Source organism: Limnohabitans sp. MORI2 (assembly GCF_027925025.1).
Taxonomy (GTDB): domain Bacteria; phylum Pseudomonadota; class Gammaproteobacteria; order Burkholderiales; family Burkholderiaceae_C; genus Limnohabitans.
Genome location: NZ_AP027058.1, coordinates 223,169 through 280,839, shown reverse-complemented (window position 1 = coordinate 280,839; position 57,671 = coordinate 223,169). Strand labels below are relative to the sequence as shown.

Below are 57,671 nucleotides of genomic sequence, written 5' to 3'. Positions count from 1 at the left end.
ATCGTCCAGCACGCCTGTCTTCATCCACACTCTTTTTAATGGCCAACAATAGCGCTGGGGCGCGTTGAATTTCATCAATCACCGCCCGGTCAAGACGACGAATCAAGCCCACAGGGTCATTGCGCGCAGACATCAGCGTCAACTCGTCATCCAGCGTCAGGTATTGCATGTCATCGCGAACCAACTGCCGCACAAGCGTTGTTTTGCCCGCCTGCCGTGGCCCGGCTAAAAGCACCACCGGGGTGTCGCTCATGGCTTCGGCCATACGAGGCTGTATCAGCCGAGGAATTAAAGATACTGTGTTCATACGCCAATAATATCGTAAATTTCGGAATTTAAAATAATAAATTTAGGAATTTTAGTTCGGCAATCTAGGAAATTGCACCCCCAATATCACATCGAGTGGGTTGTGGAAAATTGACAAGAAATGCTGTGCGCCATGCAAATTGACCACCCACGACTTGAACCATAATTTGGCATGTTTAGATTAATTAATGCTCATTGAGTTCAATAGTGCCAAGCGCGAAAAAGCCCTCTATGACCGCTACGTGGACTACACCGGATGACGCGCCCGAATTAACCGAAGCATTTTTCCAAAATGCCGTTATTCACAAGGCCACATCACCTACGACCCAACCATCCATCTGCATCCACTTCGTCCGTGGTGGCCCTGCCTACCTGCCCGAGATTGATGCGTATGTTGACTTCATCAACTCGCACGGTCACCAAGCCTTGGTGCACGACACGGGGGCCACTGTGCCGCTCAATGCGCAAGTGGTGTGGTGGATGTGCGGGCGCGTGCCCAGCGCTGAGGCGCGTCGGCTGAAAAACGCTTTTCACATCCACGAATACGCCTCTACCTCCGCCCCACCCAAAGCATGGCTGAAAGACTTCATCAAGCACTGGACACAGCCCAAGCCCGACTACCGCTTGTTTCAAAACGGCTGGGTGCGTGAACGCATGGGCTTTGACGATGGCGTGCCGCACGCCTTGCGTGACATGGGTGTGGCACAAACCTTCTTTGATGCCGCCACACAGGCTGCGCACACCGAGTTTGACTTGGTCTACTTAGGCGAAATGAATCGCCTTCTGCCCTTTGTGCCCCTGCTGCAAAGCATTCACGAAGCAGGCCGCACTTTGCTGCTGGTGGGTGATGTGCCTGATGCACTGCGCACACAGCTACCGACGAGCGTGGCATGTACAGGCCGCGTGCCGCATGCCGATGTGCCCCACCAACTGCGCCGTGCACGTTTTGGATTGAACTTGGTCAGCAACATCGAACCCTACAACCAGCAAACCTCCACCAAGCTGCTGGAGTACTGCGCCGTGGGCCTGCCCGTGGTGAGCAACGACTACGCGTGGGTGCGCTACTTTGCCGCGCACTACCAAGGCAATTTTCATTTCCTGCGCGATGAGCCCAGCAGCTGGATACCCAGCTTTGGCGAAGCGCTGGAGGCTTACCCCTATGTTGTGCCAGATGTGCGCGATTTGGCATGGCCCAAATTGCTGAACAAACTGTCCATTTGGCAGCACCTACACATCACAGGCGGTGCGCAGTGAGTCGCGTGATTGCGCTAGCGAGTGCGGCCGCTTTTGCCACGCAGGTGGCTTTTGCGTTGCTCATGCTGCGCTTGTTCACGCCACAAGAAGTGGGTGAATTCTCGGTCATCAGCCAAATTGGTTTTTTCTGGATGACCTTGGCTTTGGCACAAGCCCCACTGGGCCTACTGGCCAACCAGCACTTACCTGCACACATTGCGGCGCAACAGGCTTGGCGTGCCAGTGCGTGGCGGGGCTTGGCGTTGCTACCCGTCGCAGCACTGGCGGTGTGGTTCAGCCAACTCAGCCTATGGCCCGCGTTGCTGTGGGCCATGCTATTGGCGTTTTGTCAAATGGGCTGGATGTTGGCACAAAGCTTCACCCTGCGCGTGGGCTCTGCTTGGCAACAAGCCATGGTGCGTGTGTTACCTCCCCTCACTGCGGCCACCACAGCAGCGGGCGCTGCGCTGCTAGGGGCATGGGTAGGCTGGACAAGGCCCACCTTGGTGCTCTCGGCGCTGCTGGGCTACGCCGTAGGCGCGTTGTGGCTGGTGCCCGCTTTGCGTCCGCATGCGGCCAACGACACACTGGCGGCATCGAACTCGCAGTCAGACCCCCGAAGCGCGGCACTGCGCATGGCGCACACGCTGGTCGATGCCCTGCTAGCCACCGCCATCATCGTGGTGTGGCAGCGTTTGTACGGCGCTGAAGAAACAGGCTGGATGAGCGCCCTGCTGCGCGTGCTGGGCTTTTTGCCTGCCGTGGTGCACATGGCGTGGGCGCAGGTGGTGTTGGCAAAAGGTCAGTCAAACCAGAACACACACAATGCTTGGGCCAGCCCGTGGTGGCTAGGCCTAGGCGCTTTCGCCTGCGTCATTGTGTTGGGCTTGTCATGCGCCGTTGCGCTGTACCAAGAGTGGCTAGACCCACGCTGGGCTGGCCTGTGGCACTACATTGCACCGCTGGTGCTGTGGCAAGGCAGCGCCTGCTTGTCTGCGGCTTTTAGCCACCGGCCTTTCCAAACCCAATCTGCCAGTGCGTATTCATGGGCATGCATGGCACTGGGTGGTGTGCAAGCCGTGGTGCTGTTGGCCCCTGTGGCGTTGACTCAAACCATGGATGCACAAGAGCACATGGCTGCGTTTGCATTGGTGAGTAGCTTGGGGTTGTTGGGGGTGACGGGGTGGATGGCGAGGTTGCGTTAGAAAGATAAATTAAAAGACTTGAGAATCTTCTTGCCTGCAGCGCTTGTAACCATACTGGTTTTAACGTACGGAAAATCCAACTCTAACAACTCGTCTAAATTAAAAATAACGAGATTTGTTTTTTGATACGCAGCCGTTTTGATTTCATACAAAGGCGCTGCAACAAAGCCACAACTCTGGATCAACTGCGTGAGTCGCACCTCGTAAAAATCGATCACCATATCTTTGGTTGGCAAACACCACAGCGACTTGAAGAAGGTTTGGAATCGTTCATCGACCAAGATCGAACGATTGAAAACCAAAAAGAAGCTTTGCAGATGAAACTGCGGTATTGGGTTGCCAAGCAGTCCAACCATGTCAGCAGATGAGTGATGGATTTTTTCCATCATACCCTTGAACATGTGTTCAGACAGCGGCCCAATCATGCTGTCATTCGCGAGGTACAAACGATCCAGATCAGCACGCGCATCCAACATGGCGTAAAGCTGTGACCATGCACCAAAATCAAACCCAACATTAGGGCGGATATAAAGCCCAGATAAATCCAGGTCAGCCACATCCAATTGAGTTAAGTCAGCATTGACGTCATCCACGTTGATCACAAGTGCAACTGCAATGTTCGCACTTCGCAATGCCTTGATGTGATGGCGCACATGCGGCTTGATCAACGCGATGGGCGAATAAGACACAAAAAGGCAAACTTCTTTGTCTTTTGGCTGAAAACTCATCGGCTGCAGGCAACGCAATTCAGGTTGTTTTGCCAACGAGTTTTCCAAGCTTGTTATGGCGCTAACAAGGCATTGATATTTAGCCTCAACATCCTCAAACTTTGCGCGACTGACATAACGAGATGGAAGCTTGGCCTTTCGTCGACGATTCAACGCGCTCAAGAATTCTCGTAGCTTAGCGAACATCACACCCATCCCCACGCTTGGCCTGGCTGGTGATTCAGTGCATGCACAGACTTACCGTAAGTTGCTAACTCATATGCACAAGCCGCTTTGACCAAGCTACGGCGCTGATGCCGAGACAACTTTCGTGCAAGCCAGCTTTGCGCCATGTAAAGACGCATCAAATTGCGATTGCCAAGGCTGTCGCGTTGATCAAGCTTCATTTCTAACTTCAGCGCTTTTTGGGTCGTCATCCCGTAGTGGTGCAACCATGAATCAGCTGTTGTTCCAGTCTTCAAGCCAGCTTCATTGGCACGCTGAAAGAAAATGCCATCTTCATACCCCAACAACTTAGGCACAGGCATAAAGTAGCCAATCTCAGCCCACACATCCTCACGAATGGCCATACACACGGCATGTGGTGCATTTTTGCGAACATAGCCTTGCATCTTGGCTTGTGCATTTTGAGCCCACTCCGCAAAGTCGTAGTTCAGTTCACCTTCCACCATCGCAGGGCTAGCAATGTGCAGTTGATTCTCTTCAGCGGCATCTAACAAATTGCGTAACCAACCTTTGGCACACAGCACATCGTTGTTCATGACCACCGTCCATTTAGACTGAATGGCCAATGCACCTTGGTTCCAAGCAGCGCCACAACCTAAATTACGGTTATTCAAAATCACCGCACCAAACCCTTGCTGACCTAGCCATTCGCGCGTGCCGTCTGTAGACCCGTTGTCTACGGCCACGATGCGAGAAAGATCAACCTCATCGCGATCTAAGCTGGCAATGAATTGCTTGGTGTAGTCAAGTTGGTTGTAGCAAGCAAAGGTAATGGTGTATTCGTGCTTCATGATTCGCTTTCGGGTTGCATACTAAGTTTGGCTAGCACGCATACCAACACCGCATAAGTTGTGCTGTAAATTTGCAAGTCGAAATTTGAATTGGTGAGGCCAGTTAAAAAGAAGGCCCCAACCACTTGCATACCCATGATAGGGAACATTCGCTCATTCAGATTTAACTTTTTAGCCTTGTACTGCCGATAGAAAAATACAAACGGCCCAGAAATCAACATCAAGTAGGCTATGAGCTTCAGCACACCGCCGGTTGCCGCTGCATTCAATAAATCGTTGTGCGGTTGGTTGTGCTCTGCATCTGCTCTTGGCACTTCGCCAGTCTCCATTTGTCTAATGAACTCAGACTGAAACTTATGCGGACCGATGCCAACTATGGGATTAGCTTTAAACAAAGACCAAGCAGCTTGCCACATTGCCAGCCGCGAACCCAGTGAGCCTTGATAGTTACCAGATTCAGTCATTTGAATATCGCTAACTGCTTCCCGTAGTCGAAGCTTTTCTTGAATGTTTGGCGACACGACTAACAGCAACAGGAACACCAAAGCCAAAGCCGAGCCAATACGAATCAGCCAATGATGGAATTCGTCCGTCTTCACCACGAAGAACAAGGGCACAAGACACACCAACACAACAAAAGATGATCGCGACTGTGATGCTACTGCCCCTGTCAAGGCGAGTAAAAATCCAATCACAAACATCACTCGCAAGCCGCCCCTCTGAGTCGGCAAAAGCATTGCCATACTCATCAACAACACCGCTAAAAGAGCTGAAAAGTTGCCAAAATGGATTGGATGGTTGGTCGTTCCACTGATGCGAGGGAAGTAATCATCATGAATGAAATACCCATAAGCCACATCTCCAACGACACAAACGCTGGCCACTAGCAGACCTGTAACAAATGCTTTTTTTGATCTAGAACTTGTAGAAAGCGCTAATACACCTAAGGCTAAAAAGATGCGGAATGGATTTTCGGAAAATGCATTTTTCGAAAAAGCCCAATGCCACACTCCTACAAACAAACAGCCCAAAAACCACGCTGCAAATGGAATAAATATCCACCGATACTCTTCATGTGTAGCCAAATTTCCAAGCTTTTTTCGAAAGCCTGCATTTGCAATAACTGCAAACATACACCCTAAAAGAATTAGCGTTGGCAACCACGTCACAGGACGCATCGCAAACATCAAACCAAATATTGCAAATGCGAGCACAGAAAAGGTATGTGCTTCTACTAAGCCAATGAGTTTTTTAATCATTTAGCTGCCTGCATCTGCCAATAGCATCTCTATAAATTGACGCTATTGCACGAAGAACTGAAGTATATCGCCAGCTTCTAGAACTTAAAATCGCCTTCAATTCAGCTCTAGAACAATCAAGCTGATATGTAAGGTCTTCATAACTCTCAAGAGGGGAGCATGCTAGGGTTGTCCATTTATTAGCCAATTGACATGGTGAACTAATATTAGCACTCTCAATATTCAAGTGCCCTGAAACAACATGCTCAACAACTCCAGCTATACAACGTCGACCAAGATAATTATTTTTCTCCTGGCACTTTCTTACGACACACATTGAATTTATAAACTCAACAGAATGAATCTCTGAAAGAACTCCATCGTCTAAATTCAACATGTATTCCCTTTTAAAGCCTTCGATTATTTCCGACTTCATCTTAGGAACGCCCCAGTGCTCATGATTAACCATGTCCGCTAGGCACTTAAAGAATGCGATGGATGAGTATGGGTGAAAGATTCCTCCCTCGTATTCTTGCCAATAGCTACAGTGAAGATCCTCGGCAACAAAGAGCCCCTCAGATTTCAAGGCGGGGAAATAACGTGCAAAAGCTTTGACGATATCACTAGAGGTGTGCGAGCCATCTTCAATGATTAGGTCAAAACCGGCTGATTGCGCAAAAACTTGGGCTTGTGTCTCTTGCGTGGTGGCGTCCCCCACAATAACAGCGATGCGAGGGTCTGCATACGTCAGCTTTGCGCAGTCGGGGTTGATGTCGCAGCCCACAAATTTCTGGGCATTTGGAAAGTACTGACTCCAGATTTCTAGAGAGCCGCCGTTCTGGACCCCAATCTCTAGCATCGAAATAGCTTGTTCGCGGTATGGGGCAAACAGCCTGTCATATTCGTGCAGGTACAGCGCCCATTTGTCCGAAACTTTTCCCGTATGGGTCTTATACAAATCGAGTAACGTTTTCATTGCTTGTAAAAATTCATGTTCTTGAATTCGACACCCACTAGGCCATATCGAACTTTGCTGGATACGACGTGAATCAGGAGCGCGTCGTGCAACCAATGGTGTTGCACATGCTTGTATAGGTCACCGTCCGCCAGAGACGTCATTACTGAGTAGTCACCATTTGGCAGCATTGGCAAGCGAAAAGTGAAATCTGCGGCAAAACGATCCCCTGCTTTGACGGGAAATGGCTGTTGATCGGTAAAGGGCAGCGTGTTTTCGCCCAAAAGGTCTTGGCCCAATCTGTCGCGGATGAGAAAGCCCAAAATGGGCTTGGCCATTTCTTCGTGCGCCACGGCCTCAACGGTCATCTTGACCATCTCGCCACCCGTCAGAACACCACTCCCATCTATTGCGCCGCTCACAACAGACAAGTTGACCGAAACAATTTCACCCGCACCACTTTTCCAGCCGTTGGCCTCGCTGAGGTTGTTACTTACGCTCAGCTGGGCCTGATAGTCCAAGGCAGACGGTACATCGGCAGGTTTTGTCTTTGCATGCGTGGGTGCAGAGGCATCGACAGTTTGCTCGATAACTTGCAGTTGGGCCTCATGGCCATAAACCTCTTGCAGGGTGTACTGCAGATAGGCCTCAGAGATGTCCTTGGACGCTCCCACTTGCCTGACTTGGCCCGAATGCAGCCAGACAGCGCGTTCGCACAGATTGAGTACCGAGCCCATGTCGTGGCTCACAAAGAGCAAGGTGCCGTTTTCTCGGAACTTTCGAATGAACCTCATGCACTTTTGCGTGAATACGGCATCGCCCACTGCCAAGGCTTCATCCACCACCAAAATATCCGCATCCACGTGAGCGATCACAGCAAAGGCCAACCGCACATACATGCCACTGGAATAAGTTTTAACTGGCTGGTGGATGTGGTCGCCAATGTCAGCAAAGGTGGCAATGGCGTCAAAGCGTTGATCGACTACTTCTTTGCTCAACCCATACAGCGATGCCGCCATGTAGACGTTTTCCACACCCGAAAATTCAGGGTTGAAGCCTGCACCCAGCTCCAGCAGCGCCGCCACGCGGCCATGCACTTTGACTTCCCCACCTGTGGGGTTGAGGGTGCCGCAGATCATTTGCAGCAAAGTGGACTTGCCCGAACCGTTGCGTCCGATGATGCCGACGGTCTCTCCCTTTTTGATCTTGAAGCTGACGTCTTTGAGTGCCCAGAATTCTCTGTAGTACTGCTTACGCCCACGCACCAGCATTTGCTTAAGGCGGTCGCTGGGCTTGTCATAGATTTGGTAGCACTTGCCTAGACTATTGACTTCGATGGCGTATTCGGTTGATGTGTTCTCAGAGGACATCAGCAAATCCTTTGCGGGTCTTCTGGAACCAAGCAAAGCCCAGTATGGCAAATGCCAGCGAGCCTGCCCAATATAACGCTAACAGGGTCATATTGGGCAGTTGGCCCCAATAGAGAAGATCTCGCGCCATTTCAATGGGGGGAGTCAGGGGGTTTAGAAACATCAACGGCTGATATGCAGACGGCAATGACGATGCGGGATAGAAAATGGGCGTCAAAAACATGAGCACCGTAATGACCAAGCCAATAATCTGCCCCACATCGCGCAGGTACACACCCAAAGAAGCTAAGGCCCAGCTCAGCCCCATGACAAACAGCACCAGGGGCACCAGCACCAGGGGCAGTAGCAGCACATGCCAGTGCGGCACGCCAAACAACACCAAATATGCCGCCAGCCACACGCCAAGGCTAACTGCAAAGTGAAACAATGAGCTGCCCATGCTGACCCAAGGCAGCACTTCGAGCGGGAAGACCACTTTTTTGACGTAGTTGACATTGGCCAAGATCAGACCAGGGGCGCGGCCTATGCATTCTGAAAACAGGTTGAAGATCATCAGACCGGCAAACAAAACTAAAGCGAATTCGGTTTTGGAGTCACTGCCTCCAACGCCCCAGCGGGCCTTAAAGACAACGCTAAACACAAAGGTGTAAACCGCCAGCATGAAAATAGGCGTGGCCAGCGACCAAAAGATGCCAAGCATGGAGCCTTTGTAGCGGCCCACTACTTCACGGTGGACCAGATTGCGTATCAGACCCTTATTGCGCCAAAGGCTGGCGACCATCTCGCGAGGAGATGCAGAGAAGTTTTGCATCAGGCAAACACCTCGGCTTGCGCCAGCGTTAAGCCCGCTTGGTCTTTGGCTGATAGTTGCGGCGTGATACCTTGTGGCCAGGTGATGCCAATGGCCGGGTCGTTCCAAGCGATGCAGCGTTCGTGTGCTGGGGCGTAGTAATCTGTGGTTTTATAAAGAAAGTCTGCCGTATCTGACAAGACAACAAAACCGTGGGCAAAGCCCGGGGGAACCCAAAATTGTTTGTGATTGTCTTCGGTCAGTTCCACACCCGCCCACTGCCCAAAGGTGGGCGAGCTTTTGCGTATATCCAGCGCCACATCAAACACTGCGCCACGCACCACGCGCACCAGCTTTCCCTGTGGCTGCTGCAGCTGGTAGTGAAGGCCGCGCAGCACGCCTCGAGTGCTGCGACTGTGGTTGTCTTGCACGAAATTCACGTCTAGGCCAGTTGCTTGGTTAAAGTCTTGCTGGTTAAAGCTTTCGAAAAAGAAGCCCCTGCTGTCGCCAAACACTTTTGGCTCTAGCACCAAGACATCAGGTATGTGCGTGGGGTTAACGGTATAGGGCATTTATTTCAACAAATGAAGCAGGTATTGGCCATAGCCGTTTTTGGCTAGGGGCTGGGCCAGCTTTTGCAGGGCTTCGGCATTGATCCAGCCTTGGTGAAAAGCAATTTCTTCGGGGCATGCCACCATCAGGCCTTGGCGCTTTTGCAGTGTGCCAATGAAACTGGCTGCCTCTAGCAGGCTGTCGTGCGTGCCAGTGTCTAGCCATGCGTAGCCACGGCCCATGATTTCGACATTGAGCTGATTCAGTTCTAAGTAACGCTTATTGACATCGGTAATTTCTAGCTCGCCACGGGGTGAGGGTTTGATGTCTGCCGCAATGTCGCACACTTGGTTGTCGTAAAAATACAAGCCCGTGACAGCGTAGTTGCTTTTTGGCTTAGCTGGCTTTTCTTCGATGCTCAGGGCGCGCTGCTGACCGTCAAAATCGACCACGCCATAACGCTCGGGGTCGTGCACGTGGTAGGCAAACACGCTTGCACCATCGCTGCGTTTGTCGGCGCTCTCTAGCAGCTTGACCAAGTCGTGGCCATAAAAAATGTTGTCGCCCAAAACCAAAGAGCTGGGGTGGTTATCCACAAAGTTTTTGCCGATGATGAAGGCTTGCGCCAATCCATCTGGGCTGGGCTGTACGGCATATTGAATGTTCATGCCCCATTGACCGCCATCCCCCAGCAGCTCGACGAAGCGTGGGGTGTCTTGCGGCGTGCTGATGAGCAGCACCTCTTTGATGCCCGCCAACATAAGTGTGGTGAGTGGGTAGTACACCATGGGCTTGTCATACACAGGCATGAGCTGCTTGCTGACCGCTTGGGTAACTGGGTACAAACGGGTGCCAGAGCCGCCCGCGAGGATGATGCCTTTGCGTTGTTTGGTCATATCTGTTCTTCTTGTTTAGAGTATTTCGGCCAGCATGCGGTCTACGCCCTGCTGCCAAGGCGGCAGGACCAAGCCAAACGCCTGTTGCAATTTATCGTTGCAAAGGCGTGAATTAAGCGGGCGAGTTGCAGGCGTGGGGAATGCGCTGGTAGGTACTGGCGCTATGTCAGCAACCTTCCATCCAAGCTCAGGCTTGATAGCTTTGGCCTTATCAATCACATAGCTGGCATAGTCATGCCATGTGGCTTCACCCGAAGCTACAAGGTGATACACCCCGCTGAATGAAATATTTTGTGTGTTCAGCACACGGCGCATGGCGTGTGCAGTAACGTCTGCAATCAAGTCCGCGCCGGTAGGCGCACCGTGCTGGTCGTTGATAACCGTCAACTTGTCGCGCTCTTGTGCCAAGCGCAGCATGGTTTTAGCAAAGTTACCACCACGTGCGGCATACACCCAGCTGGTGCGGAAGATCAAGTACTTGCAGCCACTCGCAACAATGGCTTTTTCGCCATCCAGCTTGGTTTGGCCGTACACACTTAGCGGACCTGTGCCCTCGCCCTCTTGCCTAGCATGCGTGCCACTGCCGTCAAACACATAGTCTGTGGAGTAATGAACCAGCCATGCGCCTACTTGTGCGGCGGCTTTGGCCAAGGCAGCAGGGGCATCGGTATTCAAAAGTTTTGCCAACTCCGGCTCCGACTCTGCTTTATCCACCGCTGTGTGTGCCGCAGCATTAACGATGAAATCTGGCTTGTAGGCCAACACCGTTTGTGCAAGCTCTTCGGGTTTAGATAAATCACCGCAATAGGTGGTGCTATGGCGGTCAAGTGCCAGCACCTCACCCAAGGGGGCTAAGCTACGTTGCAGCTCCCAGCCGACTTGGCCGTTTTTGCCAAAGAGCAAAATTTTCATAGCCTACCTTAACCGCCGTACTGCTTACCCACCCATTGGCGGTAAGCACCACTGGTCACGCCCTCTACCCACACTTGGTTGGCCAAGTACCACTGCACGGTTTTGCGGATGCCCGTTTCAAACGTTTCTTGTGGCTTCCAGCCTAATTCGCGCTCGATCTTGCGTGCGTCTATGGCGTAACGGCGATCGTGTCCGGGGCGATCTTTGACATAGGTAATTTGCTCTGCATAGCGTTTGCCATCTGCACGGGGCTGTAGCTCATCCAGCACTGCGCACAAGGTGTTAACCACTTCTAGGTTTGGCTTCTCGTTCCAGCCACCAATGTTGTAGGTCTCGCCTACTTTGCCAGCTTCAAGTACGCGGGCAATGGCGCGGCAGTGGTCTTCTACATAAAGCCAATCACGCACTTGCTGGCCATCACCATAAATAGGCAGCGGCTTACCAGCCAAAGCATTGAGCAGCACCAATGGAATGAGCTTTTCTGGAAAGTGATACGGCCCATAGTTGTTGCTGCAATTGGTAGTCAGCACAGGCAAGCCATAGGTGTGATGCCATGCACGCACCAAATGGTCGCTGGCCGCCTTGCTTGCTGAGTATGGACTATTCGGTTCGTAGTTTTTAGTCTCAGCAAACGGAGGATCAGTATGCGACAGCGTGCCATACACCTCGTCGGTTGATACGTGCAAAAAGCGGAATGCTTCTTTCTCAGCCGCTGGCAGGTCTTGCCAATAAGCGCGCACGCTTTCTAGCAAATTGAAAGTACCAACGACGTTGGTTTCAATAAAGTCACCAGGACCGTGGATGGAGCGGTCTACATGGCTTTCGGCGGCGAAGTTCAGCACAGCTCGTGGCTTGTGCTCGGCCAGAAGCTTAGAAACCAAAGCTCGGTCACCAATATCACCCCGCACAAAGATGTGGCGAGGGTCGTCCTTAAGGGCATCTAAATTGGCCAAATTGCCTGCATAAGTGAGTTTGTCTAAGTTCACCACGGTTTCGGCTGAAGACGACAACCAGGTGTGAACGAAATTACTGCCAATAAAACCGGCGCAGCCCGTAATAAGAATAGTCATGTTTATATTTTAATGTTGCAAGCAGAGGGGGGGGGGCCCCGATGACAGCCCATATCGGGGGATTTCCCTCCTGACATTCGCCCCCTTACAGGGAGTTCGTTTCGCAAAACAGATTTCCAAAAACAAATGCGTCTCATTACTTAAATTGCCAACCTCTTACACCCAAGCCAAAATAGGACATGACAGACAAGATCACCTCTCTTCGCAAATCCAATAAATCCAGCGAAACCGAACACACTTCGACTGACCCTAAGACTGTCAGCGGTAAGGAGCGGTCATCCCAAAATTCGATCATACACGGCGCCACATCTCCTAGGTTATTGACCGATGCTGAAAAAAAGACATATGCAATTTTTCTCTCAGCGGCGATCGCAATCAAACGATTGCTGATTACCTGTCAACACGCCAAATCGATCCGACCAAATTCGATGATCCGGTTAAAGGTAAAAAACCACCCGATCCAAGCAAGCTAACTATTAGGATTATTTCCCCTGACGCTCAGGAGGAGCCCGAGCATCAACCCGAACTACGCGATATCAGCGTCAAGACACTACAACTTAGCGCTGCTTGGTTTCGCCTAGAGACATGGGAGTTCATGAAGAAGATTTTTAGGGTGCGTGAGATGAGTGCTTTAGCTGAAGTAACTCAAGAGGCCGCATTGCCCGACCCAGAAAAGCTTGATCGTCTGATGCGCTATCAGACAACTATCAGTAGGCAATTATCCTCCGCTATGGGGGAGTTACTTGAGTTGACTCGGCGAGGTTAAACTGAATTTTTCGTGTTGTTTTTCCTAACACGCGGTGCATTCTCAGGCGCCCCAATGAATTCCACGGCCCCTTGCTCTAAAGCTGTCTTGACTCAGATTAAGGTTCTCATATTTTGAGTCTCCGGCACCCCGTCCGAAGCCTCAACCCTTCTTGTAGACAACAAACTAACTCGCGCAGTACGGGCTAAATCCCCACCTGACCAGCGCAGCATAGCTTTTTCTGTACACACCTAACCGGAAGTGATTGACATTTAAATTTCACATGTGACACCATTAGTGTATTTTTGTGAGGCCAAGGTTATGTCTCAGCATGCTTCAAAACAATTGCTTGAATCGCTCCTCGAACATATACACGACGCATATACCCCGAACACAATTCGAGAGTATTGAGCAGACATGCATGAATTTATCGAATACTGCGGTCAAGTAACAGCAAACACCCTACCAGCAAATTCATTAACAATTTCAACCTTCCTGATGTCTACAGTCTCGCAGGGCATCAAAAACTCAACCGTTCGTAGAAAGGTGGCCTCCTTAAGCGTAGTTCACAGGCTTTGAGTTTCGCCGATCCAACCAAGCATCCCGATGTGAGAATCACTCTCAGAAAAATATCCCGCCAACTTGGCAACAGGTTTGAGCAGCCTATCCCGTAACACGAGAGCTGTTAGAAAAGCTTTTGAAGGTTTGCAAAAAGACATACGAGGCATTAGAAACAGGCTTCTATTGCTACTAGCCTATGACTCCATGCATCGTAAATCTGAACTCATTTCCCTTCGGATTGAATATATCAAGTGGCTTCCAAATGAAACTCGTTGCATCCTTTGGCGAAGATGTAAGACGGATCAACAAGCAACGGGAAAATGGATTCACTTAACATGAGAGTCAACCGCAGCCCTTAAGCACTGGCTCGAAAAAGTCAGCTTTCGGAAGGATTACTTCTCTGAGGCATTACGCCAGCCGGAAAGATCACAACTTCCCTTTGTGAAAGTCGTATCCTCGGATTTATAAATCACTCGCTAAGCGCGCAGGCTTAACCGAAGAAGTGATTTCCGGAATCAGTGGTCATTCCGTGTGCGTAGACTGCGCTCAAGACCTTTTGAATCTTGGCGCTAGCCTCCTTCAAATTATGGCCCAAAGGGGCTGGTCAAAAAAAACAAAGTAATGAGGATGTGGAGAGGGCACCATCCAATTATTGTCAATTTGGAGTACCTACAGCCCGTATTTGAGACAGCATTAACCGCCCTCAATTTCAATAAGCACCTTTTCTTTGAAAGACCACTTTAATTGTTTTAAACAGTATCGAGACGTCGTACCACAATGACCAGTTCTTAACGTACCAAGTGTCTAGGTACACGCGAGTGTGGTAGTCCACGTCATTACGGCCACTAACTTGCCAGAGTCCTGTCACACCTGGGCGAACCAATAAAAAATAATCCACATCCTCACCATAGTATGCTAGCTCCGCCTGAATCACCGGACGTGGGCCAACTAGGCTCATCTCACCACGAATAACATTTATGAGTTGGGGCAACTCGTCTAAGCTTGTTTGTCGTAAAAATTCGCCAATACTTGTAATGCGCGGGTCATTACGGAGCTTGAACTCGCGCTCCCACTCCTCACGTACAACAGGATCTCTGGCTAACAAGAGTCGCAATTGCTCCTCAGCATTCACGTGCATGGTACGGAACTTGAAACAAGCAAACTCCCTCCCAAATTGTCCTACCCGCTTATGGGCAAAAATCGCAGGGCCGCCATCTCTGCGAATCATCCAGGCCATGAACACAAACGGTAGCGCCAGAAGCACTAGAAGCACCAATGCGGCCACTAGGTCAAAAATCCGCTTAATTAATCGCGAAGGCCAGTAGCGTAAATTATTGCGCAACTTGAGCATCGCCACTTCATGCGAGAAAAAATACGAAATGTTCGTACCTAATAACGGAACTCCACGTATCGCGGGGACAACACTGACATCCTCAGCCCCACAGTGAACGAGCTTACGTAATATTGCCCCTTGCATCCAACTTTGTCCTGGCTCCAGCGCTAGCACAAACTGCATACCTGGCAGTTCACCCCATTTTTTCAATACTTGTCCATCGTTTTGCAAGGCGTGGTCTACATCAACAAAATCTAAAACATCAAAGCCAAGAACTGGCTCACTTCGCAGCGCCTCAGCTGTCTCATGTGCATTAAGACCATTTCCAATTACCAGCGTGGGTCGCTGCCATAAACGCATGCGTCGCATGGCTGATCGAAACATGCCGCGCACCAAAGGTAGAAATAGTGCCGTTAGCGACCACACAAGAGCCCACCACAGGCGTGAAGAATTCCATCGCGAAATACCAATTAGCGCCAGATCTAAAACAGATAATAACAGCAATACCCAAAGCACTTCACCCAACTCAGACCAATAGGGCTTGCGATCACTGTAATGACGATATCGCACCCAAAAAACCACTAATCCCAAGATCACCACCCCCAACCAGGCCTCGTAGCGTTGAAGATCTTGGGACACCAACCATTGCTCACCGCGCTGACCTCCCCAGATCTGCGCGAGAACAGCAGCAAGTAAGGCAGCCAGAACTAATGCAAACACATCTCCTAGGAGCAAGGTTGCTTTGCTTAGACAGATTTGCGCATGAGTCAAATCACGACGCCCCTCAGAAAAAGTCAAACCCATTCCCATCAACTCCAGTAACCTCTGTGCATACTGCACCAACGCTTTACCTTTAATGGCAAATGCGAGTCTTGTCGACCTAGCTTATAGCCCAGCCATTTGGCGATACTGCGGACCATGGCATTTGGTATCCAGCCTGGTGCATGGCGCCACAAAAAATTCAATTCTGAACTCACAAAACGCAGCCCTTCTCCTCCCGCCTCACCAAACGCCTTAAGTATCCAAGGGCTGCGAGCGTGAAAAATACCTGTGTCAAAGTATCGACGAAACTCCTGCATAAGCGTGTAATTGTGCGAATGTTGGACGCAGGCCTCGGCTATATATGCCACACGCTTACCAGCCATGAGCAAACGCGCAGCGGCAGACATATCCTCGCCCAAAATCACATCTGAAGGAAAACCACCAACCGCCTGCAAATCTGCCAACCTGTATGCAGCAAACGAATTTGAGAAAAAACAGGTCTTAAGTCCAAGCTGCGGCTGGTCTACCATGCTGATCTTCCGTGAAGTGTTTGGATAATTGAAGTTTCTAGCGTGTGCGGCCAGTGGTGTGGCGTTGTCATGGGGAAGCTGGCGTCCGTATGCGCAGGCCACTTCAGGATCACTAAACGCATCAAGCAGCGTCTTCAAAGTATCAGGGCTTACCAGCAATGCATCTTGAGTCATAAATACAACAATCTCTGCAGTATCATGTAAAAGTTGCAACGTCCAGTTGCGAGTGTTACCATGGTTAAAGTCACACTTCGCTATGCGCAAACAATTCCAACCGTCAGGTAAACTTGAAAAATTAGTTCCATCCGTTGAATCCGAATCAACGATAAGAACTTTTAATTCCACCATTTGTTGTTCAATGATATCCATCACCCATCGTGACCACATCTGGCCAGGATTATGGGTTGGAACAACCAAGCAAATTTTCATACGCGCGCTGAGCAATTTAAAAAGAGAATCTCAAACTTATTGATGTTGCTTATAACGCTCATGTATCGCCGCATATACCTCTCGTAACCATTCATTTTCTCGCACTAGCCACACCACTGAATTAAAAGTTATTTAAGGCCTCAACACAGGCCGGCCAACGTATTCATTTGCCACACTATTTATAATACATCTAATATAAAAGATATGCAACTTTAATAAAAATTAATTTTTGTAGCACCCCCAAGACAAATATCATCCAATGATTTAATTTTTATTAAAATATTCATTAATTTGAGAGTGAATATCATTACTAATAGGTCCAGGATTTTTCTGATTCAATGAAGCCATCCCAAAAAAAACCACATTTGGCGAAATCGACTCTAAAAACTGATTAATTGAACATCCATTTATCTTAAGATTATTATAGTGAATTGAATCACCAAATCCATTCGCATTCGCGCGCAGATTTGCAATATTATCTTGAATTTCTATTTCCAATTTAGATTTAAACTTGGAAAAAATCTGATCGATACATATCGGGAAATTAAATGTGTCCAAAGCAAATTTTTTTTGAACACCCAAAAAATGATTTATAGCTCTAGGTATACCATAACGTATAACAGTATCTGAATAATTACTCAAATTATTTGACTTAAATCCCAACCTCAACTCATGACCAAAATCTGTTAATTCAAAAAAATCAACATTAAAACTATTATGTATAATTGATATGGCATTAAAAACACCGCAACAAACGAAAATTTTATCATATTCGGAATAGTATTTTTTACCATTCAACATCGAAACTAATTCAACTCTAACTCTATTATTTTCGGGCATTATTTTATTGCAATAAAAATTACCAACTCGAACCCCAGCAAATAACTTTGCCGATGTGTATATATTTCCGTTAAAATCTTGTAGTTGGCAAATACTATCCCTATTAGAAGTTGATCCAGTGTTATCATAACTCAAACGAACCAATTTTGCTCCAATTCGCTCCAGTGCTGATGAAGCATCAAAATCCAGTTCGGCATCAAAAAAGCCCCCCCAGACTGTAGAATTACCTCCTATTATGGTGCGATTGTGGAGCTTTACGTTTGGCTGAGAAGTAACTCCTAAAGTTGAGAGAGAATTAGCCCTATGGCCGAATAGTTTGTTAATTTTCAGATTTTTGATATCTCTAACCTCACTACTGGAATCCAATCGAACTACACTAGGACAAATTACATCTATTTTATTTGAACGACAATAGCTGTATACTAATGCAGCAGAAAAACCAGCACCGACAATTAAAACATTATCCAAGAATCAACCTCATCAAACGATCAATAAATATAGACCTCTTAATATTCAACATAAATGGCATTGGACATTTCCGAAGAGGGCCAGATCTTAAATTATAACACTTCACTAATTCAATCAATTCAATTGTATTAATGACAGTAACCATCTTTAATTTTAGCAATAAATCTAAAATTAATGGATTAATTGATGAATATGAACTTTTCCACATCATATTATTCAACACTGTAGGCACATTTAATATATATACTGAATTAAAATTATCAGTCAATAAACTAGCAAGCTTAAGTTTTGCAAATACATATCTCGAAAACGTATACCAATTAAATATGCCATATGTATTTATATAAATAATATCGGCCTTAGACAGATTCATTTTATTTAAACGGTGTAACTGCCAATATACATTAACATTAATATATTTTTCATAATCATGCATGTATGATTCATAATCATAACCACACAATATTATTTTATCATACGATCCTTCAATAAATCCGGTATTTCTCCAAGAAATAATTGTAAGTAACGCTTCAGGCCAAGCTTGTTTAACTACATATTCAAATTTAGAACTTCTACCAATTAATAAAATGTTAGTCGACATTATTTTTTCTCATAAGGTATTTTGCGAATTTGGAATCACCGTCACCAGTATACTGCTCAGGCCAACGACTTGATATAGAATTAACATCATCTATTTCTCTAAAATTTAGAATCGATCTAGTACCAAGAATCTCTTTATCATTTTTATTAAAAAGCATAACATCAATTCGATATACATCTACATCTGGAAATCTGATATTTATGCGATCTTTCACGCACAATGAAAGATTGTGTTGACTTAAGCCAGGAACAATTTTATCGAAGTTGTAATCCCTGCCCTGTATAACAATGAAAGCGATATTTTTCAGTTCGTCTTCATTATTATTTTTAATTAATATACATTTATTATCATTGCTCAGTCCTCTATGATAGTCTCCACTTGTAATATTTAAAATATAAAACTTATTCTCTTTGAAGCTTAAATTAACCTGCCTGTATAACTCACTCAAACCAGAGAAGCTTCCAATTAATAGAATAAGCAGCAATATCGATGAAGAAATTTTTTTACCACTTCCAATAAATATTTGCAATTGTTTCATCGAAATTAAATAGATAATGAACAATGGAGGACCGGAACCTCGCATTGAAAAATCGTTACTCCATCCGATCTTATAAAATGGCAGAATAGCAAGCATTAAAGTTGCTGAGACAAGTAATATAAAATCCTCTTTACTTAATATACTTTTATGAAAAAACAAAAATAGTGACAATATTAAAAATTCAAGCAAATAAAATGCAATAAACTTCTGTCCATAAAGATTAAAGTCCCAATAAGACCACAAGAAACCACGAGGTATTGAACTTTGATCCTTGCTTAAATAAAAAATTGCTAGCACACAAATAAATATAATTGCGAAAGAATTAAATGTAAAAATGACATCTTTTATCCTGCGATTTTTAAATAGTAAAGGCGCGAAAATAGCATACCCTATTAATGTAAAATGAGACCAGAATGCGATTAAAGATATTACATATAGCAAATATCGAAACATTCTCGCTTGAATGAGATAATATATTATGCATACCCCAAGAAACTGAGCCGAGAAATGTTGAGCGCTCCATGATAAAACCGTAGCAAAGGAACTGTATTGTAAAAATGTGTGAGAAGTCCACCATTCAATATGAGTACCAAGTGAAAACTGAAATCTATTAAATACTAACTCCCCTATAATATCAAAACCACCAAATAATATAAAAAATAATATAGCCATTTTTGATTTCAAAAGCCTTATAATCCAAAGAAGCACTAAAGCAATCCCTGTGGCATGACTTAAGAAAAGAAATATATTCCCCAGCAACCATCCAAACTTCTTTCCAACCAATGCTGGGAAAATAAAAAATCCTATTGGATAACTCAAGATTTGATTATTTACTTGATTTTCTGGGAAAATTACAGGCCAATCCCTTACGATCAATTCTTTAAATATCATTTGATTTTTATCATGATCTCCTGTTTGAAAACCAAAATACCCCACCCCAAATATTGAAGCAAAAATTAAAGAAAATAGAATTAAGGCAACATCTATCCTATTAATATTAAATATTATTATTTTTTTTTGCGAATTAATGAGGTTATATAGTGGGTACAAAACACTTGACGCACATAATATAGAATATAGAGGCTCTAAAAAATACACTGAAAAAATAAGACACGGCAAGGCCAAATATATAATGCTAATTATTAATAACATAATTTATAGAAATTTTATTTACATATTTGCCAGTCTACTTTAACAGACTTACAAACATAATTATCATGAATTATTTCCACTAAAGACTCAAGACGACTGCCTTTGTTTATAAACTGCGATGGCGGTACAATGTAAATTGACTCTTTGTTTATAGCAGTTATTTTTGCAACATTAAAATAACGATCATCTTCGCCCATAGCATCAGCCCATGTATTCATCTGATTTTTACATTGCTTGATATCATTTTGTATAAATATTTGAGGACCAAATACCAAGAACGTCACACATTTACAACCGGCTGAATTTTGACCTGTAAGCTTGCATATATCTGAATCCTCAAAGAAAATAGCATCGTGATTTGCAAAAGATTTATTTAACAATAAATTAAACAACAAATATGTTGTAATTATTGCCATTGGAAAAATAATATATAAAATGCATTTAAATTTCTTATTTATGAAAGACCAGCTCTCGATTAAAGCCAACAATACAGCAATTACAATCCCCGCATTTGGCAATGCTTTATATCCAAACGAAACCCGCCACAATCCTCCAATACAACAAAATATTAATATAATGAGCATTACTCTGCTAATGACTCCCTTTTTGAAAGCATAGAATAAAATTCCAAATTCAAATGGCAGGTATAGTAATATCTCCACTAAATACATCGGCTTATCAAACATCAACAAGTTCGCGATAACATTGTTTATTAGTTGAGGTCTTACAGTTTTATTAACATCGACAACCCAATATTTCAAGTTATGTATTTCAGTATACATAATCAGCAGGTATGCACATACCAATATTAATAGCCCCGCAGGAACTAGCTTTTGAGCAATAGCAAAATATTCACCACTCTCACTCGATCGTAGCTTTATAAGCAAAATAGCTAGCGGCATTAATATAAGACTCGGGAAGCCCACACCACAGAATAATATAATAATAGGCAGAGAAAATAGCAAAAACTCAGGGGTCGAATTATTTTCATTTTTATTATATCTAATTGCCAATGTTGTCAATGGTATTGCCAACCAAAAAGCAATTGTTTCTGACATAACAAAAACCAGATTCTGTTTATAACCTATAACAACAATTAAAAGAAAAGTTATTATACTAAGATAAAAGCCATATACACGCCAATAAATTGTGCAAACGAACAGGCTTAGGCCTAATATTGACAAATATACCCAGACAATCGCTGAAAAAGGTGACTGTACAAGATCATTAACAGCTGTTAATTTATATAATAACCCAAGCAATATATATATACCGGGCGCATGTGGGTGCGCGAAATCGGAGCCAAAAATTTCATTTTTTGCAGAATTCATAGCTCCTGAAATATTTTCAGCGAAATCCGGGTATGGAAAATATCTAATTTTATCCCATCTAACATCGCAAGATAAATCAACACATGAAATAATATTTAAAGTCGAAGATGAAGCCACAAGCACACACAATGCTACAAGAAATAATATTTTCAATATATATTTATGTTTCATGATGTGTTTTAAACCCACCAGTTGTAGGAATATTTATTTTTAAGATTTTCAGCGAATATTTTGTCGATAGGAGTCTTTGACATCATCAATATTTTAATTAACGATAAAACATATGATGGCCCATGCTTCAGAACATTAATTTTGCTTTCACCAGCAATTCTTGAATACTCATGAGCTGGCAATTCTAGTATTGGAAAACCTTTTGCTAACGTCTTACCAACCAACTCTTGCTCAATAGTTGTATGTGAAGAATTTAAATTCAAACTTTTAAAGAATTCTTTATTCAAGGCTCGAAATCCATTTTGACAATCTGTCATTTTAAAACCAAACTTATAAGAAATCAAATAATTAATTACCATACTCCCCATCAACCTTATAAAGTGATCAGCATCAGCAAATAATTCACTAGAGCCCCCTAGCATTCGCGATCCCGAGACATGCACAAAATCGCCGTTAATAATTGGATCTACCAAACTCTCAATACATTCAGGATTGTGAGCAAGATCAGCATCAAAAAAACATACTATATTTGTTTTCGAAGCGTTAACCGCCTCCACCAGAGCATTTCCTTTTCCTTTAGAAGCCTGCCTCAGGTAACGATACCCATATTCATTACAGAGCGACTCAGTTCCATCATTAGTCCCTGGATCTACAATCAAAACCTCACAATCAATATTTTTAATCGAAGGAAAAATGATTTTCAAGTTTTCGAATTCATTAAAAGCAGGAATGATGAGAGTAAATTTATGCATTTTTTACCTTAAAAGTGATTTTTTTACCGATTATAACATTCATGAGGAAAGTTGAGAATAACTGCATAGGTTTTGCAATTAACGGAGGGACTCCGAACAGCACAAAGGAGCTGAATAATGTATATCCAATTATTAAAATAATTGTTGCTTGAATCAAAAAGTACAAACCCGATCGTCGACCTATTGCACGAAGTGAAAATGTATAGAAGCTATGAAGGAAATAGCCCACTGTAGTTGCAAACAAGAACGATGAAAGATACACATAAAATATATCTATATCTAGAAACTTCAGAAACAACGAAAAAACAAGAAATTCCGTACTAGCACAAACAGCCGAGACTACTAGGTGCCTATGAATTATTCTTTTATTACTTAAATATTTTTGCTGGATTTTTATCAACAGCCAAGATGGATTTTTCACTTTTCTCTAGCAGTTACTTTAATTAAAATTTACGCTTTGAATTATCATGTCTTGAAATTTATTTTGCAAAATAAATCATACTCGAGCTATGATTGCCTCATTCAAATTATCTCTTTCAATCGAATTCAACTTATTCATGATTTCACCGTAATTAATACTTAATTTCATTTGATTCCTCGTTAACAACTCTCTTTTCAGATAAGGGAAGCCCTCGTGTATGAAAATATTCTCACCAAAATAATGTTGCGAATTAATTTTAGTTAACTCATTAACACCCCCAGGAAAGGAATAGTTAGTAAGCAAATGAGGTATATTGTACAAAGCACGCACACTTACGCCATTGCTCAAGAAATACTGCGTAAGACCAATCTCCCCTTCACGAATTATATTCATCCTTGAATTATATGGTTTGTATTTTTTAATAAAAAAATTAATAAAATGTGATATTGACTTGCTGTTTTTAATATATATAAGTGACGATTGCAGATGGTATAGGATCTCAAAAGATTCCGTCACTCCAACAACATCTGATTTCACCTCCGACAATCTTTCAAACAAATTTGAATCATAAAACGGACCTATAAAACTATCATTCATCAACAATATCTGCTCACATTTTGTCAAATCAAACTTTCGACACAGATCACCAATGCCTCCAAAATCCTTACCTCGATTATCTCGTATGAAATAATTACATTCTGGAAGGTTCTTTTCCAGAATATCCATCATTGATAATTTATTCACATTGCTGTACGTTATAACTAGCACTGGTGTAAAACCTTTTGCGCGCCAATATTCTACGTTATTAATCATAAATTTAGGTATAAAACACCCATGAATATGAATGACATAAATCAACACCTTTTCTGTTGTTTTAAATATTTTCTCATCAGTAACGTTAATTTTCCAATTACTATCTTTATATTGAAATCTATCAATGACACTTTTAATATACTCAATCACTTTTAATATTTTCATTATTCTGTCCATTTCCAACCCTCCCTTACGAAAATTTATAAAACTATACTCCACTTAGTCTTAATTCTTTAAATATGATTTCGACCACCTTACCTTATCTGAAGCAACATGAAGTCTAATGACGTTAATTTCTCCTCCATTTCAGCTGCGCCCATAAGTATCTTCAAAGCGAACAATATCGGTTTCACCTAAATAGCTGCCCGTCTGCACTTCAATGATTTCGAGCGGAATGATGCCAGGGTTCGCGAGTCTATGTAGCTCACCCAAAGGAATGTAAGTGGATTGGTTTTCAGTGAGCGTCAGCACCTTATTGCCGTTTGTGATTTCTGCAGTACCTTTTACTACAATCCAGTGCTCAGCTCGATGATGGTGTTTTTGCAAACTTAGGCTAGCACCGGGCTTTACCTGAATGCGCTTAACTTTGAAGCGCTCACCTTGGTCGATGCTGTCATACCAGCCCCATGGGCGGTGGACTTTGCGGTGCAAGCTTAGCTCCTCTCGCTGTCTTGCTTCGAGTTGGTGAACAAGTTTTTTGACGTTCTGGCTTTGGCTACGGTCGACTACTAATACAGCGTCAGCTGTTTCCACCACGATTAGGTTACTAACCCCTACTGCACCAACGAGGCGGCTGCTAGCGTATATGAAGGTGTTGGAGGCATCGGCCAATAATGCATCACCTTGCATCACGTTCCCTTGGGCGTCTTGATTACCATCTTGGTTCGCCCGCCATACAGATTCCCATGCGCCTAGGTCGTCCCAACCTGCATCTAGAGGCACCATGTGGACGGGGTAAACAGAGCCGGGGCACTTCTCCATGACAGCATAGTCAACCGACTCAGCAGGTACTTGGGTGAAGGCTTCCCTGTTAGGGCGGACAAAGGGAACATCAACGGTTTTGCTATGCCATGATTTTTGGATACTCGTTGAAATGTCTGGGCGAAACTCATGCAAGGCTTTTAGCCATACACTGGCACGCAGCACAAATATGCCGCTATTCCATGTGTGCTTACCACCTGCAAGGTAGCCTTTGGCCACTTCGAGGCTTGGTTTTTCTGCAAATTGAACCACATCATATTCGCCATACGTGCCGACGGAGTCAGACTGCTGTATATAGCCGTAGCCTGTTTCAGGCTTGTCAGGCGTGATACCCAAGATGACGATTCCTCCATTTGCTGCGGCACGGATGCTTTGTTGCAACGCCTGCTGGAACGCAGCAGGATTTTGTACGGCTTGATCGGCAGGAGTAACGACCAGAATCGGATCTTGCCCATCTTCACAGGCTTGCAATGCGGCCAATGTAAGTGCGGGTGCAGTGTTTCGACCAAAGGGCTCTAGCAACAAGGTAGCGTTAACGCCTTTTATTTCACGCATTTGCTCTAGAGATAAGAAACGGTGCTCTTCGTTGGTGACAACTAGCGTATTTCCTATCGAGATGTCGGGCGCACCCAGTTGGTTCACTCGCTCGACAGCTTGCTGAAACAAGCTGGTATTGCCAAACAAAACTAAAAACTGCTTGGGAAAACCCGCACGCGACAAGGGCCACAAACGGGTACCCGCCCCACCGCACAGAATTACAGGAACAACTTTATGCATTACTTTTATCTTCTAAGCTCATTAAATTCTCATTTCGGACTATACCGTTCGCCACCATCAGGAAGCCGAAACTCTCTTAGTTGCTACAACAACCTGCTACGTCGCCTTCCCAAAACACCTCGTGCTTAGAGCGTACCACTCCAGCACTTTTGCGAGGTCAAGGCCATCAAATTGCGGTCACAGGCTCTCTGTGAAATACAGATCTTCTAACCATGCTCCTTGGGATGCTATAAGGTGAGTGGCATGTGGCGATTTTGAGCCAAACTGACATTGCCGTTCATAATGATGGCGTTGTATTGGAGCAATGTGATTGAGGCCTGCAGGCAGCTATCGCCAGTCTTCGCCGGCTAAACATCAAAGCGTCAAACAGATTACAACGATCCATAGTTCGCCAAAACCCACCCGATACTTTTTCGCATACCTGCTTTTAAATCTATAGTGGGTCGATAGCCTAACTCCAGCTGCGCAAGACCAATAGAACAGGCAATATTTTTGTTCATTTCAGAAAGAACATGCATTTTCTGGTGATAGAAGCCAACGCCCTGCAATGACTTATCAATCACCCAAGCAAGGTCAGATATAATATTTGGCAATCGCAGTCTTTTATGAGCGCACTTAATGCCAAAATCATGCTCTAGCACAGACTCAATCGTGTCTATTATTTCGTTCATTGAATAAGGCTGCTCATCGGCTATCCAATACACTTTGCCATTAGCAAAAGGGCTGCTTGCAGCCAACAATAATCCTTGCGCCAAATTATCGATATAGACCATTGATCGCCAATTGTTACCAGCCCCAACAATTGGCCCCTTACCGTCACGAATCATTTGGAAAAACAATGTTTGTCGCTCAGGCTGAAAGGGCCCGTAAAACCATGGGGCTCGTATACGAACAGTTTCCAGCCCGCCATCCTCTTGCACTCTCAGAACACCTTGCTCCATTAACATCTTAGAGCGCCCGTAATGCATATAAGGATTAAATGGCGACTCCTCATCAAACAAATGTCCGGCAACTGGATTACAGCCTATTGGAGAATTTGAAGAAACAATCACAGCACGCTTTAGCTTGTTATTTTTCGCCGCATTCAATAAATTTAAAGTGCCATTCAAATTTATTTCATAAAAATCTTTAATAATCCGAGGGTGGATGATGCCCGCTGTATGAAATAAAACAGCCCCCTCAAACCCATTCACCAAACGTTCACAGTCACTTGGCAAACGAACATCGCCACAAATGATTTCTATATTGCCTGAAATTCTCTGCAAAGCAGCCACATCCTCCCCGGGCAACACCAAAACTCGGATTCTATCGAATGTGTTATTTGGAATAGAGTCTAGCCCTTCAATGCCATGCGCGATTGAATGAACCAGTCCTTTGCCCAGCCAGCCATTAGCACCCGTGATGATGGCTGTACCTCCACTAAAATTATTTTTAACTTGAGTAATGTTCACTCCTCCCCCAAAAAATGCTCTACATTACGACGGGCGAGTGCCATAACCGTGCCTTGTGGATTAACACCGAGAGCAGTAGGAATGATGCTACAGTCATTTATATAAATACCATCATGATCATGCAATGCGCCAAATGAATTAACAACGGTGTTTTGACGATTTTCACCCATTGGGCAACTTGAAAATAAATGAATAGTCATTAGGTTAAGTTGATCCGCCTCTAATTCATTCCGAAATGCAATCATCTCATCCACACTTCTTATCTGACGTGAGTTTTGTACCGCAGGATAGATTTCCGTTGCTCCCGCAGCAAATAGGCACCTTGCCAAATCAACCAAGGCATCTAAAATATCAACCACCTCAGACGAAGTGAACTTATAACGAACTAACGGATCTTTAAATAGAGGCAATGGATTGACAAAACCACGCCCGCCAGTTGTCATCGCATAATATATTGCCATATTAGACCAGTGTGAATCAACAATCTCCTGCCCACCCTTCACATCCATCATTGCAAGCGATAAGTAGGGTGGAGAGCTAATTGAACACCCCATACTGTAACGAGGCGAAAACTCTTTTACCTGATGCACTGGAACACCCATTCCAACATGATTTACCTTCTCTGGAAATTTAGCAACTATTTTGATAGAAGGGTGCATGTGCAAGTTCTTACCTGCCAAACTACTTAATCCACTGCGTCTTAATAGGGCGGGTGTTGCTGTAGCACCAGTGCAAACAAATATTTTATTTGCCAGCAATTCAAAAGGCGTAAAATCTAAACCGACTGTTTTCCAACCGGTTAGAAGCCAGCCTCCCGGCTTTGGTGAAACCTTATTTATTTTAGTATACGAAATAACCTCAGCCCCAGCCTTGATGGCACGGGGGATAAAGGTTTCAGTCATTGATTGTTTGACGCCGCAGCCATCACTCTCATATCGAAACCAACGAGGAACTTCAATTGAGTTCCAGCCTAACTTTTGAGCACCTTCATGCAACTTCAATGAGGCTTTTGGAAGTTGCCCACTAGGTACGTAACTTATTGTCAAATCAATTTCATTTTTTTTGAAGATCGGAATCAGCTTCTCATATGTTAAATTCTTGATTTCAAACTTTTTAACCCATTCATCAATAATATCTGACGGAGTCCTGTGATACAAACCACTATTTACTTCACTACCGCCACCAACTGAGCCACCTTCTATATATGAAACAGCGGGCCTGCCCATGGCCACAGTGATACCACCATGGCTATATTTTTGAGTCATTTCAGCAATGGTGAACGGCTCACAGGATGTGAGCGGTAAATGCGCCCCCTTCTCAAGAATGACCACCTCTTTTCCCGCTTCTGCTAACAATGCTGCTGTAAGCGCACCCCCGGGACCACTACCAATAACCGCAATCTCTACGAATGTGTTGACGCCACTCATACCCCCCACTCTTTCTCTGATGCAACACTAAATATTGCAAGTGTTTGATAAAAGCGCACGAAATCACGACATACTGAAATCCGCGAATTCTGAAAGCCCTCCAAAATTCGCACTCGCTCAGCAAAACCTAAACGATGAAATAGTGCAAAATTCGAAGCAACGATATAAATTGCAAAAAAAATGGTTAACAGCTTAATTGCAATACCAAGAAAGTCAGGCATCGCCGAGCACTGTCGCAAAACAAATCTATGCTCGGTAACAATGTATGGACGCCTTGCTAACGTATGCACCAACGCAATTACCGTCGACTCATATAAATTCATTGTACTACTCTATTTAATTTATGACATTATATAAATAATGTATTTAACGAAAGTGCAGTAGTGCAACCGGTAAATATACCTGCTATTATTTCTAGTTTACTGTGCCCCATACGCTCACGCAAACTTGATTCGCCATTAGCTAGGCGATTGATTGCTGCTGCATGATGCCCCACCGTCCTCCGAAGACTATTCGCGTCCATAGTGACAATAAACACCAACGTCAAAGCAACTCCAAAAGGCGCAGAATCTAAACCTTCTCGCATGCCAACCATACACGCTATGCTTGAAACAATCGCACTGTGGTTACTTGGCATGCCGCCATAACCTATTAAATCAAAAGCCAGTTTTTTTTCACGCAAACAATTAATTAAAAATTTAATTACTCCCACAATAAACCAAGAAGCAAAAGGAGTGGCGATGTATACCCATGTTCTCATATAATTGGACCGTGCAGTAAAGACCAGGCGGATAGCCCAAGCCAAATTATAATTGTGCCTTGAAGCACTTTATCGTTTAATAACGCGTCCGTAGGCGACTCGCCCGCATCAAATGCCTCAATACAAAACCAGTACCTATACAAACCGAATAACATTAACGGAATCGTTAAGGCCAACTCTGGACGTACTAGTGCTATAAAAAGGCTGTAAAAAACAATAGTGCATGTTGCCGAAAGCTCTGCGTATCGAGTTAGCAAGCCAACTGTATACTTACCCAAGACCTCTCGCGCACCATCCTCAGACTTAATTAATTCTTGACGTCTTTTAATACTCGCCAAGTACAAAGCCAGACACAATGTGACAATAAACATCCAATGCGACACCCCTGAACCAATAGCAACCCCTCCCGCATACACCCGCAACACAAAGCCTATTGCAATTACAAAAACATCAAATACTGGCTGATGTTTCAAAAAAAATGTATACGCATAATTGAGAAGAATATAAGCACCAACAACACCCATCACCTTAGGCATCCAGAATACAGCAACAATAAGTGTCGTGTACAATATCAGCAACAAAACTAGCGCAGCACGGACACTCACTTGCCCAGCGGCTAGAGGCCTCTTCTTCGATTTAGTCGGGTGTTTCTTATCTTTCTCAATATCGCGAAAGTCATTAAGCACGTATGTAGCAGAAGATGCCAAACTGAATAAGATGACTGCCGAAATACCGTTCATTAATGAATCGGCTTGCAAGAATAGCTTTGAAAATAAAAGCGGGATCAAAACAAAGAGGTTTTTAATCCATTGTTCGGGGCGACAAAGACGAACTATTGCAAACATACTAACCATTAGCAAGCAAGATTACACCTGTCAATATCAATAGAATTCCAAATCCCTGATATAAACCCACGACTTCACCCAATAAAATACTTGAAGTAAAAACTAGCAATAAAAATCCGCCCCCCGCCAATACCGGATAAGCCACCGAAACGGGCAACACCTCTAGAGCTTTGGCAAACAATAATACATTAATGCCATAGAAGACTAAGCCTGCTATGAAGTATGGATTTAAAATCATCGTGAGCACCCCTCCCCTGGGTATGCTTGATTTTTTCAAAAGTAGGTTTCCGAGTGTTGAATTGGCAGAGGCCAACAGTATTAAGAGCCAGGCTGTAAGATTTGTCATTTATTAATTAAATAATGCGCTTTATAAGATTCAGTACGCCCTGTTTAACAGCGGATCGATGATGACTCCCGCCAGCTTGGTTTAACACTAGGTGTCTATTTTTTAAGTACCAATCATAACTTTCAATAAACATCTCTGAATTTGAGTATCGAGGACTCCAATTTAATTTTTTTTGAGCCTTTGAAATGTCGAAATACATTGAGCGACCATACATTAAAGAGTGATAAGCGCCCAGCGGCGAAAGCCCTAAGGCACTGGTTAAGCGCATGCCTAACACTGCAGGCGTCATTGGTACACTCCTAACCCTCGAACCTGTTTTTGCATAATCACACAAATCTTCTAAAACGTTGCGCATTGTCCCGAATACGGCCGCACCACAATTAAAAACATCTGATCCGCTGCTGTTACCAGCCAAGATACAAGCCTCAGCCAAATCATCCGAATGCACGAACTGATAAATATTATTACCATCTCCTAATACAGGAACGTTATAGCCTTCCGCTATCCACTCAAATAACATTTGAAAAATCCCTAATCGACCATGCCCCATAATGGTTCTGGGCCTAATAATGCTTACATCTAAACCAAGTGACTGATATTGATTGCACATCAGTTCACCTCTGTACTTTGCTAAACCATAGTCCTCACCTGGCTTGGGTTTAGTATCCTCTGTTACAGGGTTTGCATCTGGCACTCCAAAAACAGCACTTGAAGATGTGTATACGAGCTTATTAACACGCGCCTCGTATGCGGCTTTAAGGATATTTTCAGTCCCCAATCCATTTACTGATTCAAATAACTTTACATCTTTAGCTAAGGGGACTTGCGCTACATTGTGATAAATGACATCAACACCTGCTACAGCCGCTTTGACGTCATCCAAATCGCGAATATCTGCACAGATAAACTTCACACTAGCTGGACGGTCGCTTGCATCGCTTATGTCCAAACTAGAACAATTGAAACCCTGTTCTAAAAGTTTTTTTATTAATAGGGATCCGAAATATCCGGAACCTCCCGTCACCAATGCTTTTTTCATTATTCAACTTTTTTCAAAATACTCATTTTTATGACAAAGCACCAACAAATGTAATGGCGCCTTTTGTATCTCGCTAGCCGTCATCAATCACTGGACCTTTTCGGTCTCACCCACAATCTGCTCCGTCGTCTTACCGAAGCGTCTAGTGCGCTGTGAGTACCACTTAAGCGACTTATCAAGCTCTATGCCATCAAACTCTGGCCACAGCACATCGGTGAAGTACAACTCAGCATAGGCGCTCTGCCAGAGTAAAAAGTTGCTTATGCGTTGCTCGCCCCCAGTGCGAATGAGCAAGTCCACCTCAGGCATGTCTGCGGTGCTGAGGTTCTGCGCTAGTGCAGGCTCAGTCAGTTCGGCCACACTTTGCTGAGGATTGGCTGCTTGCCAGTTCTTTACAGCTTGCAAAACATCCCAACGCCCGCCATAGTTGGCTGCAACACACAAAGTGATGGCGGTTTTGCTGGCTGTGGCCGCCTCTGCCGCGTGGATGCGCTGCTGCAGCTCGGGTGCAAAGCCAGCCACATCGCCAATCACCTTTAGGCGCACGCCAGCGTCGGCGAGGCTTTTCATTTCTTTTTCAAGGTACTGCACAAACAGCCCCATGAGGGTGGATACCTCGTCTGCAGGGCGCTGCCAGTTTTCGGTGCTGAAGGCAAACAGGGTGAGGTATTTGATACCTTGTTTGGCGCAATGCTCTACCAAGGCTTTCACACCTGCCGCCCCCTTGGCATGCCCAGCAGTGCGGGGCATGAAGCGCTTTTGGGCCCAACGTCCATTGCCATCCATGATGATGGCAACGTGCTGAGGCATTGGGGCTGACGCAGGTAAAACTGTCACAAAATTGAAGCGAAATGAAATCAGGCAGGCTACCGCCTTTTCACTCAAAAGCAAAGCCTTCGATTATGAGGCATGCCCTTATCAATACGACGGTTAATTGGCTCAGCAAGAATACTTTGTAACTAGTAACGTGTTAAATTTTTTATCAACACTAGCTTATTCCACACTCACATTGAGTTGGTACCCGTGCTTTTTGAGCAATGCGTGTTTTTGGGCCTCTTGCAAATCGGCAGCCACCATTTCGGCGCACATTTGCTGTACGGTAATTTCTGGCATCCAGCCCAGCTTAGCTTTGGCCTTGGATGGGTCGCCCAGCAAAGTCTCCACCTCGGTGGGGCGGAAGTAGCGGGGATCGATTTTGACGATCACATCACCCACCTTGAGGCCCGGGGCCTTGTCGCCTTTGATGGCTGTGACGGTTGCAGTTTCGTTGACACCTTCGCCCGCGAACTTGAGGGTAACGCCCAGCTCTTCTGCACTCCACTGAATGAACTGGCGCACGCTGTGCTGCACACCGGTTGCCACCACAAAGTCTTCCGCTTGGTCTTGCTGCAGCATCATCCATTGCATGCGTACGTAGTCTTTGGAGTGGCCCCAATCGCGCAGGGCGTCTAGGTTACCCATGTACAGGCATTGCTCTAGGCCTTGAGCGATGTTGGCTAGGCCTCGGGTGATTTTGCGGGTGACAAAGGTTTCGCCACGGCGTGGGCTTTCGTGGTTAAACAAGATGCCGTTGCAGGCATACATGCCATAGGCTTCGCGGTAGTTCACCACAATCCAATACGCATACATCTTGGCCACGGCGTAGGGGCTGCGTGGGTAAAAAGGCGTGGTTTCTTTTTGCGGGATTTCTTGTACCAAGCCATACAACTCTGAGGTGCTTGCTTGGTAAAAGCGGGTTTTCTTTTCAAGGCCCAAGATACGAATAGCTTCAAGCAGGCGCAGGGTGCCAATGCCGTCTACATCTGCGGTGTATTCAGGCGACTCAAATGACACGGCCACATGGCTTTGTGCACCGAGGTTGTAGATTTCATCGGGCTGGGTTTCTTGCACGATGCGAATGAGGTTGCTCGTGTCGCTCAGGTCGCCATAGTGCAGCTTGAAGTTGGCATGCTCCACATGTGGATCTTGGTAGATGTGGTCCACGCGTTGGGTGTTGAACAGCGAAGCACGGCGCTTGATGCCGTGAACAATGTAGCCCTTCTCTAGCAAGAACTCAGCGAGGTAAGAGCCATCTTGGCCTGTGATGCCCGTGATGAGGGCGACTTTGGGTTGAGTTTTCTGCGTCATAGTTTGCTCACAAAGTCTTGATAGGCGGCAGCAAGGCCGTGTTGTAAATCCACCTTGGCTTGCCAGCCCAGCGCGTTGAGGCGCGAACTATCCATCCACTTGCGTGGGGCGCCATCGGGCTTGGAGGTGTCGAACTCGATTTGGCCTTGGTAGCCCACAGTTTGCGCAATGATTTTCGCCACATTGGCAATGGTCACATCCGAACCGCTGCCGACGTTGATGTGGCTTTGCATGGGGGTGGTGTGCTGGTCGTACGTGGCTTTGGGCAGCTGCATGACGTGCACGCTGGCGGCGGCCATGTCGTCTACATACAAAAACTCGCGGCGCGGTGTGCCTGTTCCCCATATGGCGACGCTGGGCGCACCAGCCAACCTGGCTTCGTGGAAGCGGCGAATGAGCGCAGGAATGACGTGGCTGTTTTCGTGGTGGTAGTTGTCGCCGGGACCATAGAGGTTGGTGGGCATGACGCTGCGGTAGTCCACGCCGTGGCTTGCGCCGTATTGTCCGGTTGTAGCTTTCGCAGAGTTTGATGCCTGCAATTTTGGCAATGGCGTAGGGCTCGTTCGTTGGCTCTAGCGTACCGGTGAGCAGCGCATCTTCCCGCATGGGCTGTTGCGCCATGCGCGGGTAAATGCAGCTCGAACCCAAGAAGAGCAGCTTTTGCACGCCATTCTGAAACGCAGCCTCGATGACGTTGGCTTGCATCATGAGGTTTTGATAGATGAAGTCAGCAGGGTAGACGTTGTTGGCATGAATGCCACCTACTTTGGCTGCAGCCAAGTACACCTGCGTGGGTTTTTCTGCCGCGAAGAACGCTTGCACAGCGGCTTGGTTAGTCAGGTCTAACTCGGCATGGGCGCGGGTGATGATGTGGCCTTGTGCCACACCCTGCGCCAGCAAGTGGCGCACGATGGCCGAGCCCACCATGCCACGGTGGCCTGCGACGTAAATTTTGTCGGTCACGTTAGCCGCGCCCATATGTGTCCTCAAAGCGGATGATGTCGTCTTCACCCAAATAGCTACCCGATTGCACTTCGATGATTTCAAGCGGAATGGTGCCTGGGTTGGCCAAACGGTGCACTTCGCCCAGAGGGATGTAGGTGGATTGGTTTTCTGTGACGAGCGTGACCTTGTCGCCACACGTCACTTGGGCTGTGCCTTTGACCACAATCCAATGCTCGGCACGGTGGTGGTGTTTTTGCAAACTGAGGCTCGCGCCAGGTTTGACTTGAATGCGTTTGACTTTGAAGCGCTCGGCTTCGTCAATGCTGTCGTACCAGCCCCATGGGCGGTGCACTTTACGGTGCAAGCTCAGCTCTTCGCGCTTTTTGGCTTCCAGCTGTTGCACGAGTTTTTTAACGTTCTGGCTTTGGCTGCGATCGGCCACCAGCACGGCATCTGGCGTTTCTACCACGATGAGGTTGCTCACGCCAACAGCCCCCACCAAGCGGCTGCTTGCGTGGATGAAGGTGTTGGTGGTGTCGGCCAACAAAGCGTCGCCCTGCACCACGTTGCCTTGGGCGTCTTGGTGGCCGTCTTGGTTGACTTGCCACACGGCGTCCCACGCGCCTAGGTCGTTCCAGCCGGCGTCCAGCGACACCATGTGGATGGGGTAGCTAGAGCCTGGGCACTTTTCCATGACGGCGTAGTCGACCGACTCAGACGGCACTTGGGCAAAGGCTTCTTTGCTGGGGCGCACAAAAGGTGCATCGATGGTTTTGCCTTGCCATGCTGCTTGTGTGGCTGTGGCGATGTCTGGGCGGAAGTGCTGCAGGGCTTTGAGCCATGTGCTGGCACGCAGCACAAACATGCCGCTGTTCCAAGTGTGTTGCCCACCGGCTAGGTATGCCTGGGCCACCTCTAGGCTTGGCTTTTCGGCAAACTGCGCCACGGTGTATTCACCCTGCGCACCGGCTGTGCCGGACTGCTGGATGTAGCCGTAGCCAGTTTCGGGCTTGTCGGGCGTGATGCCCAAAATAACGATGCCGCCATTTGCCGCCGCACGAATGCTTTGCTGCAGCGCCTGCTGAAACGCTGCGGGGTTTTGCACGGTTTGGTCGGCGGGGGTGACAACCAAAATGGGGTCTTGGTCGCCTTCAGTGGCTTGCAAGGCCGCCAAGGTGAGTGCGGGGGCAGTGTTGCGGCCTGTGGGCTCTAGCAGCAGGGTGGCGTTGACGCCTTTGATTTCGCGCAGCTGTTCTAGCGACAAAAAGCGGTGCTCTTCGTTGGTGACCACCAAAGTGTTGCCCACGGTGATGTCTGCAGCTCCCAGTTGGTTCACGCGCTCAACCGCTTGCTGAAACAAGCTGGTGTTGCCCGATAAAACCAAGAACTGCTTGGGAAAGCCCGCACGCGACAAAGGCCACAAACGTGTGCCTGAGCCGCCACAAAGAATGACAGGAAGAACTTGATGCATTTGAGAATTATCGCCGTGAAGCTAGACCACACGCAGGCTCTCGACCGCCATGCGCAGTTTTTGCGGCTGCCCCAGCAAATCTACTAACACAAAGGCTCGGGTTTCGCCATCGTGGGCGATGTATTTACCCTCTAAGCCCTGCAGCGGGCCGCTAGCAATTTGCACGTTGTCGCCCGGAGCAAACATGCGTTCAAGGGTTTCGGGTGGCGCTTCTTTTAAGAAGGCGATGAACTCGGGCGGCACTTTGGCGGGCTGTGGCCCAAAGCTGACCAACTTGCTCACACCCAAGGTAGAACGGATGGGCCCCCAGTTTTGATTTTGGTCATCGAGCTCAATGAACAGATAACGGCTGAACATGGGCTCGGTGATGGTCTGCACTTTTTGGTTGCGCAACTTTTGCACCTGCATGGTGGGCAAGAAGCAATTGAAGCCTTGGTTTTGCAGGTTTTCAAGGGCTCGGTTTTCTTGGCGGGGCTTGGTGTGGACCACGTACCAAGCGGTGCTGTTTGTCTCGGGTTTGTCGCTACTCATTGTTAGGGAAGTCTAACTAAACTTCATGTGGTGTTTCGACGCACTCGGCGTTAAAGTGCAGTTTTATGTTTTGTTTGAAAGCCTGTACAGATGTCTACCAAAAACCCATTCGATCCAGCAGCCATGTCTGACAACGTGAAAGAACAAGCCCAGCAAATTTGGCTGGCAGGCTTGGGTGCGTTTGCCAAAGCGCAGCAAGACGGTACCAAAGCATTTGAGAAGTTGGTAAGCGATGGCATCAGCATGCAGCGCAAAGCCCACAGCACCGCTGAAGAAAAACTGGCCGAGGCCACACAAAAAGCCACGCAAGCAGCCCACACCCTGAGCGAACGTGCCACTGGCCAATGGGGCAAGCTGGAGGGTATTTTTGAAGATCGCGTGGCCAAGGCGTTGCACAGCTTGGGCTTGCCATCAGCCGCCGAAATGAAGGCCTTGCATGCGCGTGTGGCGGCACTTGAAGCGCAACTGGGTACTAAGCCCAAAGCTGCAACCAAACCCAAAGCAGCGACCAAGCCTGCGGCTAAGGCTGCCGCGAAGAAAGCGCCAGCGAAGAAAACAGCCAAGAAATAATTGATGACAAAGAAAGCGCCACGCCGTACCGCAGAGCGGATTTTGGAGGTCACGCTCGACCTCTTTAACCGCTTTGGTGAGCCTAATGTGTCGACCACATTGATCTCGTCTGAGCTCAACATCAGCCCTGGCAACCTGTACTACCACTACCCCGCCAAGGAGGAGCTGGTCACGGCGCTTTTTAACCGCTACGAGTCGGCACTGAATGAGTTGCTCAACGCTGCCCCGGGCGTGCACGACGTGGAAGACGCTTGGTTTTTCATGCACACCTTGTTTGAGTTGGTGTGGCAATACCGGTTTTTGTACCGCGATTTGAACGACTTGCTGAGCAAGAACCGCAAGCTGGAAACCCATATCAAAGATGCGCTGCTGCACAAGACCACCGCGTTTCGAACATTGCTAGACAGCCTAGCGCACGATGGCGCGTTGGCCATCACGGTGTCAGAGCGCGAAGCCACCGCCACGCACATGGTGGTGATGCTGACCTGGTGGCTGAGCTACGAATACGTGCGCGATCCGCGCCATGCGCTAGAGCCCGAAAGCGCGCAAGCATCACTGCTGCGCGGAGCTAAGAGTGTGCTGGGCTTGCTGTTGCCTTATGCAACAGATGAACACAAAGCGCATTTGAACGCGCTGCTGTCTGCTTACTGACCCCGATTAAGGGGATCAACGCAGTATGCGGCTTCTACGAGTTTGACCCAATAGGTGGCCCCCATGGGAATGAGGGCGTCATTGAAGTCGTAGCTGGGGTTGTGCAGGGTGCATGGGCCTTCGCCGTGGCCGATTTCGCGGTGTAGGCCATCGCCATTGCCAATGAAGCAATATGCGCCAGGCTTGGCTTGCAGCATGTACGAGAAGTCTTCCGCGCCCATGGTGGGTTCTTGAGGCAACACATTGGCGGCGCCAACAATGTCGGTCATCACCTCGCGAGCAAATTCAGTTTCAGCGGGGTGGTTGATGGTGGGCGGATAGTTCCGTTCAAACTCGAACGTGCATGTCGCACCAAAGGCGGCGCTGGTGTGGGCGGCTACATCGCGCATGCGTTGCTCGATCATGTCTAGCACTTCCACACTGAAGGTGCGCACCGTGCCTTGCAGCTCGCAGTGGTCGGGCACCACGTTGGTGGCTTCGCCTGCGTTGATCATGGTGACGGAGATGACGCCTGCATCGACTGGCTTTTTGTTCCGGCTGACGATGGTTTGAAAGGCTTGCACCATTTGGCATGCGATCACCACGGGGTCAATGCCGTTGTGCGGCAACGCGGCGTGGCAGCCTTTGCCGTGGATGGTGATTTTGAATTCGTTGCTTGAGGCCATCACAGGGCCAGCGCTCAGCGCAAACTGCCCTTCTTTGAGGCCCGGCCAGTTGTGCATGCCGTAGACGGCTTGCATGGGGAATTTGTCAAACAAGCCATCGCGAATCATTTCACGAGCGCCACCACCGCCTTCTTCGGCGGGTTGGAAGATGAAGTACACAGTACCGTCAAAGTCTTGGTGCTTTGACAAATATTGCGCCGCTGCCAAGAGCATGGCCACATGGCCGTCATGCCCGCAGGCGTGCATCTTGCCGGCATGTTGACTGGCGTGGGCAAATTGGTTGAACTCTTGCATGGGCAAGGCGTCCATGTCTGCACGCAGGCCAATGGCACGGTCGCTGGTGCCACATTTCAAGATGCCCACCACACCCGTTTTACCCATGCCGCGATGCACGGGAATGCCCCACTCGGTCAGCTTTTGCGCGACAACATCTGCGGTGCGAATTTCTTCAAAGCACAGCTCGGGATGGGCATGGATGTCGCGGCGAATGGCCGCGATGTTGGGCGCTTGCGTTACGAGGGAATCGATGACTTTCATGGCTCTGAGTCTAGCCGCTGCCTATGCCCCGTGTCATGAGGGGCTACCCCGTTCAAACCAAAGTTAAAACAGCGAGCGAGAGGGCCACACAGGCGATGGTTCGTCCAAGCGCTGTTTGGCAATTTCAAGCAAGCCATCAAAGATGAGCGAGTCGACCAGCTCAAACTGAACCGACATGCTTGGTGCCATCTTCCAGCCTGCACCACCCGTCATGTAGCATGCGGGCTCGGCTCCGCAGTGTTGGCGAACGTGCTGCACCATGCGCTCGACCGCGCCCGCAATGGCGTACGTGCCGCCGCTGGTGAGGGCATCGCTGGTGTTGGTGGGGAACTCCACCACATCGCCTGTTGGCACACGCAAGCCAGCAGTGCCTGACTCGAGCGCACGCAACATGATGCCGTGGCCGGGCAAGATGAGACCGCCCAAAAATTTGCCACTCGCATCAATGGCTTCCACCGTCACCGCTGTGCCCACCATCACCACCACCATGGGTTTGGATGGACCACCGTTGACGTGCCGGAGCATGCGGGCATGCGCACCAATCATGGCCACCCAGCGATCAGCGCCCAAGCGCGTCGGATGGTCGTAGCCATTCGTCAGCCCTGCCTCTGCAGCAGAGGACACGGCCCAATGAGGCGTGATGTCCCATAACTCCATTTGTTCTTCCACACGGCGACGAATGGCTTCGCCTGCCACGATGCAGCCCAGCATGTGCGTGGGCTCTGGCAATTCGCGCCAGTCTTCGTCAGCGAGGCGATCGATGTTTTCTAGAAACACCGCCCCACTACCCAGCAACTTAGCGCCGGGCCGAGGGCTGTCATACAGGCCCCACTTGAGGCGTGTGTTGCCCACATCGAGTGCAAGAAATGTCATGGGATTTGAATCAGTTTTGGCGCCAAGGCAAACCGCGCATGCGCCAGCCACCCTGTGTGCCGCGATGCCCATCGGCATTGGCATCGCCCTCGAAGCCTTCGAGAATGTTGTAGGCCTCTAGGCCAAGCTCAGTGGCGCGTTTGGCTGCAGCGATGGATCGCACACCACTGCGACACAGCAACACCACTTTTTTGCCATTGGCGGCTGCTTTGATTTGCGCATCAAACGTGGGGTTCATGGCCATGCCAGGCCACTGCTTCCACGCCACCGCCACGGCACCAGGCACGAAGCCAACCCACGCGAGTTCTGCTTCGCTTCGCACATCCACCATCACTGCTTCGCCCGACTGCATCCACGCGTTGGCAGTTTCTGGGGTGATGTCACCAGCGTAGCCAAGCTCGTTGTTACTCATAGTTGTAAAGCTCAATCAATTTGAGCTTCAGTATAAAAGCGCGCGGTCCCCAAGGAGACAAATTTCGTGCATTCACAGCATACGCCTAGGGCAAACCCACCCCACATTTATTGAACAACGCATAAGAATCGCCATTCCCATTCCTGTCTTTGACAAAACCTAGGAGACTTTCGATGACCGATACCAAAAAGACAACCGCTCGCCGCAATGTACTGAAGGGCACAGCCGCTGCCGCTGCGGGTGTTGTAGCCGCGCCCATGGTGGCCGCACAAACCGGCCCCATCAACATGCGCTGGCAAAGCACATGGCCTGCCAAGGACATCTTTCACGAGTATGCCCTCGACTATGCAAAGAAGGTCAACGACATGACTGGCGGCGATTTGAAGATCGAGGTGCTGCCCGCAGGTTCTGTGGTGCCCGCTTTCGGTTTGTTAGAAGCTGTGTCTAAAGGCACTTTGGATGGCGGCCACGGCGTTCTAGGCTATCACTACGGCAAGCAAAACGCTTTGGCCCTTTGGAACTCTGGCCCCGCGTTCGGCATGGATGCCAACATGATCTTGGCTTGGCACAAGTACGGCGGTGGCGCAGAGCTGTTGGCCAAGCTGTATGCCTCGATCGGCGGCAACGTGCAATCATTCTTGTACGGCCCTATGGCCACCCAACCTTTGGGCTGGTTCAAAAAGCCCATCACCAAGTCTGCTGATTTCAAAGGCTTGAAGTTCCGCACAAACGGTTTGGCCATTGACTTGTTCACCGCCATGGGCGCTGCTGTGAATGCCTTGCCAGGCGGCGAAATCGTGCCAGCGATGGACCGCGGCTTGCTCGACGGCGCCGAATTCAACAACGCCACCTCTGACCGCATCTTGGGCTTCCCCGATGTGTCTAAGGTGTGCATGTTGCAAAGCTTCCACCAAAGCGCTGAGACCTTTGAGATCATGTTCAACAAGACCAAGTACGACGCATTGCCCGCGAAGATGAAAGCCATCATCGCCGGTGCGACAGAGGCAGCGTCTGCCGATATGTCTTGGAAGGCTGTGGATCGCTACTCGAAAGACTACGCAGAGCTGCAAACCAAAGACAAGGTCAAGTTCTACAAGACGCCTGATTCGATCTTGCAAGACCAACTGAAGATTTGGTCCGAAATCGTCGAGAAAAAATCTGCCGAGAACCCACTGTTCAAAGAAATCGTTGCCTCACAAAAAGCGTTTGCGCAACGTGCTGTGAAGTGGGAACAAGACACTGTGATCAACCGTCGCATGGCGGTCAACCACTTCTTCGGTGCGAAGAAGGCCTAAACGTTTGACTTTCACGAGTTGATGCGTTTTCCATCGGCCATCCGAAGTGTTTCGGGTGGCTGATTTATTTAAGTTAGCACACCATGCAAAAACTACTACTCACCATCGACAAACTCAGCACTCAAGTGGGCCAGATTTTTTCTTGGCTGATTTTCGTGCTCACAATCATGATCACGTGGGAAGTTGTCTCTCGTTATGCGTTTGACAACCCACACCCTTGGGCATTTGATGTCATGAGCATGATGTACGGAACGCTCTTCATGATGGCGGGCGCCTACACCTTATCTAAGAATGGGCATGTGCGCGGCGACGTGTTGTACGGCTTTTTCACGCCGCGCTTGCAAGCGGGTTTGGATTTGGCGCTGTACATCATCTTCTTCATTCCAGGCATTGTGGCTTTGGCTTGGGCCGGCTACAACTTTGCGGGCGAATCTTGGGCCATCAACGAGCACTCCAACATCACAGCCAACGGGCCACCCGTCTACCCTTTTAAAACCATCATCCCAATTGCTGGCTTGCTATTACTGCTGCAAGGCTTTGTGGAAATCGTGCGCTGCATTGTGTGTTTACAAGAAGGTGAATGGCCCTCGCGCGGCGACGACGTGGATGAAGTGGACGTCGAAAAACTCAAAGAAATGGTTCACGTCAAAGACGAGGACATCGCCAAATTAGATGCGTACGTCACTGGCGAGCAGGGAGCACACAAATGAAAAAAGAAATTTGGTTTGGTCTAAGCATCATGGCCATGGTGGTGCTGGCAGCATTTGTGCTGCTGCCGCCCGTGGCAGAGATGACCAACGGCCACTTAGGTTTGTTGATGTTGGCGCTGGTCGTGGTGGCCATCATGTTGGGCTTTCCCACCGCCTTCACCCTAATGGGCATGGGCATGATCTTCGCCTGGCTCGCTTATCGAGCGCAAAACCCCGACTTGGCCGTCACACAAACCTTGGACTTGATGGTGCAACGCACTTATTCAGTGATGTCCAACGATGTGTTGATTTCCATCCCGTTGTTTGTATTCATGGGTTACCTCATTGAACGCGCCAACTTGATTGAGAAGCTGTTCAAGAGCATGCACTTGGCCACCGCGCGTGTGCCAGGCTCGTTGGCAGTAGCCACCATCATCACCTGTGCCATCTTCGCCACTGCCACAGGCATCGTGGGAGCGGTGGTGACCTTGATGGGCTTGCTGGCTTTGCCTGCCATGTTGCGCGCAGGCTATAGCGTGCAGTTGTCAGCAGGTGCAATTACTGCAGGTGGTTGCTTGGGAATTTTGATTCCCCCTTCCGTGATGTTGATCGTTTACGGCGCTACCGCAGGCGTGTCAGTCGTCAAGTTGTATGCGGGGGCATTCTTCCCCGGCATCATGTTGGCGACCCTGTATGTGGCCTATGTCGTCGTAATTGCAAAACTGAAACCCCATTTGGCACCGCCGATGTCTGCCGAAGACCGCTACATCGCCTTGCCTCCCGTGGCGCAAGAGGTGTCATCCACCGTCAGCAACAAAGTATTGCCCGGCCTGATCGGCGCGATCAAGGGCAAGCGTAACGCCTCTGTACCAATGGAAGAGTTGCTCAAGCAACTGGGCATTGCCTTGCTGCCTGCCATTTCTGCCTTGGTCATCATGGGTGCTATTTTCATGGCCGTAACTGCCCCCGCGCCTGTGGAAGAGGCACAAGGCGTCGTCGCCATGAGCGACGGTTTTGACGAAGCCCCCGCCGAAGAAGAAGCAGGCGGCCTGGCCGAGCCCGAAGGTGATGGCCTGAAAGCCCCTCCTGGTACCGAAGCACCTGTTGCCAAAGTAGCCACTGAAGCGGCCCCAGCACCAGCAGAGCCTGTCGCAGCGGCTGAACCCGCTGCCGCCCAAGAGCGTTTGCCAGCGCCGCCTGCGTTTTGGATTGGATTGGCAAGCGTGGCTGTGGCCATGGCGATCTTCTATGCGTACTTCAGCTTTGCACGCCTTGAGATTTTCAAGATGTTGCTCGGTTCATTCTTCCCACTGGCCTTGATGATCTTGGCGGTGCTGGGCACCATCGTGTTTGGTTTGGCCACACCGACAGAAGCGGCAGCCATGGGCTCGATGGGTGGCTTGCTGCTCGCCGGCGCTTACCGACGCCTAAATATGACAGTGATGCGTGAGTCGGTGTACTTGACAGCCAAGACCAGCGCCATGGTGTGTTGGTTGTTTGTGGGCTCTAGCATCTTCTCAGCAGCGTTTGCGCTGCTGGGCGGGCAAGAGCTGATCAACACCTGGGTGCTGGGCATGGACCTGACGCCCACTCAGTTCATGATCTTGGCGCAAGTCGTAATTTTCTTGCTGGGCTGGCCGTTGGAATGGACAGAGATCATCGTGATCTTTATGCCCATCTTCATCCCTTTGTTGCCGCACTTCAACATCGACCCGCTGTTCTTCGGCTTGTTGGTGGCCTTGAACCTGCAAACCGCGTTCTTGAGCCCGCCTGTGGCGATGGCAGCGTTTTATTTGAAGGGCGTGAGCCCCCCTCATGTGACGCTGAACCAGATCTTTGCGGGCATGTTGCCGTTCATGGCCATCCAAGTGTTTGCCATCTTCTTGCTGTACATGTTCCCAGCCATTGGCATGTGGCTGCCTGAGACGCTTTACAAATAAGCGCCTCTCGCACCACGCAAAGCCGCAGCGCCTTCTGGCCCTGCGGCTTTTTTATTAGGGCAAATCCTCCCCACAAAACTTGCCAATTCGCTATGATTGACGTTTACGTAAACGTAAACTCTTTTTTACCTTCCGCTTTCCGGAGCCTCGCATGTCTGACTTGTCCGCCGAATTCCAAGCCCTTGCCAACTACAAGCCCACGCAAAAAGTGCGCTTCGTCACTGCCGCCTCTTTGTTTGATGGGCACGACGCCGCCATCAACATCATGCGTCGAATCTTGCAAGGCATGGGTGCCGAGGTGATTCACTTGGGCCACAACCGCTCGGTGGATGAGGTGGTGACCGCTGCGCTGCAAGAAGACGTGCAAGGCATTGCTATCAGCTCTTACCAAGGCGGCCACGTGGAGTACTTCAAGTACATGGTCGATTTGCTGCGCCAGCGCGGTGGTGAACACATCCAAGTGTTTGGCGGCGGCGGCGGCGTGATCGTCCCCCCCGAAATCAAAGAGCTGCAAGCCTATGGCGTGACCCGCATCTACAGCCCCGAAGACGGCCAGAAGATGGGCCTGCAAGGCATGATCGGCGAGATGATCATGCGCTGCGACAAAGACCTGTCGGGCTACGCCCCCACCGCCGTGAAAGAGATTCAAGGCCATGACGAAATGGCATGGCGTCGTTTGGCGCAGCTCATCACCGCGTTGGAGAACGAAAAAGCCGATGCCAAGATGGTGGAAGCCGTGCGCAAGGAAGCTGCCAAACACAAAGTGCCTGTGCTGGGCATCACCGGCACGGGCGGTGCGGGCAAGTCGTCGCTCACCGACGAGTTGGTGCGTCGCATCCGTTTGGACCAAGGTGACGCGCTGCGCATTGCTGTGATTTCGATCGACCCCTCACGCCGCAAGAGCGGTGGTGCTTTGCTGGGCGACCGCATTCGCATGAACGCCATCGGCCCTTGGAGCAGTGGTTCACGCGTCTTCATGCGTTCTCTGGCAACCCGTGATTTCGGTAGCGAAATCAGCGCAGCACTTCCCGACGTGTTAGCCGCGGCCAAGTGCGCAGGCTTTGACCTGATCATTGTGGAAACCTCGGGCATTGGCCAAGGCGACGCCGCCATCGTGCCGCACGTGGATGTGCCCATGTATGTGATGACGCCTGAGTTTGGCGCAGCCAGCCAGCTCGAAAAAATCGACATGCTGGACTTTGCCGAGTTCATCGCCATCAACAAGTTTGACCGCAAAGGCGCCAGCGACGCACTGCGCGATGTGGCCAAGCAAGTGCAACGCAACAAAGAAGCCTGGAACACGCCCACCGAGCAAATGCCTGTGTTTGGCACCATGGCTGCACGCTTCAACGACGACGGCGTGACCGCCTTGTACCAAGCCCTCAAAGGCCGCTTGACCGAACTGGGCCTCACCTTCAAAGAAGGCCGCTTGCCGCTGGTGAATGTGCGCCACAGCAGCAACCAAACACCGGTGGTGCCTGCAGCTCGCACACGCTACTTGGCCGAAATTTCAGACACCGTCCGTGGCTACAAAAAACGCGCGCGCACACAAGCCAAACTGGCCCGCGAAATTCAACAACTGCGCGAAGCCGCACGCATGCTGCAAGAGGGCAAGCCCGACCGCGCCAAGGCGTCGGAAGCCGCCATCGACTTGGCCGTGAAGCGCGAAGAAGATTTGGGCAACGCCGAGCGCAAGCTCTTGGCCCAATGGCCCGACATGCAAAAAGCGTATGCTGGTGACGAATACGTGGTGAAGATTCGCGACAAAGAGATTCGCACCGCGCTCACCACCAAGTCGCTCAGCGGCACGACCATTCGCAAAGTGGCCTTGCCTCAATACGAAGACCACGGCGAAATTTTGAAGTGGCTCATGCTCGACAACGTGCCCGGCAGCTACCCCTACACCGCGGGCACCTTTGCATTCAAGCGCGAGGGTGAAGACCCCACCCGCATGTTTGCCGGCGAAGGCGACCCCTTCCGCACCAACCGCCGCTTCAAGCTGGTGAGCGAGGGCATGCCTGCCAAGCGTTTGTCCACCGCGTTTGACTCGGTCACGCTGTATGGCAACGACCCTGACCCCCGCCCCGACATTTACGGCAAAGTGGGCAACTCAGGCGTGAACGTGGCCACGCTCGACGACATGAAGGTGTTGTACGACGGGTTCGATTTGTGCAACCCAACCACCAGCGTGTCGATGACCATCAATGGTCCAGCCCCTTCGATCTTGGCCATGTTCATGAACACGGCGATTGACCAAAACATCGACAAGTTCAAAAAGGACAACGGCCGCGAACCGACCGAAACCGAAACTGCCAAGATCAAAGAATGGGTGCTGCAAAACGTGCGCGGCACGGTGCAAGCCGACATCTTGAAAGAAGACCAAGGCCAAAACACCTGCCTCTTTTCAACCGAATTCAGTTTGAAAGTGATGGGTGACATTGCCGAATACTTTGTGCACAACCAAGTGCGCAACTTCTACAGCGTGTCGATCAGCGGCTATCACATTGCCGAAGCGGGTGCGAACCCAATTTCGCAGTTGGCCTTCACGTTGTCCAACGGGTTCACCTTTGTGGAAGCCTATTTGGCGCGTGGCATGCACATTGATGACTTCGCACCCAATCTGAGCTTTTTCTTCAGCAACGGCATGGACCCCGAGTACACCGTGATGGGCCGCGTGGCGCGTCGCATCTGGGCGGTGGCGATGAAAGAGAAATACGGCGCAAACGAGCGCTCACAAAAGCTCAAGTACCACATTCAAACCTCTGGCCGTTCATTGCACGCGCAAGAGATTCAGTTCAACGACATCCGCACCACGCTGCAGGCGCTGATCGCGATTTACGACAACTGCAACAGCTTGCACACCAACGCGTTTGACGAAGCCATCACCACACCCACCGAAGACTCGGTGCGTCGCGCCATGGCGATTCAGCTCATCATCAACCGCGAATGGGGCTTGGCCAAAAACGAAAACCCCAACCAAGGCGCGTTCATCATCGAAGAACTCACCGAGTTGGTGGAAGAAGCCGTGCTGGCCGAGTTCGAGCGCATTGCTGAGCGCGGCGGCGTGTTGGGTGCGATGGAGACCGGCTACCAACGCGGCAAGATTCAAGACGAATCGATGACCTACGAAATGCTCAAGCACACGGGCGAGCTGCCCATCATCGGCGTCAACACCTTCCGCAACCCGCACGGCGACGCCGTGTTGGACAAGCTGGAATTGGCCCGTTCGACCGAAGAGGAAAAACAAAGCCAGTTGAAGCGCTTGAACGACTTCCACACCCGCAACCAAGAGGCTGCAGCGGTGCAGCTCAAGCGCTTGCAACAAGCCGTCATCGACAACGCCAACGTGTTTGAGGTGATGATGGACGCGGTGCGCGTGTGTTCACTCGGCCAAATCACCAATGCCTTGTTTGAGGTGGGTGGGCAATATCGCCGCAATATGTAATCGGTAATATCGGGGGCATGAGTATTCGCCCCCCTTTCATCGCCCCCACCCGTCACACCGACGCCGACAGCGCCCTTGCCCAAGTGCAGGCGCTGTACCAAACCAGCCTCGACCACTTGCGCCAAGCCATGCGCGAGTTTGTCGCGGGCAAGCAGTTTGAGCAGCGTGTGCGTGCGTTTTATCCCTTTGTTCGCATTCACACCAAGCACGGGGCGCTCCAAGCCGGCAGCAATGCCGCTCACTTGAGCTACGGGTTTGTGGCCGAGCCTGGCCGCTACGAAACCACCCTCACCCGCCCCGATTTGTTTGCGGCGTATTACCGCGAGCAATTCAATTTGCTCTTGCAAAACCACGGGGGCACGTTGGAGGTGGGCGTGAGCCACCAGCCGATTCCCGTGCATTTCTCATTCGCAGAGAACGACCACATCGAAGGCGAGATGAGCGCCGAGCGCCGCCAGCTCATGCGCGAGGTGTTTGACCTGCCCGACCTCACCGCCATGGATGACGGCATTGCCAACGGCACGTATGAAGCCAAGCCCAATGAGCCACAGCCTTTGTCGCTCTTCACCGCGGCACGCATGGACTATTCGCTGCAACGCCTGCGCCACTACAGCGGCACCAGCCCTGAACATTTCCAGAACTACGTGCTGTTCACCAACTACCAGTTCTACATCGACGAGTTTGTGCGTTTGGGCCACGAGGCCATGCAAGACCCCAACAGCGAATACCTTGCATTTGTGGAGCCAGGCAACGTGATCACGCGTCGTGTGGGTCTACCTGCAGAAGCCAACGACGCTCTAGGAAAAGTACCGCCGCGTTTGCCGCAAATGCCCGGCTACCACTTGGTGCGCGCAGACCACACTGGCATCACCATGGTGAACATTGGCGTGGGCCCCGCGAACGCCAAAAACATCACCGACCACATTGCCGTGCTGCGCCCGCACGCATGGCTGATGCTTGGCCACTGCGCGGGCTTGCGCAACACGCAGCAGCTGGGCGACTACGTCCTGGCCCACGGCTATGTACGCGAAGACCACGTACTGGATGAAGAGCTACCGCTGTGGGTACCCATCCCCGCACTGGCCGAAATTCAAGTGGCGCTCGAACAAGCGGTGAAGGACGTGACGCAATGCGAAGGTGCAGAGCTCAAGCGCATCTTGCGCACAGGCACTGTGGCCAGTACCGACAACCGCAACTGGGAACTGTTGCCAGACAACACACCGCAACGCCGCTTCAGCCAAAGCCGCGCAGTGGCGCTCGACATGGAAAGCGCCACGATTGCCGCCAACGGTTTCAGGTTCCGTGTGCCCTACGGCACATTGCTGTGTGTGAGCGACAAACCGCTGCACGGCGAAATCAAACTGCCGGGTATGGCCAACCACTTCTATCGCGAGCGTGTGGATCAACACTTGCGCATTGGCATGCGTGCGATTGAGCTGTTGCGTCAGCAAGGGCCTGCGCAACTGCACAGCCGCAAGTTGCGCAGCTTTGCGGAAGTGGCTTTTCAATAAGCCTTACGCGGCATCACCCATCTTCTCGCCCAAACGCACACCTTGCGAGGCTTGCCAAGCTGGGTTGAGCTCAATGGTGTTCTTGGGCCACAGCAACACGACGGTGGAGCCCAACAAGAAGCGGCCCATTTCGTCGCCTTGGCGAAGGCTCAGGTCTTGGTCGTCGTACGTCCACTCACGCACCTTGCCGGGACGGGGTGGGTTGACCACACCATGCCACGGTGTGGCCATGCTGCCCACGATGGTGGCGCCCACGAGCACCAACACGTATTGCTGAGGTGTTTCACCCGAGGCGGCAGGCATGTCAAACACGCACACCACGCGCTCGTTGCGCGCAAACAAGCCAGGCACACCACGGGCTGTGGCTGGGTTGACCGAGAACAAATCACCGGGCACATGAATCATGCGGCGCAAGCGGCCAGCGCTTGGCATGTGAATGCGGTGGTAGTCCTTGGGGCTCAAGTAAATCGTGGCGAAATCGCCGTCTTGAAACTGGGCGGCCAAGGTGGCATCGCCACCCACCAAAGCTTGCGTGCTGTAGCTGTGACCTTTGGCTTGAAACACTTGGTCGCCATCGATGTGGCCCAACTGGCTGATCGCGCCATCCACTGGGCACACAAACGCCGCATCGGCCAAGGGGCGCGCGCCGGGCTTTAAGGCACGGGTGAAGAAGTCGTTAAAACATTCGTATTGGGTGATGTCGGGCTGGGCTGCCTCGTCCATATTCACTTGGTACTTGCCCACAAACCACTTGATGAGGGCGTGTGTCCATTTGCCACATTTCGCACGCGCCACAGCGCCAGCGAATTGGGTGAGCAACTGTTTGGGCATCACATATTGAGAGAGCACAAATAAGGTTTCAGACACGTTGTAGCCCAGAAATAAGTTGCCAAGATTTTAGGCGCTTCCCTAGGTGTGCCAGAGTGACACTTCTGACTTACGCCCGCATCAGACACAGGCAAAATGAGGGCATGAGCACCGCACTTTTTGAATGTCAAAACCTCCTCAAACGCTACGGTGACAACACCGTGGTGAACGATGTGTCTTTTCACATCGCCCCTGGCGAATGTTTGGGCGTCATTGGCCCCAATGGCGCAGGCAAAACCACCACGCTGCGCATGTGCCTCGGGCTTGCACAACCCGATGGCGGGCGCATCACCGCGTTTGGTTTGTCGATGCCCGATGACGCACTAGACATCAAAGCACGCTTAGGCGTGGTGAGCCAATTCGACACGCTAGACCCCGACTTCACCTGTGCCGAAAACCTGATGGTGTTTGGCCGTTACTTCGGCATGAAGAAAGCCGACATTCAAGCGCGCATTCCGCAGCTGTTGGAGTTCGCCGCGCTCTCGCACAAAGCCAACGCCAAGCCCGGGGAACTGTCGGGTGGCATGAAGCGCCGACTCAGCCTAGCCCGTGCGCTCATCAACAACCCCGATTTGCTGCTGTTAGACGAGCCAACGACGGGCCTTGACCCTCAAGCCCGTCATCTGATGTGGGAGCGTTTGCAGCAACTGCTGCAGCAAGGCAAATCGATCTTGCTGACGACGCACTTCATGGACGAAGCCGAACGTTTGTGCAACCGCCTGTTGGTGCTCGACCACGGCAAGAAAATTGCCGAAGGCACACCGCGTGATTTGATTGCACAACACCTCGAACCCGATGTGGTGGAGGTCTACGGTAACGGCGCATTGGCTTTGGTGGACAGCCCCATCGCCGCTCTGGCGCAACGCGTAGAGACCAGCGGCGAGACCGTGTTTTTCTACACCCAAGATGCCGCGCCATTGCTGCAAGCACTCAGTGCCCACGCAGGCCTGCGCACCTTGCACCGCCCAGCCAATTTAGAAGATTTGTTTTTGAAAATGACCGGACGTCAGATCCGTGAGGAGGGCTAATCATGTTTCGTTTCTGGCCCGTTTTTTTGCGCAACCTCTTGGTGTGGCGCAAGCTTGCCATTCCAAGCCTCGTCGCCAACATCGCTGAACCCTTGATGTGGCTCGTTGCTTTTGGCTACGGCTTAGGCGCCCTCGTGGGCGACGTGAAACTCGGTGACGACCAAGTGCCCTACATCTTGTTTCTGGCGAGTGGCTCCATTTGCATGAGCGCCATGAACGCTGCCACCTTTGAAGCGCTGTACTCCGCCTTCTCGCGCATGCATGTGCAAAAAACATGGGATGGCATCTTGAACGCCCCCATGCGTTTAGATGATGTGCTGTTGGCTGAAATGCTGTGGGCCGCCTTCAAATCGCTCTTCACCATCACCGCCATCTTGGGCGTCATGTGCACGCTGGGCATCACACAAAGCTGGAAGCTCTTGGCCGCGTGGCCTATCCTCTTGTGCGTGGGCATCACCTTCAGCTGCATCGCGCTCATCTTCAATGCGCTGGCCAAAGGCTATGACTTCTTCACCTACTACTTCACGCTCTTCCTCACGCCCATGATGTTCTTGAGCGGCGTGTTCTTCCCGCGTGATCAGCTCCCCGGCATCGTGCGCGATATCTCGGCCTGGCTGCCACTCACCCAAGCCATCGCCTTGGTACGCCCGCTGTTCATGGACCAATGGCCCGCAGATGCAGCGCTGCACTTGGGCGTCTTGGCGCTCTACGCGCTGGTAGGCTGGAAGATCGCCCTGCACCTGACGAAAAAGCGCTTCAAGGCCTGAAGCACGCACAACATCGCAGGTGAATGGGCTTGGGGCAGCTGACGATTTCTGGTACTCCAGCATGAGGAAGCTGCCCCAAGCCCATTCGCCGGAGCGTAAGAAATTGATGCACGTCAGCCAAGTGCAACCCTTCCCCCGCTAACATCTTTTCTTTTGACTTAACCGTAAACAAGGATTCCCAATGAGCATTCAAACCGTAGGCATCATCGGCGCTGGCACCATGGGCAATGGCATTGCACAAGCGTGTGCGGTGTCTGGCGTGAACGTGGTGATGGTCGACATCTCTGACGCAGCCGTCGCCAAAGGCCTCGCCACTGTGGCTGGTAGCTTGGACCGTTTGATCAAGAAAGAAAAAATTACCGAAGCCGACAAAGCAGCCGCCTTGTCGCGCATCAAAACCAGCACCAGCTACGACGACCTCAAAGGTGCGCAACTCGTCATCGAAGCCGCGACTGAAAACTACGATCTCAAGGTCAAAATCGTCAAACAGCTCGACGGCATGTTGGCCCCAGAAGCCATCATCGCGTCCAACACATCTTCGATCTCCATCACCAAATTGGCTGCTGTCACCGCACGCGCCGACCGTTTCATCGGCATGCACTTTTTCAACCCCGTGCCCATGATGGCCTTGGTTGAAATCATCCGTGGCTTGCAAACATCCGATGCCACCCACGCTGCTGTGCACGACTTGTCCACACGCTTGGGCAAGAGCCCCATCACCGTGAAGAATGCGCCTGGTTTTGTGGTTAACCGTATCTTGGTGCCCATGATCAACGAAGCCTTCTTTGTTTTGGCAGAAGGCGTGGCCAGTGCCGAAGACATCGACGCCGGCATGAAGCTCGGCTGCAACCAACCCATCGGCCCCTTGGCTTTGGCCGACATGATTGGTTTGGATGTGTGCTTGGCCGTGATGGACGTGTACTTGCAAGAGTTTGGCGACAGCAAATACCGTGCATGCCCCTTGCTCAAAGAGATGGTGGCCGCTGGTCAACTCGGTCGCAAAACTGGCAAGGGCGTTTACACGTACTAAGCCAAGGCGAGCTGTCTCGCCAACGCACCATGAAGTACGCCCTGCTCTCTGACATCCACAGCAACTTGCACGCGTTAGACGCGTGCTTGGCGCATGCGCAAACGCAAGGCGTTGAGCGCATCGCCCTCTTGGGTGACTTGGTGAGCTACGGCGCATTTCCATCAGAGGTGGTGGCACGTTGCCAAGCGCTGCAAGATGAAGGCGCTGTGGTGGTTCGCGGCAACCACGAAGAGCTGGTGCAAACGCACAACGTCAACACACCCAACCCATCGTTAGGCAGCCAAACCGCGCAGTGGACGCATGACCAACTTTCGCCCGCGCAACGCTTCTGGCTAGAAACCTTGCCGCTGACAGAGCGTGTGGACCAGATGTTCTTCGTCCACGCAAGCGCTGATGCGCCCGAGCGTTGGCGCTATGTAGAAGATGAACGCATGGCGAGCCTCAGCCTTGATGCCGCATGCAGCCACCCTGATGTACGCTATGTGTTTGGTGGCCATGTGCACCACCAGTCGTTGTACTACCGAGGCACAGGCCGTCAATTGATGGCCTTCAAGCCCACCTCGGGCGTGCCCATCCCCACCCCCAAACACCGCCAATGGATTGCCACCATCGGCTCCGTGGGGCAACCACGCGATGGCAACCCGCGCGCCATGTATGCGGTGTTCGACAGCACGGCTACCAAACTCACCTTCCACCGCGTGGCATATGACCATCGCGCTGCTGCCAGTGCCGTGCGCAAAGCTGGCCTACCGGAATACTTTGCCCAACGCTTGGAGACCGGCAAATGAAGCGCCTAGAAGCCGGCACCGAGCTGGACGGTTTCCGCATCGGCGCCTGCTTGCATGCGGGCGGCATGGCCCACATTTATGAAGTGACCTATGCCGACGACCGGCCTGCACCGTTTGACATGGTGATGAAGGTGCCACGCATGACCGCAGGCGACGGCGCTGAAAACATTGTGGGCTTCGAAGTCGAACACCAAATTTTGCAAGTGTTGAACGGCACGCATGTGCCGCGCTTTGTGGCGGCAGGCGACTTGGTCACCCTGCCCTACCTGGTCATGGAGCATGTGCAGGGTCAAACGTTGCAACAAGTGCTTGATACACACACGCACAACCGCACGCGTGCAGAGGTGACCGACATTGCGCGTCGTGGCGCAGCCATCGCCCGCGCCGCGCACAGCTTGCACCAACAAAACACCTGCCATCTCGACATCAAGCCCGCCAACGTGCTGCTGCACCCAAACGGCCATGCGGTGTTGTTGGACTTTGGTTTGTCATGCCACGCGCATTACCCCGACTTGTTGGCCGAGGAGCTACGCAAAGCTGTGGGCTCACCCGCATGGATTGCCCCCGAACAAGTGGTGGGCGTGCGTGGCGATCCGCGCAGTGACATTTTTGCGATTGGCGTGATGTTGTACGAACTCGCCACGGGCGAGTTGCCCTTTGGCAACCCACAAACCGATGGCGGCATGCGTCAACGCTTGTGGATGGACCCCACGCCCCCACGCCGCGTGCGCGAAGACTTGCCCGAATGGTTGCAAGAAGTGATCTTGCGCTGCCTAGAGCCTGAAGCCGCCAAGCGTTACCCATCAGCGGCGCACTTGGCATTTGACCTTGAACACCCCGAGCAAGTGAAGGTCACCAAGCGCGGCAAGCAACTGGAAGGCACACCATTTTTCACGCATTTCAAACGCTGGCTCAAAGCTGCCGGCATGCACTACCAGCCGAGCCCACTGCCATCACAACAGATTGACGAAGTACCGATTCTGATGGTGGCGGTTCCTCACCATGATGTGAGCGACGCCACGCTGTATTCGCTGCGCCAAGCCGTGGCGCGTTCACTGGGTATTCGCCCAGGCGCGCGCTTGGCCGTGGTGACCGTGATCTCGCCTAACCTCAGTAGCACGTCTGAGCATGACAAGAGCGAAACCACATTGCACCGCCAGTACCGAACCATGCTGCAGCAATGGGCGCAGCCCCTTGATTTAGACGATCACCAAACCTCGTACCACGTACTTGAAGCCAGCGACGTGGCCAACGCCATCGTGCGTTACGCAGAAGGCAACAACGTGAGCATGATCGTCATGGGTGCCGCCACTCACGGCCTACAAATGCAGCGTTTTGTAGCGACCGTGCCCATCAAGGTGGCGATGGAAGCACCTTGCACCGTGATCTTGGTGAAGCAAGCACTACCGTTTGAACACCTGATGGGTTGATGACTCGCCTCAGTCAACCTTAGCGCCTGACACCTTGACCACCTGTGCCCACTTCTTGTGTTCGGCATCAATGAACTTGGCAAAGTCTTCTGGCGTATTACCCCCGGGAATCGCACCTTGTGCCAATAGCTTTTCTTTCACGGCTGGTGTGCTCATGGCTTTGGCTGTTTCTTGTTGAATGCGACGCACCACCTCGGATGGTGTACCCGCTGGGGCTAACAAACCAAACCATGAGCTGGCTTCATAGCCTTTCAAGGTGGGCCCGCCCGCTTCTTCGATCGTGGGCAACTCAGACATGGCTTCTGAGCGTTGAGCGCTGGTCACGGCCAGTGCTTTGAACTTGCCAGACTTGATGTGCGGCATTGCGGCAGGCAAGTTGTCAAACATGACATCCATCGAGCCGCCCAGCATGTCGAGAATCGCGGGGCCTGAACCTTTGTAGGGGAAGTGAACCATGTAGGTGCCACTCATGCTTTTGAACAGCTCACCCGCCAAATGGATAGAGGTGCCATTGCCGCTTGACGCCATATTGAGCTTGCCTGGATTGGCTTTGGCATACACGATGAAGTCAGCCACAGAATTGATGTTGCGGGCCTTCGCCATGTCGGCATTGAGCACCATGACGTTGGGCACCCCTGCCACCACGGTGATCGGCGCAAAGTCTTTGATCGGGTCATAGGGCAGCTTGTTGTACAGCGCACGGTTGATGCCGTGCGTGCCCACCGTCCCCATAAGCAAGGTGTACCCATCGTTGGGAGACTTGGCCACGATGTCGGCCCCTAAATTGCCGCCCGCACCTGCTTTGTTTTCCACAAAGAACGTTTGTCCAAACGCGCGCGTCAACTCGGGGGCAATGGCGCGCGCCAAGATGTCTGTTGTCCCACCTGGGGCAAATGGCACCACGATACGCACGGGTTTGCTAGGCCAAGCTTGCTGTGCTTGTACTACGCCCGTGAGCAACAACAAAGCGCTGAACAAAGATGCGTGCATGAATCGACGACGGGGCTGGGTCATGGTGGGTCCTTGGTATTTGACGTGTCCATGGTGCCATTCATGCGCGCTTGTTGCTGTCACCTCGGCATCGGAATGTGCCCGTGTTTACCCCATGAAAAAAGCCACCCGAAGGTGGCTTTTCTTAGTCGGCGTAAACGCCAGCTTCCTGAATGACGGGCCCCCATTTGGCAATTTCAGAGGCAACAAACTTTTTGTGCTCCGCGGGGTCAGAACGCTTGTCGGTGACGACCACCGCACCCAAGGCCTGCTGCTTCTTGATGAACTCAGGATCTTTCAAAGCGACTTTCAACGCTTTGTTGATCTTGGCGGTCACATCAGCAGGTGTGCCTTTAGGGGCATACAGGCCGTGCCAAATACTGACTTCAAAACCTTTCAGGCCCGACTCGTCCAAGGTGGGCAAGTTCTTCAATGCAGGTGTACTCAAGCGCTTCAATGACGTGACAGCAAATGCCTTGACCGTTTTGCCTTCAATTTGGCTGCTGGTGTTGGTGGTTTGATCACACAACAGGTCAATTTGGCCGCCCATCAAATCATTCATGGCAGGTGCTGTGCCTTTGTAGGGCACTGTGGTCATGTCAATCTTTAAGGCGCTTTGGAACAACAAGCCACACAGGTGTGAGGCGGCGCCCAAACCTGCATTGCCTAAATTGATCTTCCCTTTGTTTTGCTCAATCCAAGCAGACAACTCTTTGTAGGTGTTCGCAGGCAAGGTGGGACGGCCAATCAAGGTCATGGGCACATCGTTGACCATGCCCAAGTATTCGAAATCTTCGAGGGTGTTGTAGGGCAGTTTGCGATACAGCGCAGGCGATGTAGCCATGCCGATGTGATGCAAGAAGATGGTGTGACCATCTTGCGGTGCCTTGGCTACTTTGTTGGCACCAATCGTGCCACCGGCACCTGCCACGTTCTCCACCACCACAGCCGAAGCGCCCAGGGGTTTGCGTAAAGATTCCGCCAAATCACGGGCCACGCGATCTGTAGGGCCGCCTGCCGCAAATGGCACGACGATGGTGACTGGCTTGTCCTTGATAGGGAAGTCGGCTGCATGAGCGCCTGTCAGCGCAGCAACCGTTAGCAAGCTCAAAGTGATTAGTTTTTTCATGGGGGCTCCTCTAAATAAGCCCCCATACTAAAGCACTATTGACATTTCTGTTATTTCGGAAATCACGTAAGGGCATTCCTTGATACATATCAATCGGAATGCGCCTAGAAGCTTATGCGTAGGTACGCGCGTCCTCAATCACCTTGCCATCGTTGGGCAAGCTACCCACGGCGACCATCATCACATCGGCACGCAGCTTGGTGATGTCACGCACGGCATCGCCAATCCTTTGCGCTAAGCCCTCAGTCTCTGCAGCTTCCACTTTCAAACTCATTTGATCGTTCGCCATTTCACCGGTGACCACCAAACGCGCGCGCTTGATTTCGGGGAAACGCTTGACCACTTCAGCCACCTGCCCCGGATGCACAAACATGCCGCGCACCTTGGTGGTTTGGTCTGCGCGCCCCATCCAACCTTTGATGCGCGTGTTGGTCCGCCCAGTGGGGCATTGGCCCGGCAACACAGCGGACAAATCGCCTGTACCAAAACGAATCAGCGGGTAATCGAGGTTGAGTGTGGTGATGACCAACTCGCCCACTTCGCCCTCAGGCACTGGGTCACCCGTGCCTGGGCGGACGATTTCCACGATCACACCTTCATCCAACACCAAGCCTTCGCGGGCTTCGGTTTCGTAAG

51 protein-coding genes and 1 pseudogene (2 of these 52 running past the window's edge) are annotated in these 57,671 nt (G+C 50.0%); 14 read left to right on the top strand and 38 right to left on the bottom strand.

The genetic code is table 11. The features are described 5' to 3' along the window. On the bottom strand, positions 1-253 hold the start of the coding sequence (locus tag QMG27_RS01445; protein ID WP_281812418.1) for an ATP-binding protein. Its footprint begins 929 nt before the window's first position; the window shows 253 of its 1,182 coding nt (coding positions 1-253); it begins with the start codon at positions 251-253; its stop codon lies off the left edge, out of view. 284 nt (positions 254-537) lie between these two features. On the opposite strand from QMG27_RS01445, the gene QMG27_RS01440 reads away from it, so the two are divergent. Both QMG27_RS01440 and QMG27_RS01435 read left to right on the top strand, forming a co-directional pair. After that, on the top strand, positions 538-1,560 hold the full coding sequence (locus QMG27_RS01440; protein WP_281812416.1) for a glycosyltransferase: 1,023 nt from the start codon (positions 538-540) through the stop codon (positions 1,558-1,560). After that, positions 1,557-2,744 (top strand): hypothetical protein, encoded by a 1,188-nt coding sequence (locus tag QMG27_RS01435; protein ID WP_281812414.1) that lies wholly within the window; start codon positions 1,557-1,559, stop codon positions 2,742-2,744. Before QMG27_RS01440 ends, QMG27_RS01435 begins: the two co-directional genes overlap by 4 nt. Here QMG27_RS01435 and QMG27_RS01430 read toward each other — a convergent pair. The 30 genes and pseudogenes from QMG27_RS01430 to rfaH form a co-directional block, all read right to left on the bottom strand. After that, positions 2,741-3,634 carry a rhamnan synthesis F family protein gene (locus tag QMG27_RS01430; RefSeq protein WP_281812413.1) on the bottom strand — a complete coding sequence of 298 codons (894 nt, stop codon included), beginning with the start codon at positions 3,632-3,634 and terminating at the stop codon, positions 2,741-2,743. The genes QMG27_RS01435 and QMG27_RS01430 overlap by 4 nt on opposite strands. Positions 3,635-3,657: 23 nt before the next feature. Then, positions 3,658-4,488: a glycosyltransferase gene (locus QMG27_RS01425; protein WP_281812411.1), complete on the bottom strand. Its 831-nt coding sequence runs from the start codon at positions 4,486-4,488 to the stop codon at positions 3,658-3,660. Then, a complete protein-coding gene (locus QMG27_RS01420; protein ID WP_281812409.1) occupies positions 4,485-5,747 on the bottom strand; it encodes an O-antigen ligase family protein in 1,263 nt (420 codons plus the stop codon). The genes QMG27_RS01425 and QMG27_RS01420 overlap by 4 nt, the downstream gene beginning before the upstream one ends. Continuing rightward, a complete protein-coding gene (locus QMG27_RS01415; protein ID WP_281812407.1) occupies positions 5,740-6,702 on the bottom strand; it encodes a class I SAM-dependent methyltransferase in 963 nt (320 codons plus the stop codon). The genes QMG27_RS01420 and QMG27_RS01415 overlap by 8 nt, the downstream gene beginning before the upstream one ends. Next, positions 6,699-8,051 carry an ABC transporter ATP-binding protein gene (locus QMG27_RS01410; RefSeq protein ID WP_281812405.1) on the bottom strand — a complete coding sequence of 451 codons (1,353 nt, stop codon included), beginning with the start codon at positions 8,049-8,051 and terminating at the stop codon, positions 6,699-6,701. The genes QMG27_RS01415 and QMG27_RS01410 overlap by 4 nt, the downstream gene beginning before the upstream one ends. Then, the gene (locus QMG27_RS01405) at positions 8,041-8,862 is read right to left on the bottom strand and encodes an ABC transporter permease (protein ID WP_281812403.1); all 822 of its coding nucleotides are present in this window, start codon (positions 8,860-8,862) and stop codon (positions 8,041-8,043) included. Before QMG27_RS01405 ends, QMG27_RS01410 begins: the two co-directional genes overlap by 11 nt. Further along, complete coding sequence (gene rfbC, locus QMG27_RS01400; protein WP_281812401.1) at positions 8,862-9,413, bottom strand: dTDP-4-dehydrorhamnose 3,5-epimerase; 552 nt, start codon at positions 9,411-9,413, stop codon at positions 8,862-8,864. The genes QMG27_RS01405 and rfbC overlap by 1 nt, the downstream gene beginning before the upstream one ends. Further along, positions 9,414-10,289, bottom strand: a complete 876-nt coding sequence (gene rfbA / locus QMG27_RS01395; RefSeq protein WP_281812399.1) for a glucose-1-phosphate thymidylyltransferase RfbA — start codon at positions 10,287-10,289, stop codon at positions 9,414-9,416. A 15-nt stretch (positions 10,290-10,304) separates the two neighbouring features. Continuing rightward, on the bottom strand, positions 10,305-11,201 hold the full coding sequence (gene rfbD / locus QMG27_RS01390) for a dTDP-4-dehydrorhamnose reductase (RefSeq protein ID WP_281812397.1): 897 nt from the start codon (positions 11,199-11,201) through the stop codon (positions 10,305-10,307). Positions 11,202-11,209: 8 nt separating this feature from the next. Beyond that, positions 11,210-12,271 carry a dTDP-glucose 4,6-dehydratase gene (gene rfbB / locus QMG27_RS01385; RefSeq protein ID WP_281812395.1) on the bottom strand — a complete coding sequence of 354 codons (1,062 nt, stop codon included), beginning with the start codon at positions 12,269-12,271 and terminating at the stop codon, positions 11,210-11,212. A gap of 2,015 nt (positions 12,272-14,286) precedes the next feature. Further along, the gene (wbaP, locus tag QMG27_RS01380) at positions 14,287-15,714 is read right to left on the bottom strand and encodes an undecaprenyl-phosphate galactose phosphotransferase WbaP (RefSeq protein WP_281812393.1); all 1,428 of its coding nucleotides are present in this window, start codon (positions 15,712-15,714) and stop codon (positions 14,287-14,289) included. Between the two features lie 5 nt (positions 15,715-15,719). Continuing rightward, positions 15,720-16,631 carry a glycosyltransferase family 2 protein gene (locus QMG27_RS01375; protein WP_281812391.1) on the bottom strand — a complete coding sequence of 304 codons (912 nt, stop codon included), beginning with the start codon at positions 16,629-16,631 and terminating at the stop codon, positions 15,720-15,722. A 264-nt stretch (positions 16,632-16,895) separates the two neighbouring features. Then, on the bottom strand, positions 16,896-17,939 hold the full coding sequence (locus tag QMG27_RS01370) for a hypothetical protein (protein ID WP_281812389.1): 1,044 nt from the start codon (positions 17,937-17,939) through the stop codon (positions 16,896-16,898). Beyond that, positions 17,932-18,540, bottom strand: coding sequence for a hypothetical protein (locus tag QMG27_RS01365; protein WP_281812387.1), 609 nt, complete (start codon positions 18,538-18,540; stop codon positions 17,932-17,934). The genes QMG27_RS01370 and QMG27_RS01365 overlap by 8 nt, the downstream gene beginning before the upstream one ends. Then, complete coding sequence (locus tag QMG27_RS01360) at positions 18,530-20,128, bottom strand: hypothetical protein (RefSeq protein ID WP_281812385.1); 1,599 nt, start codon at positions 20,126-20,128, stop codon at positions 18,530-18,532. The genes QMG27_RS01365 and QMG27_RS01360 overlap by 11 nt, the downstream gene beginning before the upstream one ends. A gap of 116 nt (positions 20,129-20,244) precedes the next feature. After that, positions 20,245-21,732, bottom strand: coding sequence for a hypothetical protein (locus tag QMG27_RS01355; protein ID WP_281812383.1), 1,488 nt, complete (start codon positions 21,730-21,732; stop codon positions 20,245-20,247). 8 nt (positions 21,733-21,740) lie between these two features. Then, a complete protein-coding gene (locus tag QMG27_RS01350) occupies positions 21,741-22,484 on the bottom strand; it encodes a glycosyltransferase family 2 protein (RefSeq protein ID WP_281812381.1) in 744 nt (247 codons plus the stop codon). Positions 22,485-22,980: 496 nt separating this feature from the next. After that, a complete protein-coding gene (locus tag QMG27_RS01345) occupies positions 22,981-23,883 on the bottom strand; it encodes a rhamnan synthesis F family protein (RefSeq protein ID WP_281812379.1) in 903 nt (300 codons plus the stop codon). A gap of 141 nt (positions 23,884-24,024) precedes the next feature. Then, on the bottom strand, positions 24,025-25,476 hold the full coding sequence (locus QMG27_RS01340) for a mannose-1-phosphate guanylyltransferase/mannose-6-phosphate isomerase (protein WP_281812377.1): 1,452 nt from the start codon (positions 25,474-25,476) through the stop codon (positions 24,025-24,027). 371 nt (positions 25,477-25,847) lie between these two features. After that, positions 25,848-26,927: an NAD(P)-dependent oxidoreductase gene (locus QMG27_RS01335; protein ID WP_281812375.1), complete on the bottom strand. Its 1,080-nt coding sequence runs from the start codon at positions 26,925-26,927 to the stop codon at positions 25,848-25,850. Then, positions 26,924-28,354: a GMC family oxidoreductase N-terminal domain-containing protein gene (locus QMG27_RS01330; RefSeq protein ID WP_281812373.1), complete on the bottom strand. Its 1,431-nt coding sequence runs from the start codon at positions 28,352-28,354 to the stop codon at positions 26,924-26,926. Before QMG27_RS01330 ends, QMG27_RS01335 begins: the two co-directional genes overlap by 4 nt. A gap of 349 nt (positions 28,355-28,703) precedes the next feature. Beyond that, on the bottom strand, positions 28,704-29,114 hold the full coding sequence (locus QMG27_RS01325) for a divergent PAP2 family protein (RefSeq protein WP_281812371.1): 411 nt from the start codon (positions 29,112-29,114) through the stop codon (positions 28,704-28,706). Beyond that, entirely contained in the window at positions 29,111-29,959 is an 849-nt protein-coding gene (locus tag QMG27_RS01320) for a decaprenyl-phosphate phosphoribosyltransferase (protein ID WP_281812369.1), read from the bottom strand. Before QMG27_RS01320 ends, QMG27_RS01325 begins: the two co-directional genes overlap by 4 nt. Before the next feature lies 1 nt (position 29,960). Beyond that, positions 29,961-30,305, bottom strand: a complete 345-nt coding sequence (locus tag QMG27_RS01315; RefSeq protein ID WP_281812367.1) for an SMR family transporter — start codon at positions 30,303-30,305, stop codon at positions 29,961-29,963. 7 nt (positions 30,306-30,312) lie between these two features. Next, the gene (locus QMG27_RS01310) at positions 30,313-31,344 is read right to left on the bottom strand and encodes an NAD-dependent epimerase/dehydratase family protein (protein WP_281812365.1); all 1,032 of its coding nucleotides are present in this window, start codon (positions 31,342-31,344) and stop codon (positions 30,313-30,315) included. Positions 31,345-31,431: 87 nt separating this feature from the next. Continuing rightward, a complete protein-coding gene (uppS, locus tag QMG27_RS01305) occupies positions 31,432-32,154 on the bottom strand; it encodes a polyprenyl diphosphate synthase (RefSeq protein WP_281812363.1) in 723 nt (240 codons plus the stop codon). 183 nt (positions 32,155-32,337) lie between these two features. After that, positions 32,338-33,471, bottom strand: coding sequence for a GDP-mannose 4,6-dehydratase (gmd, locus tag QMG27_RS01300; RefSeq protein WP_281812361.1), 1,134 nt, complete (start codon positions 33,469-33,471; stop codon positions 32,338-32,340). Then, positions 33,468-34,449: pseudogene (locus QMG27_RS01295) on the bottom strand (GDP-L-fucose synthase). Before QMG27_RS01295 ends, gmd begins: the two are co-directional and overlap by 4 nt. Beyond that, on the bottom strand, positions 34,436-35,887 hold the full coding sequence (locus QMG27_RS01290) for a mannose-1-phosphate guanylyltransferase/mannose-6-phosphate isomerase (RefSeq protein ID WP_281812359.1): 1,452 nt from the start codon (positions 35,885-35,887) through the stop codon (positions 34,436-34,438). Before QMG27_RS01290 ends, QMG27_RS01295 begins: the two are co-directional and overlap by 14 nt. Before the next feature lie 21 nt (positions 35,888-35,908). Beyond that, a complete protein-coding gene (gene rfaH, locus QMG27_RS01285) occupies positions 35,909-36,418 on the bottom strand; it encodes a transcription/translation regulatory transformer protein RfaH (RefSeq protein WP_281812357.1) in 510 nt (169 codons plus the stop codon). A 90-nt stretch (positions 36,419-36,508) separates the two neighbouring features. Between rfaH and QMG27_RS01280 the strand changes: the two genes are divergently transcribed. After that, a complete protein-coding gene (locus QMG27_RS01280; protein ID WP_281812355.1) occupies positions 36,509-36,988 on the top strand; it encodes a phasin family protein in 480 nt (159 codons plus the stop codon). 3 nt (positions 36,989-36,991) lie between these two features. Next, the gene (locus QMG27_RS01275; protein WP_281812353.1) at positions 36,992-37,639 is read left to right on the top strand and encodes a TetR/AcrR family transcriptional regulator; all 648 of its coding nucleotides are present in this window, start codon (positions 36,992-36,994) and stop codon (positions 37,637-37,639) included. On the opposite strand, the gene QMG27_RS01270 is transcribed toward QMG27_RS01275, so the two are convergent. From QMG27_RS01270 to QMG27_RS01260, 3 genes are all read right to left on the bottom strand, one after another. Beyond that, complete coding sequence (locus QMG27_RS01270) at positions 37,633-38,841, bottom strand: M20 aminoacylase family protein (RefSeq protein WP_281812351.1); 1,209 nt, start codon at positions 38,839-38,841, stop codon at positions 37,633-37,635. The two genes, QMG27_RS01275 and QMG27_RS01270, sit on opposite strands and share 7 nt — an antisense overlap. 63 nt (positions 38,842-38,904) lie before the next feature. Continuing rightward, on the bottom strand, positions 38,905-39,714 hold the full coding sequence (locus QMG27_RS01265; protein WP_281812349.1) for a type III pantothenate kinase: 810 nt from the start codon (positions 39,712-39,714) through the stop codon (positions 38,905-38,907). A gap of 10 nt (positions 39,715-39,724) precedes the next feature. After that, complete coding sequence (locus QMG27_RS01260) at positions 39,725-40,126, bottom strand: rhodanese-like domain-containing protein (protein ID WP_281812347.1); 402 nt, start codon at positions 40,124-40,126, stop codon at positions 39,725-39,727. Positions 40,127-40,299: 173 nt separating this feature from the next. Between QMG27_RS01260 and QMG27_RS01255 the strand changes: the two genes are divergently transcribed. From QMG27_RS01255 to QMG27_RS01235, 5 genes are all read left to right on the top strand, one after another. Then, positions 40,300-41,421 carry a C4-dicarboxylate ABC transporter gene (locus tag QMG27_RS01255; RefSeq protein WP_281812345.1) on the top strand — a complete coding sequence of 374 codons (1,122 nt, stop codon included), beginning with the start codon at positions 40,300-40,302 and terminating at the stop codon, positions 41,419-41,421. 83 nt (positions 41,422-41,504) lie between these two features. Continuing rightward, positions 41,505-42,131, top strand: a complete 627-nt coding sequence (locus QMG27_RS01250) for a TRAP transporter small permease subunit (RefSeq protein WP_281812343.1) — start codon at positions 41,505-41,507, stop codon at positions 42,129-42,131. Continuing rightward, entirely contained in the window at positions 42,128-44,050 is a 1,923-nt protein-coding gene (locus QMG27_RS01245) for a TRAP transporter large permease subunit (protein ID WP_281812341.1), read from the top strand. Before QMG27_RS01250 ends, QMG27_RS01245 begins: the two co-directional genes overlap by 4 nt. A 151-nt stretch (positions 44,051-44,201) precedes the next feature. Next, entirely contained in the window at positions 44,202-47,495 is a 3,294-nt protein-coding gene (gene icmF, locus QMG27_RS01240) for a fused isobutyryl-CoA mutase/GTPase IcmF (RefSeq protein ID WP_281812339.1), read from the top strand. A 17-nt stretch (positions 47,496-47,512) separates the two neighbouring features. Further along, positions 47,513-49,006, top strand: a complete 1,494-nt coding sequence (locus QMG27_RS01235) for an AMP nucleosidase (protein ID WP_281812337.1) — start codon at positions 47,513-47,515, stop codon at positions 49,004-49,006. Positions 49,007-49,009: 3 nt separating this feature from the next. Here QMG27_RS01235 and asd read toward each other — a convergent pair whose 3' ends face one another. Continuing rightward, a complete protein-coding gene (gene asd / locus QMG27_RS01230; protein ID WP_281812335.1) occupies positions 49,010-49,873 on the bottom strand; it encodes an archaetidylserine decarboxylase in 864 nt (287 codons plus the stop codon). A gap of 104 nt (positions 49,874-49,977) precedes the next feature. Here asd and QMG27_RS01225 point away from each other — a divergent pair, with 104 nt between their 5' ends. From QMG27_RS01225 to QMG27_RS01205, 5 genes are all read left to right on the top strand, one after another. Next, positions 49,978-50,901 (top strand): ATP-binding cassette domain-containing protein, encoded by a 924-nt coding sequence (locus QMG27_RS01225; RefSeq protein ID WP_281812333.1) that lies wholly within the window; start codon positions 49,978-49,980, stop codon positions 50,899-50,901. 2 nt (positions 50,902-50,903) lie between these two features. Continuing rightward, positions 50,904-51,668, top strand: coding sequence for an ABC transporter permease (locus tag QMG27_RS01220; protein ID WP_281812331.1), 765 nt, complete (start codon positions 50,904-50,906; stop codon positions 51,666-51,668). Between the two features lie 181 nt (positions 51,669-51,849). Beyond that, a complete protein-coding gene (locus QMG27_RS01215; protein ID WP_281812329.1) occupies positions 51,850-52,698 on the top strand; it encodes a 3-hydroxybutyryl-CoA dehydrogenase in 849 nt (282 codons plus the stop codon). Positions 52,699-52,727: 29 nt separating this feature from the next. Further along, the gene (locus QMG27_RS01210) at positions 52,728-53,486 is read left to right on the top strand and encodes a metallophosphoesterase family protein (protein WP_281812327.1); all 759 of its coding nucleotides are present in this window, start codon (positions 52,728-52,730) and stop codon (positions 53,484-53,486) included. Next, positions 53,483-54,916, top strand: coding sequence for a bifunctional serine/threonine-protein kinase/universal stress protein (locus QMG27_RS01205; protein WP_281812325.1), 1,434 nt, complete (start codon positions 53,483-53,485; stop codon positions 54,914-54,916). Before QMG27_RS01210 ends, QMG27_RS01205 begins: the two co-directional genes overlap by 4 nt. 9 nt (positions 54,917-54,925) lie before the next feature. On the opposite strand, the gene QMG27_RS01200 is transcribed toward QMG27_RS01205, so the two are convergent. The 3 genes from QMG27_RS01200 to QMG27_RS01190 form a co-directional block, all read right to left on the bottom strand. Beyond that, the gene (locus QMG27_RS01200; protein ID WP_281814697.1) at positions 54,926-55,906 is read right to left on the bottom strand and encodes a tripartite tricarboxylate transporter substrate binding protein; all 981 of its coding nucleotides are present in this window, start codon (positions 55,904-55,906) and stop codon (positions 54,926-54,928) included. Positions 55,907-56,051: 145 nt separating this feature from the next. Further along, a complete protein-coding gene (locus QMG27_RS01195) occupies positions 56,052-57,035 on the bottom strand; it encodes a tripartite tricarboxylate transporter substrate-binding protein (RefSeq protein ID WP_281812323.1) in 984 nt (327 codons plus the stop codon). A 112-nt stretch (positions 57,036-57,147) separates the two neighbouring features. Next, positions 57,148-57,671, bottom strand: the 3' portion of a protein-coding gene (locus QMG27_RS01190; protein WP_281812321.1) for an AMP-binding protein. 721 nt of this gene lie beyond the right edge of the window; only the last 524 of its 1,245 coding nucleotides appear in the window; the start codon falls outside the window, past its right edge; the stop codon is at positions 57,148-57,150.

Excerpts from the sequence above, each read along its gene's own strand:
- QMG27_RS01440 (WP_281812416.1), top strand. The coding sequence starts at position 538 with ATGACCGCTACGTGGACTACACCGGATGACGCGCCCGAATTAACCGAA.
- QMG27_RS01425 (WP_281812411.1), bottom strand. The coding sequence starts at position 4,488 with ATGAAGCACGAATACACCATTACCTTTGCTTGCTACAACCAACTTGAC.
- QMG27_RS01420 (WP_281812409.1), bottom strand. The coding sequence starts at position 5,747 with ATGATTAAAAAACTCATTGGCTTAGTAGAAGCACATACCTTTTCTGTG.
- QMG27_RS01415 (WP_281812407.1), bottom strand. The coding sequence starts at position 6,702 with ATGAAAACGTTACTCGATTTGTATAAGACCCATACGGGAAAAGTTTCG.
- QMG27_RS01410 (WP_281812405.1), bottom strand. The coding sequence starts at position 8,051 with ATGTCCTCTGAGAACACATCAACCGAATACGCCATCGAAGTCAATAGT.
- QMG27_RS01405 (WP_281812403.1), bottom strand. The coding sequence starts at position 8,862 with ATGCAAAACTTCTCTGCATCTCCTCGCGAGATGGTCGCCAGCCTTTGG.
- rfbC (WP_281812401.1), bottom strand. The coding sequence starts at position 9,413 with ATGCCCTATACCGTTAACCCCACGCACATACCTGATGTCTTGGTGCTA.
- rfbA (WP_281812399.1), bottom strand. The coding sequence starts at position 10,289 with ATGACCAAACAACGCAAAGGCATCATCCTCGCGGGCGGCTCTGGCACC.
- rfbD (WP_281812397.1), bottom strand. The coding sequence starts at position 11,201 with ATGAAAATTTTGCTCTTTGGCAAAAACGGCCAAGTCGGCTGGGAGCTG.
- rfbB (WP_281812395.1), bottom strand. The coding sequence starts at position 12,271 with ATGACTATTCTTATTACGGGCTGCGCCGGTTTTATTGGCAGTAATTTC.
- wbaP (WP_281812393.1), bottom strand. The coding sequence starts at position 15,714 with ATGGGTTTGACTTTTTCTGAGGGGCGTCGTGATTTGACTCATGCGCAA.
- QMG27_RS01375 (WP_281812391.1), bottom strand. The coding sequence starts at position 16,631 with ATGAAAATTTGCTTGGTTGTTCCAACCCATAATCCTGGCCAGATGTGG.
- QMG27_RS01365 (WP_281812387.1), bottom strand. The coding sequence starts at position 18,540 with ATGTCGACTAACATTTTATTAATTGGTAGAAGTTCTAAATTTGAATAT.
- QMG27_RS01355 (WP_281812383.1), bottom strand. The coding sequence starts at position 21,732 with ATGAAACATAAATATATATTGAAAATATTATTTCTTGTAGCATTGTGT.
- QMG27_RS01350 (WP_281812381.1), bottom strand. The coding sequence starts at position 22,484 with ATGCATAAATTTACTCTCATCATTCCTGCTTTTAATGAATTCGAAAAC.
- QMG27_RS01345 (WP_281812379.1), bottom strand. The coding sequence starts at position 23,883 with ATGAAAATATTAAAAGTGATTGAGTATATTAAAAGTGTCATTGATAGA.
- QMG27_RS01340 (WP_281812377.1), bottom strand. The coding sequence starts at position 25,476 with ATGCATAAAGTTGTTCCTGTAATTCTGTGCGGTGGGGCGGGTACCCGT.
- QMG27_RS01330 (WP_281812373.1), bottom strand. The coding sequence starts at position 28,354 with ATGAGTGGCGTCAACACATTCGTAGAGATTGCGGTTATTGGTAGTGGT.
- QMG27_RS01325 (WP_281812371.1), bottom strand. The coding sequence starts at position 29,114 with ATGAGAACATGGGTATACATCGCCACTCCTTTTGCTTCTTGGTTTATT.
- QMG27_RS01320 (WP_281812369.1), bottom strand. The coding sequence starts at position 29,959 with ATGTTTGCAATAGTTCGTCTTTGTCGCCCCGAACAATGGATTAAAAAC.
- QMG27_RS01315 (WP_281812367.1), bottom strand. The coding sequence starts at position 30,305 with ATGACAAATCTTACAGCCTGGCTCTTAATACTGTTGGCCTCTGCCAAT.
- QMG27_RS01310 (WP_281812365.1), bottom strand. The coding sequence starts at position 31,344 with ATGAAAAAAGCATTGGTGACGGGAGGTTCCGGATATTTCGGATCCCTA.
- uppS (WP_281812363.1), bottom strand. The coding sequence starts at position 32,154 with ATGCCTCAGCACGTTGCCATCATCATGGATGGCAATGGACGTTGGGCC.
- gmd (WP_281812361.1), bottom strand. The coding sequence starts at position 33,471 with ATGACGCAGAAAACTCAACCCAAAGTCGCCCTCATCACGGGCATCACA.
- QMG27_RS01290 (WP_281812359.1), bottom strand. The coding sequence starts at position 35,887 with ATGCATCAAGTTCTTCCTGTCATTCTTTGTGGCGGCTCAGGCACACGT.
- rfaH (WP_281812357.1), bottom strand. The coding sequence starts at position 36,418 with ATGAGTAGCGACAAACCCGAGACAAACAGCACCGCTTGGTACGTGGTC.
- QMG27_RS01280 (WP_281812355.1), top strand. The coding sequence starts at position 36,509 with ATGTCTACCAAAAACCCATTCGATCCAGCAGCCATGTCTGACAACGTG.
- QMG27_RS01275 (WP_281812353.1), top strand. The coding sequence starts at position 36,992 with ATGACAAAGAAAGCGCCACGCCGTACCGCAGAGCGGATTTTGGAGGTC.
- QMG27_RS01270 (WP_281812351.1), bottom strand. The coding sequence starts at position 38,841 with ATGAAAGTCATCGATTCCCTCGTAACGCAAGCGCCCAACATCGCGGCC.
- QMG27_RS01265 (WP_281812349.1), bottom strand. The coding sequence starts at position 39,714 with ATGACATTTCTTGCACTCGATGTGGGCAACACACGCCTCAAGTGGGGC.
- QMG27_RS01260 (WP_281812347.1), bottom strand. The coding sequence starts at position 40,126 with ATGAGTAACAACGAGCTTGGCTACGCTGGTGACATCACCCCAGAAACT.
- QMG27_RS01255 (WP_281812345.1), top strand. The coding sequence starts at position 40,300 with ATGACCGATACCAAAAAGACAACCGCTCGCCGCAATGTACTGAAGGGC.
- QMG27_RS01250 (WP_281812343.1), top strand. The coding sequence starts at position 41,505 with ATGCAAAAACTACTACTCACCATCGACAAACTCAGCACTCAAGTGGGC.
- QMG27_RS01245 (WP_281812341.1), top strand. The coding sequence starts at position 42,128 with ATGAAAAAAGAAATTTGGTTTGGTCTAAGCATCATGGCCATGGTGGTG.
- icmF (WP_281812339.1), top strand. The coding sequence starts at position 44,202 with ATGTCTGACTTGTCCGCCGAATTCCAAGCCCTTGCCAACTACAAGCCC.
- QMG27_RS01235 (WP_281812337.1), top strand. The coding sequence starts at position 47,513 with ATGAGTATTCGCCCCCCTTTCATCGCCCCCACCCGTCACACCGACGCC.
- QMG27_RS01225 (WP_281812333.1), top strand. The coding sequence starts at position 49,978 with ATGAGCACCGCACTTTTTGAATGTCAAAACCTCCTCAAACGCTACGGT.
- QMG27_RS01220 (WP_281812331.1), top strand. The coding sequence starts at position 50,904 with ATGTTTCGTTTCTGGCCCGTTTTTTTGCGCAACCTCTTGGTGTGGCGC.
- QMG27_RS01215 (WP_281812329.1), top strand. The coding sequence starts at position 51,850 with ATGAGCATTCAAACCGTAGGCATCATCGGCGCTGGCACCATGGGCAAT.
- QMG27_RS01210 (WP_281812327.1), top strand. The coding sequence starts at position 52,728 with ATGAAGTACGCCCTGCTCTCTGACATCCACAGCAACTTGCACGCGTTA.
- QMG27_RS01205 (WP_281812325.1), top strand. The coding sequence starts at position 53,483 with ATGAAGCGCCTAGAAGCCGGCACCGAGCTGGACGGTTTCCGCATCGGC.
- QMG27_RS01200 (WP_281814697.1), bottom strand. The coding sequence starts at position 55,906 with ATGCACGCATCTTTGTTCAGCGCTTTGTTGTTGCTCACGGGCGTAGTA.
- QMG27_RS01195 (WP_281812323.1), bottom strand. The coding sequence starts at position 57,035 with ATGAAAAAACTAATCACTTTGAGCTTGCTAACGGTTGCTGCGCTGACA.